Below are 57,671 nucleotides of genomic sequence, written 5' to 3' on the forward strand. Positions count from 1 at the left end.
CTTCAGCCCCGCCGGCCAAACCCAGCCCCACCGCCGACCCGGGCGACGCCTGCCAAAAACCAGCCCCGCCGGCGTTTGAGGCGCGGGGTCCGGGGCAGCGCCCCGGCAACGGCGCCGCACCCGCCCACCTGGCGCAGCGTCACCGCGCACGGCCCGCCCCACCCCCACTCCCGGCCAGGGAAAGGGCCTAGGATGGCCACCGACAGGCCACTCGGCCCGTCGTCGCCGAGGACGGCGACATGGGAGGAAGCCCGGTGCGATTCCGGCGCGGTCCCGCCACTGTGAACCCCGCGGAGCGATCGGCGGGGTGAGTCAGGAACTCCCGCTGTCCTCACTGCCCGGGGCGCGGAAACCCCGAGGAAGGCCTGCCGCCGCATGATCCTGCTGCTGTCGACGTCCGACACCGATCTGCTCAGCGCCCGCGCCGCCGCGGACGGCCCCGTGCCGTACCGGTTCGCGAACCCCTCCCGCCTTCCCCTCGACGACCTCCCCGGCCTCCTCGTCGGCGTCGACCTGGTCGTCGTACGCCTCCTTGGCGGCCTGCGCGCCTGGCAGGACGGCCTCGACCTCCTCCTGGCCCCCGAGCAGACCCGCCCGGTGGTGGTCCTCACCGGCGAACAGGCCCCGGACGCCCAGCTGATGGAGGCCTCCACCGTCCCGATCGGCATCGCCGCCGAGGCGCACGGCTACCTCGCGCACGGCGGCCCGGCCAACCTCGAGCAGCTGGCCCGCTTCCTCTCCGACACCGTCCTGCTGACCGGCCACGGCTTCGAGCCCCCGGCCGCCTCCCCCACCTGGGGCCCCCTGGAGCGCACCGGGCGGACCACCGCCGGTCCCCGGGTCGCGGTGCTCTACTACCGCGCCCACCAGATGAGCGGCAACACGGCCTTCGTGCACGCCCTGTGCGAGGCGATCGAGGCCCACGACGCCCGGCCGGTTCCGCTCTACGTCTCCTCACTGCGCACCCCCGAGCCGGAGCTGCTGACCGCCCTGGCCGACGTCGACGCCATCGTCACCACCGTCCTCGCGGCCGGCGGCACCCGCCCCGCCACCGCCTCGGCGGGCGGTGACGACGAGTCCTGGGACGCGGGCGCGCTGGCCGCGCTCGGCGTACCGATCCTTCAGGCGCTGTGCCTGACGGGCTCGCGCGCCAACTGGGAGGAGAGCGACGAGGGCCTCTCCCCCCTCGACGCCGCGACGCAGGTCGCCGTCCCGGAGTTCGACGGGCGCCTGATCACCGTGCCGTTCTCCTTCAAGGAGATCGACGAGGACGGCCTGCCCGCCTACGTGGCCGACCCCGAGCGGGCCTCGCGCGTCGCGGGGATCGCCGTACGCCACGCCCGCCTGCGGCACATCGACCGCCGGGACAAGCGGATCGCGCTGGTCCTGTCCGCGTACCCCACCAAGCACTCGCGCATCGGCAACGCGGTCGGTCTCGACACTCCGGCCAGCGCGGTCGAGCTGCTGCGCACCCTGATCGCGGGCGGCTACGACTTCGGCCCGGTCGAGCAGATCCCGGGACTGGTCTCCGGGGACGGCGACGAGCTGATCCGCGCGCTGATCGAGGCCGGCGGCCACGACCAGGACTGGCTCACCGAGGAGCAGCTGGCCCGCAACCCGGTCCGCATCCCGGCCGCCGACTACAGGCGCTGGTACGCGCAGCTCCCCGCTTCCCTGCGCGAGCAGGTCGAGGAGCACTGGGGCCCGGCCCCGGGCGAGATGTTCCTGGACCGCTCCCGCAATCCCGAGGGTGACATCGTCCTGGCCGCCCTGCGCCGCGGGAACCTCCTCATCCTCATCCAGCCGCCGCGCGGCTTCGGCGAGAACCCGATCGCGATCTACCACGACCCGGACCTGCCGCCCTCGCACCACTACCTGGCCGCGTACCGCTGGATCCAGGCGCGTGCGGAGGACGGCGGTTTCGGCGCGGACGCCATGATCCACCTGGGCAAGCACGGCAACCTGGAGTGGCTGCCCGGCAAGAACGCCGGCCTGTCCGCGTCCTGCGCCCCGGACGCGGCCCTCGGTGACCTGCCCCTGATCTACCCGTTCCTGGTCAACGACCCGGGTGAGGGCACGCAGGCCAAGCGCCGTGTGCACGCGACGCTGGTCGACCACCTCGTACCCCCCATGGCACGTGCTGAGTCATACGGTGACATTGCACGCCTCGAACAACACCTGGACGAGTACGCCCAGATCAGTGCCATGGACCCGGCGAAACTCCCCGCCATCCGCGCCCAGATCTGGACCCTGATCCAGGCCGCGAAGCTCGACCACGACCTGGGTCTGGACGAGCGCCCGGACGACGACGGTTTCGACGACTTCCTCCTCCACGTCGACGGCTGGCTGTGCGAGGTCAAGGACGCCCAGATCCGCGACGGCCTGCACGTCCTCGGCGGCGCCCCGACGGGTGCGGCCCGCGTCAACCTGGTCCTCGCCATCCTGCGCGCCCGCCAGATCTGGGGCGGTACGACGGCCCTGCCCGGCCTGCGCGAGGCCCTGGGCCTGGACGAGTCCGCGCCCACCCGCACCTCGGCGGACGCCGTCGAGGAGACGGCCCGCGCGCTGGTCCAGGCGATGGAGGACGCGAACTGGGACCCTGCGGCGGTCACTTCGGTTGCCTCCGCCCACTCGGCGGACGTCGCGGCGGTCCTCTCCTTCGCGGCGCGCGAGGTGGTCCCCCGGCTGGCCGGTACGACCGACGAGATCACCCACGTGGTCAGCGCCCTGGACGGCTCGTTCGTCCCGGCCGGCCCCTCGGGCTCACCCCTGCGAGGCCTGGTCAACGTCCTGCCGACGGGCCGCAACTTCTACTCGGTGGACCCCAAGGCCGTGCCCTCCCGCCTCGCGTGGGAAACCGGCCAGGCACTCGCGGACTCCCTCCTCACCCGCTACCGCACGGACAACGGCGAGTGGCCCGCGTCCGTCGGCCTGTCCCTGTGGGGCACGAGCGCGATGCGCACCTCGGGCGACGACGTCGCGGAAGCCCTCGCCCTCCTCGGCATCCGCCCGGTCTGGGACGAGGCCTCGCGCCGCGTGACGGGCATCGAGCCCATCCCCCTCGCCGAGCTGGGCCGCCCCCGCATCGACGTGACCCTGCGCATCTCCGGCTTCTTCCGCGACGCGTTCCCGCACGTCATCGGCCTGCTGGACGACGCGGTCCGCCTGGCGGCCTCCCTGGACGAACCGGCCGCCGACAACTACATCCGGGCCCACGCCCAGGCGGACCTGGCCGAGCACGGTGACGAGCGGCGCGCGACGACCCGCATCTTCGGCTCGCGCCCGGGCACGTACGGAGCCGGCATCCTCCAGCTGATCGACTCCCGCGACTGGCGTACGGACGCCGACCTCGCGGAGGTCTACACGGTGTGGGGCGGGTACGCGTACGGCCGCGGCCTCGAAGGCCGTCCGGCCCGCACCGAAATGGAGACGGCCTACAAGCGGATCACGGTCGCCGCCAAGAACACGGACACCCGCGAGCACGACATCGCGGACTCGGACGACTACTTCCAGTACCACGGCGGCATGGTGGCCACGGTCCGCGCCCTGCGCGGCACGGCCCCGGAGGCGTACATCGGCGACTCCACCCGCCCGGAAACGGTCAAGACCCGCACCCTGGTGGAAGAGACCAGCCGCGTCTTCCGCGCCCGCGTCGTGAACCCCAAGTGGATCGAGGCGATGCGCCGCCACGGCTACAAGGGCGCCTTCGAGCTGGCGGCGACGGTCGACTACCTCTTCGGCTACGACGCCACGACGGGCGTGATCGCGGACTGGATGTACGACAAGCTGACGGAGACGTACGTCCTGGACCCGGAGAACCGCGCCTTCCTGGAGGAGGCCAACCCCTGGGCCCTGCACGGCATCGCGGAGCGCCTCCTGGAGGCCGAGTCGCGCGGCATGTGGGAGAAGCCGGACCCGCAGATCCTCGAATCCCTGCGCCAGGTGTACCTCGACACGGAGGGCAACCTGGAGGGCGAAGCGGAATAACCTGACATGTGACGGCTCACGGGCCCTGGACCGAAATCACCTGGCCAGGGCCCGCGATCCCCAATCGCCACCCGCCCCATGCGGCTCCCCCGCCCACCGCGGCATCCAGCCCAGCCTCGAACTCCCACCGCGCGCCGACCACGCGGGCCCGGTCGCCAACTTGTGGGCCAGGTAGTGGGAGGAGACCTGCTCGGGGCTGTTCTTGCCGCCGCGGAGCCCGGCGGCGATGAGTTGTTAGGTGTCCTGGCGATAGAGCTCGGCGCAGGAAGGGCATGGAGTACCTCGACGCAGGCACCGCCAGCATCCGCCGCTCCCTCCAGCGCACTCGAACCGGCGGCCTGACCGCCCTGCCACCAAGACCCGAGCCTCCGAATGCCGCATCCCATGCCCACTGGGTGCGTCCAGTCATTGAAGAGCCATCGGGAGCGCGGGAGAGAGAACGCACGGTCTCCGGAACGGGCTGGAAGGAAGACGGTCTCATCTTCACCACCCCAGCCGGTGGCCCCCTCGACCCTGCCAACCTCACCCGCCGCTTCCGTGGTCTCCTCCACCGCGCAGGGTTGCGCCGCATCCGTTTCCACGATCTGCGGCAGTCGACGGCGACCCTGCTCCTGGAGCAAGGCGTAGACCTCGCCGTCATCAAAGAACTCCTCCGCCACACCCACATCGGAGTCACCGCCGGACGTCTACGCCCATGTTCGGCTCCGCCTCCAACGCCAAGCCATCGATACGCTCCACGACGCCCTCGGTCGGCCCGACGACCGCCCTGATGACTCACCCGCCTCGGCAGTCGTTCGCTGACCCTGGCCATTCAATGGAATTGGGTCCGGTCTGATCTTTGAGCAACGAAAGATGCCCTGACCCGCAAGGATGTGATTGTCGAGACCGTATCCAGCCGCCGACGGCAAGTGGCTGATCGGGCACGCGGGGGCGGTGTGTTGCGCCGGTGTGCGGACCGTACGGGGCTGACGGCCACGCTGGGGCGGGAGTTACCTCAAGGCGGTGGCGCCGGCTGGGAGCGGGCCGAGGTGCTGATCAGTCTGGCCGCGGCGATCGTTCTCGGCGCGAAGAATTTGTCCGAGGCCGAGCAACTGCAGCACCACCAGGCCCCTGTATTCGGCGCCGCGCCCTCTGACTCCACTACGCGTCGCACGCTGGCCGCACTGGATGACCACACCCTGGCCGCCCTCGGGCGCGCGCGGGCAGGAGTGCGCCGCCATGTGTGGTCACTGCTGCACCTGCGGCCAGGCGGCTTCCCCTGGCTCGCCATCGCCGGTAAGCGCCTGCACGGCTGGAGCGTCATCGACATCGATGTCACGGTCATCACCAGCGCCTCCAAGAAGAGTGGGGCAGCGGCACGTTCAAGAAGACGTTCGGTTTCCATCCACTGGCTGCCTGGTGCGCGAACACCCAAGAGTCCCTGGCCATGCTGCTGCGGCCCGGCAACGCCGGCAGCAACACGGCGGCCGACCACCCCACGGTGCTCACCGAGGCCCTCGCGCAGACACCTGGCGCCTCGACGGCGAAGATACTCGTCCGGGTCGACGCCTGCCCGAGCACACCTGGACCCTCCAGAGCGGCTACTTCGTCGCCGAGCTGTCCGAACACCCGGACCGGCTGGCCGCATGGCGTGCGGCTGCTCGTGCGCCGGGTCAGGCCCTCGGGCCGGCAGCTCAAGAAGCTCAACCCGTTCGAGATCAAGACCGGCTGGCGCTACTCCATCATCGCCACCAACATCCGCAAGATGACCCGCATCCGCGGTTCCCACCAGCCCCAGTGGCTGGACGCCGCGCACCGCGCACACGCCGTGGTCGAGGACCGGGTGCGCTGCGACAAGGCAATGGGTCTGAACAACCTGCCCTCACAGTCGTGGGAGGTCAACCGCGGCTGGATGCTCGCCGCAAACCTCGCCCACGACCTCGACGTTTGGGTGAAGTTGCTGGCCCTGCACGACGTTGACGACCTCGCCGACGCGGAGCCCGACACCATACGGTTCCGGCTCCACCACCTGCCCGCCCGCCTCTCGCGACACGCCCGCCGCCGCTGGCTGCGGATCGACGGCCCTCCCCTGACGACCGCGAATCACCCCGACGACGAGAACCAGAAAGAGAGGACCAGCACAACCCGGGCACGTGGAACCCGGCGCAGCCGCGGCGTCACGCGACGGCCCACCCCGAACGACACGGGGACATTCCGGGCGAACCGCCGAACCAATCAACGGCCGAACCCCGCTGACGGATCGAGGCCAGTTCACTTCTTACGGACCCATTCGATCAGACGATCGCAAATGAATGCAATAACCAGCACGGCCAGAGCCCCGACCGAAACAACGAGAGCTACTGTATCCATATAATACCTTCAGTCCTGACACAATCCATGTCTTGTCGGTGACGCATGTCGCACCCCTCGAGACATATGCTAGCAACATAAGGGCTCAAATCGACTCCAGATGCACCGCCGCACACAAAGCGGGGCACCAGGTGCCACCAGATGCCACTTTAATGAATAGAGCATTGGGCTCTGTGTTTTACAAGGGAGGCGTGTTCGCGGTTGTGAGCAATGACACGGTATCGACAGCGACCGAAGATACGCGCCCGGAAAACGAAGTAGGCGCTAATTGGGGCAGATTTAGCCTATGGCTGGCTCCGCTGGGAAGCGCAGCGGCCGCCATGGGGTCATACTGTCTGGCAATGCTGATTCAAGGGGTATATCCGTTCGGTGCGCGCTCACGAGCGGTGAACGATCTCGGAAACCAGTTTGTGCCGTTCCATGCCCATCTATGGGACCTGATGCACGGCAACACCAGTGGAGATCTGTTCTTCAATTGGGGCAGCGGGTTCGGCGTGCCATTTCTGGCCGATTTTTTCACCTATCTGATGAATCCATTTTCATGGCTTGTGGGATTGGTGCCGCGTGACATGGTGGAGTTACCGATTGCTCTTGTCACGATTTTGAGTATCGGGCTAGGTACTGGACTAATGGCTATGTTTCTTGGCTGTTTGAGTGCTGGCCCGCCGTGGTTGCGCGCGCTACTCGCTGTGGGTTACGGCGTCAGTAGCTGGACCACATCCGATGGCTGGGCCGACCCCATGTGGATGTGGGGCCTTGTGTCTTTCCCACTGCTGGGGATCGCCGGCGACTGGTGTCTGCGACGATGCCGTTGGGTGCCCGGGGCATTGGTGGTTACGCTCTGCTGGGCCGGGAACTTTTACACCGCGGCGATGGCCACGCTCGGCATGGGCCTGGTCTTCGGGGTGCGACTGCTGCTGGACGTCCGCCCGGCACGTGAACGGGGCCGCGTACTGCTGCGCGCACTGTCGATGACGGTTGTCGGCGTGCTGTTGGCCGCGCCCGTAGTGACTGTCTCGTACCAGGCCAGTAAGACGGCCCAGCCAGCTCCCGGCAACCGGTATAACGGCCCACCTGATGTGCGTGACTACCTTGCCCACTTGCTGCCTGGTGGCTATCACGTCACCACCCCCCGGATCGCGGTCGGTATCCTCGCGCTGCTACTCGTTTTTACTTTTCCGTTCATGCGCCGTATCCCACGCCCGGAACGGGCCGCCTGGTGCGTGATGCTCGTCCTGGTTGCGTTGTCCTATGTGTGGGAACCAGCCATTTTGCTGTGGCACGGGGGGGCGTTGCCCAATGGCAGCCCGTATCGGGCGGCCATCGCACTTACTGCAATGCTCGTGGCGACCGCCTGGCTGGCGTTGTCCTATCGCCCAGGGCCGCGTGAGATCTGGTGCGGTGGCTCTCTGCTGGCAGTGCTCCTCGTTACAGTCAGCGGTAGCCCGTATGTCTCGCCTGGCACTTGGATCCTCACCGTGGCAGGCGGCATCGTCTCCGCAGTACTTCTGTGCCTGTTGTGGCGCCATCCCGTCGAAGGCCCAGCTCGCCGCACCGTGGTCTGCGCGCTCACCGTCTCGGTCTTCCTCGGAGCTGCGGGGGCCACCTCATCTGTCACCGCCATCCGTGACCAGGAAGAGTGGTGGAAGCCCAAACGCACCCTGGACGCAGACTCGTTCGCTGCCTACGGTCAGGTCCGGACCCACGACACCTGGCCGGTCAGGCGTAGCGACCCCGGCCCGCACGAATTCGCTGCCAACGACCCAATGCTGCTTGGAGGTGAAGGTGGGTCGTACTACAGCAGCTATGTGCCCGCCCAGACCGCCCGGACCCTGCAGGGACTCGGGGCCGGCTTGGCGATTGGCGGCCGTCACCTCCTCAGCTTCGAGGACCCCGTGGGGCGGGCCATCATGGGCATCTCCAGTTACCTCGAGCCCGATACCGGCGCACCCAACGGCTTCGCCCGGCGTTCGCAGCAATCGCCGCCCGTCGTGACCCTCAGGCCAGTCGACGCTGCCCTGGACGGTGCTGTTCCCGACGACGCCTCTGTTTTCGACCGCCGCAATCGGGTCCTGGGAACAGCCGTCTACAACGTCCCGGAGCTCATTCCCGCGCCGGATTCCGGCGGCCGACGGCAGCTTCACGCCGGCACACCCACCACTCTCACGGCCCGGTGCACCGCTGGCACCACTATCTATCTTTACGCCCCTTGGTACGCGGGCACCGTGCAGGCGTTCGGCACGACGACGACCCTGCGGGCCCGACGCCCCATGAGCAGCTCCGCGATACTGCCTCTGGGCCGCGTCACCTCCAGCGCCGACTTCACCCTGACGTTCACCGCTGCCACCACACAGTCCATCCCGCGCTATCCCCTCGGCTGCCTCGACCACCGCGTGTTCGACGAGACCGTGGCCCGGCTGACCGCCACCGGCCCAGCCAAAATCACTGCAGGCGGCCATTCGATCAATGCCGTCTTCGCCTCAGGAACCACTGGCACAGCAGTCCTCGCAATCCCGGCTGTTCACGGCTGGCGGTGCTCATCCGGAAGCCGGACACCGACAGCGCCTGGCACACTCGGTGGACTGATCGCCGTCAGCCTCGACCCAACCAGTTCCCGCATCACTTGCGCCTATCACACACCGGGTCTGGCCTCAGGCCTTGCCCTGAGCGGAGTGGCTCTGACCGTACTTCTACTCACGACGGCAGCCGGCACGGTATCCCGTAGACGGACATTCCGCTTGGGATTCTGAAAGAACTGCACCTCGCGGTCGGCATTGTGGATACTCGCCGGGCCATGATGATGTCCAGGGTGGCCGCCGGAAGAGAGTTGATAGCTCTAGCTGGTGGTCCGATGCCGGGGGCCGATGGTGAATTCACTGAACGCGGCGCTGCCGCGGACTGCGGTGTCGGGTGTAGCTGCAGTCATGAAGATTCCAGCGTCCTGGCTGACTGCTGCGGTCGGCAGGGTCACTGTGGTCGCATCGCGCCAGGTCTGTCCGTCATCGGAGTACTGGCACGCATAGGTTCGGCCGCGCCGGTTCACTCTGAGCCACACGGGTGCCGTGCTGCCCGCCGCCGTACGCCAGTAAGTGTCAATGCGGCCGTCTCCATCGGTGTCGCAGGACAGTACGACGCCCTTGCCGGGGGTTGTGGCGAAGTTGAGGAAGGCGCCGGCAGCGGGGGCGATGCCGTCGCGCACGATAATTCCCGCGCGGGACCATGGTCCGGTATTTGTTTGTGCGTCCACCCGCACGGTGATCTGGTCGCCATCGTTGAGGCTCTGTGGACGGTAGAGGGCGCCGAATTCGGCGACGTTCTGCCAGAGGTCACGGCCGCTGCCGTTAATCGCCAGCCGATCACCGCGCTGGCCGAAAACTGCGGCATTGGTGGTGTGGGTGTGCCAGGAGGGGGCCAGCCGACCGCACCGGTACAGCGTGGTGGTCAGTCCGATTTCCACCGGCTGGGCGCCGACGCGGGTGGTGTAGCGGGCTCGAATAGTCAGCGGCGAGCTGTCAAGTGGGGCGCCGGGTGCTGGACCAGGGGCAAGCTGCCACGCGGCTGTGGCCCGTCCGCCGGCGGGAACGGAGGCGATGGTTTTCGCTGCGCCGAGGCCGTCCGTAGTGAGGTGGCCGTGGAGGGTGAGAGTTACTTCTCCAGTTGCGGCGAATCCGTTCAGATTTCGAAACTCTGCGGTGACCGGGATGCTCTCGGAGTCTCCGACCTGCAGGGGGTCAGGGGCAATGGTGAGGATTGCCTGGTAGGGCGCATCGGTGAGGTAGGTGCGGACTGCGGCGGCAGTGGTGTGGGCGTCGCCAGTTGCCTGGGTGGGGTAGGCATCATGACGGCTGATCCACGTGAACGCCTTCGCATACCAGTCAATGATCTCTGGATCGCGCCCTTCTGCCATCGCGTTGGCCAGCTCATCGAGGTAGGCCTGCCAGAGGGGAAGATGGAGATCGCGTAGGAGCCCGTTCCATTCCCTAGCGGCGTAGCCATGAAGGTGGGCAGCTGATGTGCTGCCCGCCCAGGTGGTAATCAGGGCCCGGGCTGTGCTCTCCAGGTAGTCGGCTTCGTCTTGGCCTGTCGCTGCGCCGCGGGCCTTCCGCAACCAGGGTCCGACCATGAACGCTCGGTGGCAGCCGGCGATGTCGTCGGTGAGCCGGATCAGCTTGAGCCAGGCCGCCGATGTGCTGCGCAGGCGAGGAAGATCCGGGGCGGCTTGGGCGTCGCGGAGTTGACGGAGCAGGGCTGGGGCCCGGTTGGCGAGAGTCTGGCGGGCGATGTCGACGAGGTCATGGCGGTAGGCGTCGCTATTGCGATGGACGGGCGCGGCGCGCAGGAGTGAATCCAGTGCGGCATCGAACGCCGACTGGTCGTAGGAGTAGCCGGGCGGTGTGACCAGGCCGGGCGTCATGACCAGGGAGGGGGGTTGGGTAAGGAGGGTAGGCACGGGTCTGGCATCCGCAGTGGTCAATGCGTATGAGGTGTCGGCCAGGGTGCGGAAGGCAGCCCTAGCCTCGGTGTCAGCGCCGCCGTAGCGGAGGTCTGCGTAGGAACGGAACCATTGATGGCGGTCGATGGTGTCTTCCGTCCAGGGCAGTTCGCTGAAAAGCTCAAATGCGGCTGGGTCGCGGTTGGTGGATTCAGGCATGTAAGCGGTGCCCGCGAGCGCAGTCCCGGATTTGTCCCGCCAGGCGGCGAAGCGCTCGGTCCAGTGGTGTGTGGCAGCTCCCAAGGTGGTGCGTCCACCGAAGTTGGGGATGCTGCCGAATGCGTAGGGTGTGTGATTCCAGTCTTTTTCGCGGTCGGTCACCTCGGCGGTGTCTGAACATCCGTCGACAATCAGGACACGACTGGTGTCGATGGCTGCCAGGACTTCTTTTCGTGGGTTGTCTCGCCAGCCGAGGAGGACCCAAGTTGCCCCGGGGTGAGCGATCTGCAGCGCCGTTTCCACAGCTCGTGCCGCCTCGGCCACAGGGACGTCTCCGGGGCGGCCCCCCTCGTGGAGAAGGTCCATTTTGAACATCTGCGCGCCACCCAGCACGTCCTGCTGATGCTGGTAGAAGGACGCACAGGCAGCGGCGAATGTTTCACAGCGGGGGTCGAGCCAGTCTGGTCGGCGCAGTCCGTTCCAGGTGCCTTGGGGGATCGTCCGGGCCGCCGGGTTGCGGGCAACGAACCCGCTGGGGACAGTTCCGAACCATCCTGGAAGCACGGGTTGCATTTCAAGTTCCCGCAGCCGGTCGCAGATGCGCCGACCGAGCTCGGCTCGACGTGCAACGTGCTCCGTTGTCATGGGCTCACCAAAGGCACTCATGTTCTGCAGTAGCCACCACGGCTGGTGAGAGGGAGCCGGGATCCATGCTCTGGCTTCTTGCTCTGAGTAGCCGAGGTCGAGCAGCAGCCGTGTATAGACCTCTTCATGACCGGGCGTAATCAACAGTTCGTTGAATCCGTGCAGTGCCGCAATGTCAATCAGACGTTCCCAGTCTTGCCAATCGGCGTAAGGGGCGGTGTAGCCATCGTGAGTGTCGTTGAGGAGAAAGCGGTGCGGCAGCGTTGCTCGGCGGTGCAGGGGGCGTGCCGGGGCGGGAAGGAGCGCGGGCAATTCATTGCGGTCGGCTGCCCAGGTCAGGTGGGCATTGCAGGTGTACTTCAGGTACCAGTGAAGCCCGGTGAGGGCGGTAGCAGGCGTGGTCGCCGCCACTCGGATCCGCCCGGTGGTGCCGTCAACCTCAAACCTGTCCGGACCACTGAGACGGGTGAAGGCGACCTGGTCACTGTGGCGGGGCAGGATTCGTCGTGCGGCGGCTGCAGCAGGCGGCAGGAGTGCCGTTTCGTCTCTATGCGATGGAAGCGCAGCATGCGCGGTGTCGCCGGCCCAGGCAGCAGCAGGAGAGCCCGGACCGGGCAAGCGGAGGCAGGCTGCCGAAGCAGTCCCGATTAGCATGCGCCGGGATAGCGTAAACATTAGAACCCCAGATTCACCCTATGGAGCCGCCTCGCGGAACGGCGGGTGTGTGCATTGTCCTCAGCAGTTAGCGCTGGTAGGGCGGATACTCCTGTGGTGGGCGAGCCGCAGCAGCAAAGGAGACTGGCTTGGATGCTCTGGGGGAGCGTGTAGCGTCCAGCCGCGATGGTTCCGGCTGATTGACGATGCAGATTCCGGCCCGGGGCCGGTGGGAGAGCTATGCACCAGCCCCTGAAGTCCACTACGGTGGCGTCCGCATCGGCCGCTTTGCTGTCCATGGCCGCCTACTGCACAGGGCTTGCCGCTCACCGCACTTATCCGTTCGGTCCGCAGTCCAGGGCAATGAATGACCTGCGCAACCAGTACGTTCCCTTCCACGCCAGGCTGTGGGACCTGCAGCACGGAGCTGCGGGCGGTGACCTCTTCTTCAACTGGCAAAGCGGGTACGGAGTAGGGTTCCTCGCAGACTTCTTCACCTACCTCGGCAATCCTTTGTCGTGGACGGTCGGTGTATTTCCGCGGCACTACGTCGACTTTGCGGTTTTCCTGGTCAGTGTCTTCAGCATCGCGTTGGCGGCTGCCTTGATGACAGTCTTCCTCGGCCGACTAAACCCCGACTTACCGTGGATGCGGGGGCTGCTGTCAGTAGGGTATGCCGTTTGCGGATGGAACGTTCTGGAAGGCGCGATCGTTCCGATGTGGATGTGGGGTCTGGCCGGGCTTCCCGCAATCTGTATCGCCTTCGACTGGTGTCTGAAAGAACGCCACTGGGCAACGGGCGCCTTGGTCGTCGCCGTGTGCTGGTACGGCAACTTCTACACAGCTGCCATGGCAACCATGGGAGCTGTCCTCATTCTGCTGGTGCGGCTACTGATGTCCCCTGCCAGATGGACCCACCGTGCCCGCACTGTGTGGCGGGCCGGCAGCATGACCGCTGCCGGCGTGCTCCTGGCTGCTCCAGCAGTACTCGTTCCGGGGCTCGCCAATTCCCAGGCCCAACCCACGGAAAAATACGTGGTAAGCGTGGCCACCGCGCCACTGACCTACCTGGCAATGTTCCTGCCGGGTAGTTCGGCCACACCGACCGCACCCAACGTGTTCGTCGGCCTGCCAGTCCTTCTGCTCGTACTGACCTTGCCCTTCCACGCCCGCGTGCCAGTCCGCGAGAAGGCCGCCTGGCTGCTCATCATCGTCCTCGTCGCCGCCTCATTTGTGATCACTCCCACGGCCAAGGCTTGGCAGGGCTTCGCTCTCCCGCACGGCGCTCCTTTCCGAGCGACGTTTGTACTGAGCGGCATTCTGGTCATGGCCGCCTGGATTTGCCTGGCCGAACACCCCACCCCCCGGACTCTGCTGGCCGGCACCGCGACATTCGCCGCTCTGGTAGGCCTCTGCCTAGGCCAACAGCCCGTCAACGCGTACGCGTGGAACCTCGCAGTACTGGGCGGGCCGGTGACAGCGATCTTGCTCCTCGCACTCGTCACTACGCAGGACCGGCGTGCGGCCCGCACCACGGTCTCAGCCCTCCTAGCCGCCACCGTGTTCGCCGGCACCGCTTACACAGTCTTCGGGGTCGCAGTACTCCATGACCCCGCCCTCAGAGGGAAGACCGTGGCCTCCACCATGACGCCACTCGCCGTGAACGCCCACGAAACCCTCCGGGAAAACGACCGCTGGCCCGCTTCCCGTATCGACGTCGGTCCCGACGTCTTCGTCACCGACAACGACCCCATGCTCCTCGGGGGGCAAGGCGGCGCTTACTACAGCAGCTACGTAACCCAAGACACGGCCACCGCGCTGCGATCCCTCGGACTGGGTACGGCCATGGGTGGCCGGCACCTGTGGGCTGCCTCCGACCCGGTCCTGCAGTCCCTGCTGTCGGTCGGAACCCACCTGCGCCAGACCAGTCCTGCCACGGTCGCGCCCGCCCCTTCGCCTGCCCTGCCGCTGGTGACACTCCGCCCTGACATCGGGCAAGAGCTCTACGGGGCGCCGACAGGAACAGTGTGGGCTGCCCAGCAGAACGCAATCGGGGCTCGGGTCTACTTCGTACCCGAGCTCACCGCCCTCTCGGGCCGCGGGACAACTCCGCAACGCATGGCCGGAGGCTTCAAGATCCCCCGGTCCTTGCAGGGGGCTCACTGGCCGGCATTCACCGCCACCTGCCCGGCAGGCTCTGAGGCACTCCTGTACGCGCCTCACTACAGTGGCCGGTTCGTCGCTTTCGGCACCAGCCACAGCAGCCGCGGGCAGTCCGGTCTCGTCAGCATGCCCGTGACACCGCTCGGCACGGTTCCGCCCGATGGACGCATCGACATCGCCTTCGGGACGCCCCGGAAAGAGCAGGCCGTTCCCACATACGCGCTTGCCTGCCTCGACCGCCAAGCACTGGTCACCGCAGTGAGGAAGCGGTCTGCCGCAGCAGCAACCGCAGTCCACGTCTCAGGACACGGCATCACAGCCGATCTCCCGGACGGTTCCACCGGAACGGCGGTCATCGCCACCACGTCTGTGCCCGGCTGGGCCTGTTCTGTAGACCACGGCGCACTCCGGGCGCCCTCTGCCGAGCATGGACTTCTTGCCATTCCTCTCGACTCCCCCGCCAGGAACGTGGGGTGCACCTACACCCCTCCCGGGCTGAAGGCAGGCCTCACCGCGGCAGGAATCGGTGCAATTGTAATTATCGGTGTGGCGATGTGCGCGCGGCAGTCCAAGAAGCGGTTCGAAGGCCGAGGCACCCTGGTATCCCAGAAAACCCTGAGCCCATTGGATCGGATCAGAGAATATTCCACACATCGATAGAGGACTTCAAACATGGTTCGCCCTCAATATGTCGTGACTGTCATCTGCTGCCCTTACCCTGACAGCATCAGGATGCAAGCAAGAGCGCTCACCAGAATGGGGATATCCTAAGCTATCGGCCATCCTTCAAGATTTCAATCAAGAGCTACAAAGCCAATGCAGCAGCGCCACCCCCGGTAGCTGCCAGACAGAAATTGATCGACTCGAAAAGCTGTCGGATCAGGCTTTTGACCAGGTTCTCGAATATAAGCTTCTAGACGATGGATACGTCAATTCCCTCGATATGCTAACCAAGGCCAGAGAACGACACAACGCCGCCGCCAATGAAGCCCGGTCGCAAAGCGATCCGGGCAACCTGTCATCGCAAAAGGCAGTGGCGGCAGAAATCGCCGCCTATCGACAGGTACTCAAGGAGCTGGAGAGAATCCGTATCAGTCCACCGCCAGGCGACGGATTTTCGCCATTATGACGCCCGTGAGGGACTGCCGTCGGCGAAGCCAAGCCCTTGGTGGCGAAGGGTCCCCAGGGCGCGGCATGTGGGGCAGCCTCAGGGACGCATGGCAGTCGCGGCCAGGCAGGCAGAAGCCCGCGACCGGACGCCACGCAACGGGCTACCTTCCCCCAGCGGCCAGGGACGACACCCGTCCCTGTGCGAGTGTCCAGGGTCGGACCGCCCGGTGCCACGGAGAGGAAGCCTGGTTCCTCGGCGCCGCGGATGCGGCCGAGGGTGCTGTCGTAGTGACGTACAGATCAGCGTCCAGCCCAAGAACCGCCGAGACGGCCTTACCGGCCCGCTCAGTTACCCCCGCTGGGGCTCCCGTGTACAGGATCTGGGATTCCTGCCAGGGCTGCGCACTGTCCATGCCCGAAACGCTTGCCATGCCCGCGCCAGAGCGGCCCGCGATGAGACGGCCCGCGACACCCACTGCGCCGTAGCCGCCGTAGCCGCCCGCCCCGGCGACCGGGGAGAACTCCGGCCCGACCGCGCCTGTGCCGGCCAGACTCGTGCCGACGGTGCCCATGCCGGGCCGACGGAAGAACAGCCGGACGCCGTCGCCCTCCGGCCTCACCGAGAGCACGCCCGTCGTCTGCGGCAGCCCGGTCGGGTACGGGCCACGGACCGGGGCACCCGGCATCGGCTGAATCCAGGCCAGCACAGACCCGGCCGTAGCCGCATAGACGTGGCGCCGCCCCGATCCGTCGGTCGCGGTCACCGGATCGCCTTGAAGGCCGCCACCGCCCAGAGCCTCCCATCGGGCGAACGCGCCGTTCGAAGTCATCTGCGCCCGGGCGCGTAGCGTGTGTTTGGAATCACGTACGTACACCGTCATCCGGCCTGCCGAATCCACGGAAACGTGGGGTCCACTGATCGCCGACGTGCCGGATATGTCCGTGGTGTCCGGAGTGCCCAGTGACTGCCACGGGCCGAACGAGCCATCGGCCACGCTCTGGACGGCGTACACGATGTCCCGACCGTAGTCCTGGGGTGTCGCACCCAGAGTGGTGCGGGTAGCGAACACTGCAATCCTGTTGTCGGGGAGTCTGACCGCCGTCGCACCGGTGTCGATACCGGTGCCGACAAGGAATTGCGGGCCCCGCCAAGGGGCATGGGGGCCGGTGCGCGACCAGTACGCCATGCGCCCATCCAACGCGGCGAAGGCCCACAGCCGACCTGAGGCGCCTTCGGTCATCCAGGAGGTGTTGTCACCCCGGCTGTAGCGGATGCGCTGGTTCCAGCCGGGGCCTGTGGGTCGGGTCGCGGTCTTGCGGTCGCCGCAGCCGGCGGGACTGCCGCACCAGTCCTGGTGGTCCGTCCAGGCGTAGGTCTTGAGGTAGCCGAGCTTCTCCTCGGCCGTCTTCGGGTCGAGAGTGGCGGGCAGGGTACTGGTCGGGTAGCTCACGTAGTTCTGGAGCGAGAAGTGCGGCCGGTCCGTGGACTCCGCGTAGCGTGCGGCAGCTGCCTGGACGAAGCGTGCGCCGTAGACGTGGTCCTGATGGTCGAGGAAAGCGCCGCCGTCCGACCTGCCAGGTGTCGGGTCCTGCGTCCGTATCGTGGTCGGCTTGTACAGATCGAGCATGCCCGCGATGGCGGCTATGGCCTGGTCTTTGGTGTAGGAGAACCCGTGCTTGACCGGTGTCCCGGAGGTCAGCTGGGCGCCTAGGGCAGGAATCCTGCCGTCCCACAGGCCTCGGAGACTGTCCGGATTGTCCACAGAAACGCCACGGGCCTCGCGGAGTTCCATCCATACCAGATTCACTTCGGGCCTGGCGGTAAGGACGTCCACCTCGGCAGCACCGCCACCGGCGGTGGGTATGGACTTCCGCTGCCAGGCACTGGCGCGGTCACCGGTGGCCATCTGCGCGTAGGCGGCCCGGATACCGTTCTGCCGGGCCTCCGCGAAGGCGGCGCGGTCGGCCGGGCGCACAGGATCCTCCAGGTGCGAGCTGTGGGCCTCGTTCCTGCCATCGGACTCGCCGGAAGTCAGGTACACGGTGGTGACCCGGATACCCGTCGATATGGAACGGCTCACATCCGGATTCATGAAGAAGAGATCGTCGTCGGGGTGTGCGACGACCTGGAGAGCGGAGCCCTCGGTCGTGCTCGGCTGGACAACCACCCAGGGGGCCACTGACTGTCGCGCAGTCCCGAACCCGTAAGTCCAGGTCGTCACACCAGCGACGCCGACCGAGAACGCTGCGAACAGGGTGGTGAGACGAGAGCGGCTGAACAGCGACATCTACAACGCCTTGCGGATCGGTCGGGTGCGGAAGTACCGCCAGGAGGTCAGTGTCGGCGCCTCGATGACTCGCTACTCCCGGAGGCGACCGAGCCAGATTGTGCCTCGAACACCCCCGACTGACATAACGTCAAAGGATATACAGTCAGAAAAGGAGGCAAAATGGGATATATGGATGCTTGTCGCTTTGAGGTGACTCGTTTGAGAACCCGCACAGGGGCGGGCGCTCAAGGGGCGGAGCCGGCGGCGGCGGGGCTCCCATCTGTGGGTTTTGCCGGTCAGGGCGAGCATGGGCATCCCGGCGCGCAGGTCGAGGGCGATCTGGACGATCTCCAGCCAGATCCGGTTCTGCGCGGTGTCGTGCAGGGTAGGTTGCGCAGGCCGGTGGCGAGGGCGGCACGGATGCGGCCCTCGGCCCGTGCTCGCTGGCGGTCGGCGCAGTTCGAGTGCGGCGATGGGGACGTCAGTGGTGTTGGTGGCGAACGCGGTGAGCCGCAGGCCGTCGGCGTCGGTGAAGCGCAACTGGGCGCCGAGTAGGGGCGTTCCTTGCGGACGATCAGCCGCATCCCGTTGGGCCAGCCCTTCAGGCAGTCGCCGGAATGGTGGTGGCCAATCAGGTCTTCCACGCCTGGACCCGCAACGACCAGCCGGTGCCGGACACGGCACCGCCCGTGCTGCGCGACTTCCTCCAACGAAACGCTGTACTGACAGCGCAGGAGAGCGCGACCTTCGAACGACCGACGCGCGGCGACACGATCAAGCTCATCCAGTCCAACATGGAAGTCTTCTCGATGGCCGAGGCGTTCGGCGGCACTCGCCCAGGCCCGACTCGCCGTCGCCGGGACCGCCGTGTTCGCGGTGCGCGCCGGCTCGGCGAGCCTCGGCGCGCTGGTCGCCACCACCAACACCCTGCACGAGGAGTCCCTCTACGTACGGGACCTGGAGCGGTTCGTCGCCGAGGCGGGCCGCCGTGCGATCAAGCCGGGCGGGCTGCCGCTGGCCGAGCAGCTCGGCGAAGTCCGGCTCACCGATGTGGGCTTCAGCTATCCGGACCGGGACGAGCCCGCCCTCACCGGCATCTCGCTGACCATCGAGGCGGGCACCGTCGTCGCCCTCGTCGGGGAGAACGGCTCCGGCAAGAGCACCCTGGTCAAGCTGCTGGCCGGACTGCACCTGCCCGACACCGGGTCGCTGTCCTGGGACGGGGTGGACGTACGGGAAGCCGACCGGGAGCAGGTCTTCGACCGGGTCGCGCTGCTCATCCAGGACTTCGAGCGCTGGCCCGTGACCGCCCGTACCAACATCGCCATCGGCCGGCCCGGGGACGAGGGACCCGACCAGGCGGTGGACAGCGCGGCGGCGGTGGTCGCCGCCGCCCGCTACGCGGGGGCCGACCGGGTCGTGGACAAGCTGCCGCACGGCTACGAGACCCTCCTCGCCCGGGTGTTCCGGGGCGCCTCGAAACTCTCCGGCGGGCAGTGGCAGATGTTCGGCCTGGCCCGTACGCGGTACCGCGACGCCCGCGTCATCGTCGTGGACGAGCCCACGTCGGCCCTGTACCCGGAGGCGGAGATCGCCGCCTTCGACAGCATCCGGGGGCTGGCCGGACCGCAGCGCGCGGTGGTGCTCGTCACGCACCGCATGTCCGGGGTCCGCCACGCCGACGTGATCCACGTCCTGCACGAGGGGCGGCTCGTCGAACAGGGCGGCCACGACGAGCTGTTGGCGCTCGGCGGCCGGTACGCGGCGATGTTCCGCATGCAGGCCGAGCAGTACGCCCAGCAGCCCCCGCCTCCCGTTATCCCTCGCCAGGCCGCCGCGCCGCAGAACGACCCACACGTCACCTGAAGCAGTGAACTCCCCCTTGTCCCGGCCGCACCAGGGGTAGGGCACTGCTGACTCTCGTGCGGGGGCCTGGTCCACCGGCCCCCGCACCCTTGGACGAAAGGCCGACCCCGCCGTGACCCAGCCGTTTCAACTGCCGGATTTCTATGTGCCTTATCCGGCGCGACTGAACCCCCACCTGGAGGACGCGAGGGTCCACACCAAGCAATGGGCGCGCGATCTCGGGATGCTGGAAGGTTCCGGTGTCTGGGAGGAGCGCGACCTCGACTCGCACGACTACGCCCTGCTCTGCTCCTACACCCACCCCGACTGCGACAGCGAGGCGCTGTCGCTGGTCACCGACTGGTACGTGTGGGTCTTCTTCTTCGACGACCACTTCCTGGAGATGTACAAGCGCTCGCAGGACCGCGACGGCGCCAAGGAGTACCTCGACAAGCTCGCCGCCTTCATGCCGATGGACCTCGCCGGAGGCTTCCCCGAGCCCACCAACCCCGTCGAGGCGGGACTCGCCGACCTGTGGGCGCGGACCGTGCCCGCCATGTCGATGGACTGGCGGGAACGATTCTCCCTGTCCACGCGGAACCTCCTCAACGAGTCGATGTGGGAGCTCGCCAACATCAACATCGGGCGGGTGGCGAACCCGCTCGAGTACATCGAGATGCGCCGCAAAGTGGGCGGCGCCCCCTGGTCGGCCGGTCTCATCGAGTACGTCTCCGCCGAAGTCCCGGCGCGCGTCGCGCACGCGCGCCCGCTGGGCGTCCTGCGCGACGCCTTCTCCGACGCCGTGCACATCAGGAACGACCTCTTCTCCTACCAGCGTGAGGTCGCCGACGAGGGCGAACTCTCCAACGCCGTCCTGGTGTTGGAGACCTTCCTGGGCTGCACCACGCAGGAGGCCGCCGACGCCTCCAACGACCTGCTCACCTCCCGCCTTCAGCAGTTCGAGCAGACCGCGCTCGCCGAACTCCCCCAGCTCTTCGCCGACCACGCCATGAACCCGGCCGAGATCGCGGCCGTCCTCGCCTACGCCAAGGGCCTCCAGGACTGGCAGTCGGGCGGCCACGAATGGCACATGGTCTCCAGCCGCTACATGAACAAGGAAGCCCGCGCCACCGCCCCGCTCACCCTGCCCTTCCTCCCGGCGGGGCTCGGCACCACCGCGCTCGACCTGGGGTCCGTGTTCACCCGGCGCTCGATGGACATGCGCCGCCGCTCCTTCACCCACGTCCCGTTCGAGCCGACCGGGCCGTCCGTCATCCCCGACATCTACATGCCGCACCGGCTCACCCTCAGCCCCCACCTGGCGCACGCGCGCGAGGAGTCGATCGCCTGGGCCAAGCGGATGGGCATGGTGGACCCGCAGCCGGGCGATCCGGCGTCGGCGATCTGGACCGAGGCGAAGCTGCGCGGCTTCGACTTCGCGGTCTGCTCCGCCGGCATCGACCCCGACGCCACGCCGGAGCAACTGACCCTGAACGCCTCCTGGCTGACCTGGGGCACGTACGGGGACGACTACTACCCGGTGGCCTTCGCGCACACCAAGAACCTCGCGGCGGCCAAGGCCACCACGGCCCGCCTGCTCGCGATGATCCCCGTGGACCACGCCGACCAGCCGGATCCGGTCACCGCCATGGAGCGCGGGCTTGGCGAACTGTGGGTGCGCACCAGCGCCGGCATGTCCACGCAGCAGCGCACCGAATTCCGGGCGACGCTGGTGGACATGGTGGAGAGCTGGCTGTGGGAGGTGGACAACCAGATCCAAAACCGCATCCCTGACCCGGTGGACTACGCCGAGATGCGCCGCCGCACCTTCGGCAGCTACCTCACGATGTACCTGTGCCGGCTCGGCCACCAGGGCCGGGGCATCCCCGAGGAGATCTACTCCTCCGGGACCATCCGGTCGCTGGAGAACGCCGTCGCGGACGCCGCCTGCCTGATCAACGACATCTACTCCTACCAGAAGGAGGTGGAGTTCGAGGGCGAGGTCCACAACTACGTCCTCGTCACCCGCAACTTCTTCGACATCGGCTACCCGGAGGCGCTGCACATCTGCCATGCGCTGATGACCCAGCGCACCGAGGAGTTCGAGCACATCGTCGCGAACCAGCTGCCGCTGCTCTACGACGACTGGAAGCTGACCGGGGAGGCGCGGGGCGCCCTCGACGCGTACGTGGGTGAGCTGAAGGACTGGCACGCCGGTATCCTGAACTGGCACCAGAAGATCGCCCGTTACCGACCCGAGGACCTGCACCCGCTGCCCGGTGCGCTGTCCACCGCCCTGCGGGGCTCCGGCTTCGGTATGTCGGCGGCCCGGATCTCCCTGCCGGTGTGATCCCGGCGGGGGCGGTCCGCTCGCCCGCCCCCGCCGTCACCGCAGGCCAGGGATCGCCCCGGGTTCAGAACTCGTCCGCCGTGTGCGGCAGCAGCCCGGTGGCCAGGGCACGGTCCAGCGCCGCCGCCGTGCCGGGGGTGCGCTCGGCGACCAGCCCGGCGGCCACCAGCTCGGTCATCCGGGTCCCGCCCAGGTAGCAGGCGGCCAGCTCCCGTACGTCCAGGGTCAAGTCCGGCTCGGCGCGAGCGGGTTCGTACGTCGCCCCGCCCGGCCCCGCCTTGAGGCGGAAGCGTCCGGCGTTCGCGGGCAGCGTCACGTCGGCCAGCTCCAGCACCAGTTCCACCGGCGCGGCCCAGGACCGCGCGACCAGCGCGGCCCGTACGTCGACCAGCCGCAGCCAGAGCGCCGGGAATTGGGCGGTGACCCTGACTTGGTCCCGGTCGGCGGCGAAGTGCAGCAGCGGGTCGTCGGCCGGGCGGCCCCAGGCCGAGACCTTGCCGGTCAGGTCGAGGGAGGCCAGGCAGCTCCACAGGGCGGCGGCCGCGGCCGGGGTGTCGGCCTCCAGCTCCTCGACGCGGACCAGACCCGGGGTGCGCAGGGGGCCGCCGTCGTCCTCCGGCTTCGTGCGGTAGAGGACGTAGCCCGCGACCGGCTCCCCCGGGTCCCCGAGGACGATGATCCGGGGCGGGCTCAACTCCTCGTCGTCCTCGGCCTGTTCAGTGAGCCACTCCTCGGTCCAGCGCTCCGGGCCGCGGCTCGGCCGGCCGGCCCGGGTGGTGCGGGTGGCCTCGTGGTACGGGCCGATCACGGCAAGCGCGTCGGCCGGGTCGAGCAGCCGCAGCGGGCGGGGGTCCGGCGTGATGCGCAGGGCCAGCGGCCGGCTGGAGTCGATCTCGATGGTGACGCCCTGCGTGGCCGGGCCGTAGCCGAAGCGGCCGTAGATGGCGGACTCGGAGGCCCAGAGGGCGGTGAGCGGGTGGCCCGCCGCCCCTGCCCGCCGCAACTGCTCACCCATCAGGGCGGTGAGCACGCCGCGGCGGCGGTGGGTGGGGGCGACGGAGACGAAGGTGACCCCGGGGCAGCCGAGGTCCGTTCCGGGTGCCGAGAGGCGGAAGTCGTAGGCGGCCATGAAGCCGACCAGCACCTCGCCGTCGTACGCCCCGATGCGCGCGCAGCGGCGCAGCAGGGCGTGGTGCCGTTTGCGTCCTTCCTTCTCTGGGCGGTCGTGGAAGACCAGGTACGCGAGCTCCTGGGCGCGGTCGATGTCGGCCTCGGGCACTTCGCGGATGTCCACCATGATCCGGAGACTAATCGGTCATCGCGGACTGGTCACCTCATAATGGCCGGATTTGCCCGTTTGACCGGTTCCAGCGCCTGTGGCGGGAGGGCGCCTAGGGGGCCGCCGGACCCGACCAGTCCGCCGGGACGTGCCCGAGCCGGACCCGCTGGGGGTGGTCGCCCACGGGGACGGAGACCCGCTTGGTCCCGGTGGCGAAGTCGATGGCGGTGACCCGGTCGGCGCCGCTTTCGGAGATCACGCAGGCGGTGCCGTCGCCGTCGACCGTGGCCCAGTAGGGCTTGGAGGCCGGAACCAGCGGCCCCTCGGTGAGGGTGGCCCGGTCCACGACGGTCGCGTAGTCGTCCATCGTGCCCGCGACGCAGAGCTTGGAGCCGTCGGGGCTCATCGACATGCCGTGGTGGCGGGAGTCGTTGACCCAGCTGGTGCGGTCGGTGCTGGTGGCGGGGTTCACGGGGAGGGTCTTGAGGCGGGTGATGCGGTCGGCGGCCACGTCGTACTCCAGGAAGCCGTTGAAGAAGGACACCTGGAAGTAGAGCTTCGACTCGTCGGGGCTGAAGGCCACCGGGCGCAGGGCGTCGGAGAGGTCCGGGCGTCCGAAGGCGTCCAGCCGCTCGCGCATGTCGATCACCCGGACGGTGCGGAAGGTCTGCGCGTCCACGACAGTGATCTTCCGGTCGCCCTTCGTCCAGTCGAGCCAGGGGGCGTCGAGGGCGGTGTTCACCTCTCCGATGGAACTGTTCCAGAGGAAGCGACCGTCACGTGTGAAAGTGTTCTCGTGGGGTTTGTCGCCGGTACCGAAGGAGCCCAGCTGCCGGCCGGTGGCGATGTCCAGGACGTGCACGGTGTTGGCGGTGGAGGCGGAGACCGCGACGCGCGTGCCGTCGGGCGAGACGGCCATGTGGTCGGAGCGGTAACCGGACACCGGGAAGCGCCAGTTGATCCGCCCGGACCGTACGTCGATCGAGACGACGTCGGCGAAGCTGGGGCGGGAGACCACGACCGCGGAGCCGTCGGGGGTGGCGTACATGTCGTCCACGAACTGGTCGTGGCCCTCGCCCGCGCTCGCCCGGATGCCCAGGAAGAAGCCGAGCTTCACCGGGTTGAGGTAGATCTCCCGCAGCCGCTCCTCCTTGTCGGGGATGACGTTGATCCGGCCGACCCGGGCGAGATCGCCGGTCGAGGCGAGCACGTCGGCGGTGCCGTCCCAGTTGTTCCCGACGAAGAGCACCTCGCGCAGGCCGTGATCGCCGGTGTCGGCCGCCGGGGTGAAGGCGGTGAGCAGGGCGGCCACAGCCAGGGCACCGAGGGTTCGCAAGGTACGTGACATCCGCTCAACTCCCGCATGGAGGACGGTTACTGGCGGGTAAAATAGACGGAATAGCGAAAGGGCACAACCCTCAGGGGTCGTGCCCTTCTCCGACGGTCACGTCAGCCGTCCCTTCAAGCGACGGAGCCGATCCTGCCGATCACCGTGTTCGAGCCGTCGTGGTGGATCGGGATGTGCGCGCCGGTCAGGGCGGCCCCGGTGCCGCCGCGGCGGTTCGCGACGATCTCGGCGGCGATGGACAGCGCCGTCTCCTCCGGGGAGCGGGCGCCGAGGTCCAGGCCGATCGGGGAGCGCAGCCGGGCCAGTTCGAGCTCGGTCACGCCCACGTCGCGCAACCGCTTGTTGCGGTCCTCGTGGGTGCGGCGGGAGCCCATGGCGCCGACGTAGGCGACGGGAAGCTTGAGGGCCAGTTCGAGCAGCGGGACATCGAACTTGGCGTCGTGGGTGAGCACGCACAGGACGGTCCGGCCGTCCACCTGCGTGCTTTCCAGGTACCGGTGCGGCCAGTCGACCACGATCTCGTCCGCCTCGGGGAAACGGTTCTTCGTGGCGAACACCGGCCGCGCATCGCACAGTGTCACGTGGTAGCCGAGGAACTTGCCGATCCGCACCAGGGCGGAGGCGAAGTCGATGGCACCGAAGACGATCATCCGCGGGGGCGGGACGCTGGACTCGACGAGCACCTTGAGCGGCTCTCCGCAGAGCCGGCCGTCGGCGCCTATCTCCAGCACGCCGGTCTTCCCGGCGTCCAGCATCGCGCGGGCCTCCTCGGCGAGGGTGCGGTCCAGTTCCGGGTGCCCACCGAAGCCGCCCTCGTACGAGCCGTCGCCGCGGACCATCACCGCGCGGCCCATCAGCTCGGCCGGGCCCTCGGCGATCCGGGCCACCGCGGCCGCCTCGCCCCGGGCGGCGGCGGCCAACGCGGCCGCCAGCACCTCTCGCAGGGGGGAGCCGACCGGTACCGGGGTGACCAGGATGTCGATGATTCCGCCGCAGGTCAGACCCACCGCGAAGGCATCGTCGTCGCTGTACCCGAAACGCTCCTGGACGCATCTGCCGTCCTCCAGCGCCTGCCGGCACAGCTCGTAGACCGCACCCTCCACGCATCCGCCGGACACCGAGCCGATGGCCGTCCCCTCGCCGTCGACGGCGAGTGCGGCTCCGGGCTGCCGGGGTGCGCTCCCGCCGACCGCCACGACCGTGGCGACGGCGAAATCACGTCCCTGCTCGACCCACCGGCTCAATTCTTCGGCGATGTCCAGCATGGGGGCCTCCTCGGAGAGGTTCGGTTTCCAGTATCGGATACGTGGAGGGTCAGGTACGGATCACTGCCGGGCCTAGCTGACGCCCAGCCATCCCTCGATGGGGTGGAGCGCGAAGAAGACCACGAAGATCCCGGTCAGCGCCCACATGAAGGCCCCGATCTCGCGGGCCTTGCCCTGCGCGACCTTGATGGCCACGTAGGAGATGACTCCGGCGGCGACGCCGGCGGTGATCGAGTAGGTGAACGGCATGATCACGACGGTCAGGAAGACCGGGATCGCGGTCGCGCTGTCGGCCCAGTCCACGTGGCGGGCGTTCTGCATCATCATCGCGCCGATGACGACCAGGGCCGCGGAGGCGACCTCACCCGGGACGATCTGCGTGATCGGGGTGAAGAAGAGGCAGGCGGCGAAGAACAGACCGGTCACTACGGAGGCGAGGCCTGTGCGGGCACCCTCACCGACGCCGGTCGCGGACTCGACGAACACGGTCTGGCCGGAGCCGCCCGCGACGCCACCGATGGCGCCACCGGCGCCGTCGATGAAGAGCGCCTTGGACAGGCCCGGCATGCGGCCCTTGTCGTCGGCGAGCTTGGCCTCGGTGCCGACGCCGATGATGGTGGCCATCGCGTCGAAGAAGCCGGCGAGCACGAGGGTGAAGACGATCATGCCGACCGTCATGTAGCCGACGTCGCCCCAGCCACCGAACGAGACGTCGCCGAAGAGCGAGAAGTCGGGCATCGAGACCGCGGAGCCGCTGAGCTCCGGCGGGCCGCTCTTCCAGGCCTTCGGGTCCACGTTCGCGACGAAGTTGACGATCGCGGCGATGACGGTTCCACCGGCGATGCCGATCAGGATCGCGCCGGGAATCTTGCGGGCCTGGAGCATGAAGATGCCGACCAGGGTGATGCAGAAGATCAGAACGGGCCAGCCGGCGAGCTCACCGACGGCGCCGAGCTGGACCGGCGGGCCGAACTCAGGACCCCTGCCGACGAAGCCGGCCTTCACGAGGCCGATGAGGGCGACGAACAAGCCGATGCCCATGGTGATCGCGTGCTTGAGCGCGAGGGGAATCGCGTTCATGATCATCTCGCGGAGGCCGGTGACGACCAGGAGACAGATCACGACACCGTAGACCACACACATGCCCATGGCCTGCGGCCAGGTCATCTGGGGGGCGACCTGCGAAGCCAGCACACCGGACACGGAGAGACCGGCGGCGAGGGCGAGCGGGACCTTGCCGACGAAGCCCATGAGGAGCGTCGTGACGGCAGCGGCGAACGCGGTGGCGGTGATGATCGCCGAGGCGGCCATCGTCTTGCCGTCGCTGTCCGCGCCGGAGAGGAGCAGGGGGTTGAGAAGGAGGATGTACGCCATGGCCATGAAGGTCGTGATACCGCCACGAACTTCGTTGCCGACGTTGGATCCTCTGTGGGTTATGTGAAAGTACCGGTCGAGCCAAGAACGCCCGGCGGGGTTCAGAGTGCCGTCGCCGGCCTCTTCCGCGGTGGTCTTGGGCTCCACAGACGACTGGGTCATGGTGCCTAACTCCCAAGGTTCAAAGGGGCACCCGCTTGGGGATTGGAGACGCGGGATTTGGGATGCTGCGTTTGGCTGCACGACCCGGGGTGACGGCCCGAGGCGACGCGAATGCTTCTGCGTGTACTGCGGGTACTGCGGGGTTACCGGTACCGCTGGCACTGCTGGTGTTCTGCAGTGGTACTGCAGGGGTGCTGCACGGGTACTGCTGGTGGTGCGGACCGCGAGCGGTGCGGTACTTGGTGCTCCGGGCGGTGCGACTGGAAGTGTGACGTTCCCGTGTCACACCGCCCGGAAATCTGTGGGGTGGTGGGGTCGGGGGCCTCGCGGCCCCCGGACCACGCCGTCCTAGAGGGTGCCGGTGAGGGCTTCCGGACGGATCGGCGTCTTGTTGAGCTCCAGACCCGTCGCCTGCCGGATCGCCGCGAGGACGGCCGGGGTGGACGAGAGGGTCGGGGCCTCGCCCATACCGCGAAGGCCGTACGGCGCCTTCGGGTCGGCGAGCTCCAGGACGTCGACCGGGATGGTCGGGGTGTCGAGGATGGTCGGGATCAGGTAGTCCGTGAAGGAGGGGTTCTTCACCTTCGCGGTCTTCGGGTCCACGATGATCTCTTCCATGATCGCCACGCCGAGGCCCTGGGTGGTGCCACCCTGGATCTGGCCGACCACGGAGAGCATGTTCAGCGCCTTGCCGACGTCCTGAGCGGTGGCGAGCTCCACGACCTTGACCAGGCCCAGCTCGGTGTCCACCTCGACCACCGCGCGGTGCGCGGCGAACGTGTACTGGACGTGACCGTCGCCCTGGCCGGTGACCAGGTCGAACGCGACGGTCGGACGGTGACGGAACTCGAGCTCGAGGTCGATCGCGTCCTCGCCCTCCAGGATGTCCGCCAGGTCCGCGAGGACCTCGCCGCCGTCGGTGACGACCTTGCCGCCTTCGAGCAGCAGCTCGGCGGTCGCCCACGCCGGGTGGTAGGAGCCGTTCTTGCGGCGCCCGATCTCCAGGACGGCCTCGCGGACGGCCTCACAGGTGTTCTTCACCGCGCCACCGGTCATGTACGTCTGCCGCGAGGCGGACGTGGAACCGGCGGAGCCGACCTGGGTGTCGGCCGGGTGGATGGTCACCTGCGTGACACCCAGCTCGGTACGGGCGATCTGCGCGTGGACGGTGACACCGCCCTGGCCGACCTCCGCCATGGCCGTGTGGACCATCGCGACGGGCTCGCCGTTGATGACCTCGAGCCGCACGCGGGCGGTCGAGTAGTCGTCGAAGCCCTCGGAGAAGCCGACGTTCTTGATGCCGACCGCGTAGCCGACGCCGCGGACGACGCCCTCACCGTGGGTGGTGTTGGACAGGCCGCCGGGCAGTGCGCGCACGTCCGCGCCCTCGCCGGCGGTCTCCCACTGGCGCTCCGGCGGCAGCGGGCGCGCCTTGACCCGGCGCAGCAGCTCGGCGACGGGCGCCGGGGAGTCCACGACCTGGCCGGTGGGCATGATCGTGCCCATCTCCATGGCGTTCAGCTGGCGGAACTCGACCGGGTCCATGCCCAGCTTCGCCGCGAGCTTGTCCATCTGGGCCTCGTACGCGAAGCAGGCCTGGACGGCGCCGAAGCCGCGCATCGCGCCGCAGGGCGGGTTGTTCGTGTAGAGCGCGATCGCCTCGATGTCGACGTCCTCGAGGACGTACGGGCCGACCGAGAGGGAGGAGGCGTTGCCGACGACGGCCGGGGAGGCCGAGGCGTAGGCACCGCCGTCCAGGACGATCTTGCACTTCATGTGCGTGAGCTTGCCGTCCTTGGTGGCGCCGTGCTCGTAGTAGAGCTTCGCCGGGTGACGGTGCACGTGACCGAAGAAGGACTCGAAGCGGTTGTAGACGATCTTGACCGGCTTGCCCGTGGCCAGCGCCAGGAGGCAGGCGTGGATCTGCATCGAGATGTCCTCGCGACCACCGAAGGCACCGCCGACGCCGGAGAGCGTCATGCGCACCTTCTCCTCGGGGAGACCGAGGACGGGGGCGATCTGCTTGAGGTCCGAGTGCAGCCACTGGGTGGCGACGTAGAGGTCGACACCGCCGTCCTCGGAGGGCACGGCCAGACCGGACTCCGGGCCGAGGAAGGCCTGGTCCTGCATGCCGAAGGTGTACTCGCCCTCGACGATGACGTCGGCGCGCTTGCGGGCCTCTTCCACGTTGCCGCGGATGATCGGCTGGCGGTGCACGATGTTCGGGTGCGGGACGTGACCGATGTGGTGGTCGTCGCGGCCCTCGTGGATCAGCGGCGCGTCCTCGGCGAGGGCGGAGGCCTCGTCCGTGACGAGCGGCAGCTCCCGGTAGTCGATCTTGATCTTGGCGGCCGCGCGGCGGGCGGTCTCCGGGTGGTCGGCGGCCACGAGGGCGACCGGCTCACCGTGGTGGCGTACTCGGCCGTTGGCGAGAACCGGGGTGTCCTGGATCTCCAGGCCGTAGTTCTTCATCTCGGCCGGCAGGTCGTCGTACGTCAGCACCGAGTAGACGCCGGGCATCGCGAGCGCCTCGGAGATGTCGATGGAGACGATCTCGGCGTGGGCGACGGTGCTGCGCAGCGTCTGGCCCCACAGCATGTCCTCGTGCCACATGTCCGAGGAGTACGCGAACTCACCGGTGACCTTGAGGGTGCCGTCGGGGCGCAGCGTGGACTCGCCGATGCCGCCCTTGGTGTGCTTCTGGGTGACGTTGGTGGGCGTACCCGCCGGAGCGGTGCGCGTGTTCTGCGCCATGGTCAGACCGCCTCTCCCTGACGGGCGGCCGCGAGGCGGACCGCGTCGAGGATCTTCTCGTAGCCCGTGCAGCGGCAGAGGTTGCCGGACAGGGCCTCACGGATGTCCTGGTCGGACGGGGAGGAGTTCTCTTCCAGCAGCGCGTCGGCCTGGACCAGCAGACCCGGGGTGCAGAAACCGCACTGCACGGCGCCGGCGTCGATGAACGCCTGCTGGATGTTGGAGAGCTCCACGCCCTCGCCGGTCTGGGAGTCCCCAGGCTTGGCCTGCCACTGCTTGGCCGCGTCCAGGGAGACGCCGCCCTTGCTGCCGCAGCCGCCGCCGGTGCCGCAGGCACCGCCGTGGCCGTGCTCGTCGCGCTGCTTGGCGAACTCCGCCAGGCCCTCGACGGTCACGACGTCGCGACCCTCGACCTGGCCGGCGGCCACCAGACAGGAACAGACCGGCACGCCGTCGAGACGGACGGTGCAGGAACCGCACTCGCCCTGCTCGCACGCGTTCTTCGAGCCCGGCAGGCCCAGGCGCTCACGCAGGACGTAGAGGAGGGATTCGCCCTCCCACACGTCGTCGGCTTCCTGCTGACGACCGTTGACAGTGAAATTGACGCGCATGCTTACGCAGCCCCTTCAAGCGAGCGGCCGTTGTCGGTGCCGCGGTACTGCTCCCAGGTCCAGACGAGCTGGCGGCGAGCCATGATTCCGACGGCGTGACGGCGGTACTTCGCCGTGCCGCGGACGTCGTCGATCGGGTTGGCCGCGCCGGAGGCGAGGTCACCGAACTGCTTGGCGATCGACGGGGTGATGACCTTGCCGGACTCCCAGAAGCCGCCCTCTTCGAGCGCGGCGTTCAGGAACTCCTCGGCGGCCTTCGCCCGGATCGGGGTCGGCGCGGCCGATCCGATACCGGTGCGGACCGTGCGGGTCTCGGGGTGCAGGGCCAGGCCGAAGGCGCACACGGCGATGACCATCGCGTTGCGCGAACCGACCTTGGAGTACTGCTGGGGCCCGTCCGCCTTCTTGATGTGGACGGTCTTGATGAGCTCGTCGGCCGCCAGCGCGTTGCGCTTGACGCCCGTGTAGAACTCGTCGATCGGGATCAGGCGCGAGCCGCGTACGGACTCCACCTCGACCTCGGCGCCCGCCGCGAGCAGCGCCGGGTGGGAGTCACCGGCCGGCGAGGCGCAACCGAGGTTGCCGCCGACGCCGCCGCGGTTACGGATCTGGGGGGACGCGACCGTGTGCGAGGCGAGCGCGAGTCCCGGAAGCTCCGTGCGGAGGTTCTCCATGATCTGCGTGTACGGGACGGAGGCGCCCAGACGGACCACGTCCTCGCCGACCTCCCACTCCCGCAGCAGACCGATGCGGTTCAGGTCCAGGAGGTACTCCGGCCGACGGTGGTCGAAGTTGATCTCGACCATCACATCGGTGCCACCCGCAATCGGCACAGCTGTGGGGAACTCGGCCTTAGCGGCGAGCGCCTCCTCCCAGCTGGCGGGGCGAAGGAAGTCCATGTGCGGCTCTCTTCTACTTAATCGAGTAGTTCACTTCAAGCCAGGAGGCCCAAAGGCCCTCGACTGGTCGTTCATGTGCTGTTAACGCGGTGTGGAGTCAGTACACAAGCCGCGCGTCCCCCGGGTGCAGTCACCGAAACCATGAAGGAGTTGGCTGGCGGCCTCCCTCGTCTTGTAGATTCGTATGAAAGGCAGGATGCAACGACCTGCCCGATTTCCAACGGCAACATTCGAGACAGATCGGCGGCGACATCATGCGGCTGCGCGCACTGCTGGAAACCGAGGCGCTGGGGCTGCGGCTGCTGGGCGGCGAGGACGAACTCGACCGGACGGTCCGCGGGGTCATGACGACCGACCTGCGCGATCCCAGCCGATACCTCTCCGGGGGCGAGCTCGTCCTCACTGGACTGGCCTGGAGGCGAAATTCAGCCGACTCCGAGCCGTTCGTACGAATCCTCGCGAGCGCGGGCGTCGCGGGCCTGGCGGCCGGCGAGGCGGAGCTGGGAGACATCCCGGACGATCTCGTATCAGCCTGTCGGCGCAACCGGCTGCCGCTGTTCGCTGTGAACGAAGACGTTGCATTCGCCACCATCACGGAGTACGTGGTGAGGCAGGTCTCCGGCGAGCGGGCCGGCGATCTCGCGGCCGTCGTGGACCGCCACCGCCGCCTCATGACCTCCGGTCCGGCGGGCGGCGGCCCCGATGTCGTCCTGGATCTGCTCACCACGGACCTCGATCTGCGGGCCTGGGTGCTCTCACCCACCGGCCGGCAGATCGCCGGGGCGGGCGAGCCGCTGGCCCCGGGCATCTGCTCGGCGCTGGCCGCCGAACACCTCGCGGCGGTCCGGACGGGTCGCAGGGGGCCGCACCGGATGTCCATCCAGGGTATGACGTACTCCCTCTTCCCGATCAGGGGACACGGCCGCGGCGCCGCCGGACCGGCCGCGCGTGACGTGCGCGAGAGCGTGCTGTCGGACTGGCTGCTGGCCGTCGAGGCGGACGCCGGTGACTGGCCCGCCGAGCGGCTGGACCTGCTCCAGGGCGTCACCCAGCTGATCGCGGTCGAGCGCGACCGCCGCGACGCGGCCCGTACGGTGCGCCGCAGGCTGGCCCAGGAGGTGCTGGAGCTGGTCCAGACGGGCGCCGCGCCCGCCGAGATCGCGGCCCGCCTGCGGGTGGCGGCCCCGGTGCTGCTGCCGGGGGTGGGCGGCGCCCCGCACTGGCAGGTCGTGGTGGCGCGGGTGGACTGGGAAGGCGGGGACATCCCCGGCGGCCCGGTGGCCCAGTCGCTGCTGGAGGAGATCCTCGTCGACCCGTCGATGGCGGGGCCCGAGCCGTCCGACCGGATCGCGGTGGCCCATGCGGGTGACGAGGCCATCGCCCTCGTCCCGCTGCCCGCCCTCTCGGGGGAGGCCGGGGAGGACAAGGGCCCCGAATCCGCGCTGCACGCCGACGAGCTGCTCGCGGCCGTACGGGACCCCCTGGCGGCCGGTCTGGCCGACGACGGGCGGATCACCCTCGGCGTCAGCGCGGCCGTGCACTCCGCCGAGGGGCTGCGCGGGGCGCTGGAGGAGGCCCGGCACGCCCGCCGGGTCGCGGCGGCCCGGCCGGGCCGGGTCTGCGCGGCGGGCCACCACGAGCTCGCCTCGCACGTGCTGCTGCTGCCCTTCGTGCCGGACGACGTCCGCCGCGCCTTCACGGCCCGGTTGCTGGACCCGCTGCGGGACTACGACCGGCGCCACCGGGCGGAACTCATTCCGACGCTGGAGGCGTTCTTGGACTGCGACGGTTCGTGGACCCGGTGCGCGACGCGGCTGCACCTGCACGTCAACACGCTGCGCTACCGGGTCGGGCGAATCGAGCAGTTGACGGCGCGGGACCTGTCCCGGCTGGAGGACAAGCTCGACTTCTTCCTGGCGCTGCGGATGAGCTGAGGGCGGGCCGAGGAAAGGGCGCGCCCCCGCTGACGCGTCGTCCGGACTTTGTGAAAGAGTTCACCCGACCCCTTGGCCGATGCGGCAGATCCGTGCTCTCATTTCGCCCCAGGGCTCAACGACGTGCTGCTTGGTTGCTTCGGGGAGGGCAATGTGGCGGAAACCGCCATGTCCGGTGCGGGATCAACGGGGGGCGACGACCCCCTCCAGCGGGCGATATGGCGGCTGCGCTCGCGCGGCTGTTGGACCGACGCGGCGGCCCTGCTGACGCCGCACGCACAGAACGCCGGGGCCGCGGTGCAGCGCACCGCGCTGCTGGTGGAACGGTGTCTGTTCACCGGCCAGGGGTGGGCCGAGGCGGAGGACGCGCTCCGGGTCTCCGAGGCGGTGGCCCGGGACGACGACGAGCGGGGCGCGGCCGCGTGCGAGCGCGGCCAACTGGCTTACGCCGCCACCGTGCTGGGCGTACGCGACCGGGCGGACGAGGCCCGCTCGGCGCTGGCCCGGGCGGCGGCGCTGCTGTCGCTGGGGTCGCGGACCCGCCCGCTGCTGGACTTCCGCCGGGGGCTGGTCGCCGAACACCTGTCGGACGCCCCGCAGGCGGCCCTCCCCGCGTACCGCCGCGCCCACGCGGGGGCGGAGGCCCACGGGGACACCCTGCTGCTGTCGTTCACGTGGCGGCACCTGGCCGCGCTGTCGCTGCGCGACGGCGAGGTGGCCGAGGCCCGCAAGGGCTTCGCGGAATCCTTGCGGATCCGCGAGGAACTGGGCTTCCTGGTCGGCACGGCCCCCGCCCTGGCGGCCCTGGCCGAGGCCGAACCGGAGCCCGAGGCCGCCCGTCTACGCGCGGAGGCCCGCCGCCTCTTCCACCTCCTGGGCGGCATCCCCACCTGGCTGGCGGACCAACTCCAACCCGCCCCGGCCACCTGACCCCGCGGGGCTCCACCGGATCACCGCCGGCCAACCCGGCCCCGCCGGCCAACCCAGCCCCGCCAGGGGGTGTCCCCGGACGGAGTCCAGGGGGGGGTTTGAGGCGCGGGGTCCGGGGCGGAGCCCCCGGGAACGGCACCGCACGCCCGGCACCACCGAGACCCGGAGGTCAGAGCGCGGAGCCCGCGAAGTGCTCTCGTACGAGTGACTCCACCACCGGGAGATCCCGTTCGATGAGGGCATCCAGCAGCGCCGAGTGCTCCGCCGCGTCGGCGACGAGATCAGCCCGGCGGACTCGGGGGGCACCCGGCAGCGGCCACTGGGCCCGACGGTGGAGTTCCTCCGCGATCCGCACCAGCTGGCCGTTGTCCGCCAGGGACAGCACCGCGCGGTGGAAGGCCCGGTCCGCCTCCGCGTACCCCGGCAGGTCACCGGCCGCGGCCGCCTCCGCCGTGGCGAGGGCGGCCGGGCGCAGGGATTCCCACGTCGCGGCCGGTACGGCCCCGGCCAGCCGGAGCATCACCGGCACTTCGAGCAGGGCCCGTACCTCCGCCAGTTCCGCCAGCGCCCGCGGGGTACGGCTCAGTACCCGGAAGCCCCGGTTGGGCAGGCATTCCACCGCCCCCTCCAGCGCCAGCTGCTGCATCGCCTCGCGCACGGGCGTCGCGGAGACGCCGAAGCGCTCGCCGAGCGCGGGGCCGGAGTAGATCTCCCCCGGTACCAGCTCGCCGTCCACGAGGGCCGCGCGCAGCGCTTCGAGGATCTGCCCGCGCACGGAGTGGCGCAGTACCTTCTGTGCCGGAATCGTGGGCTTCGCCGCTTCCCGCGCTTCCCCGGCTCCCCGGGTGTGGGCCGCTTCGTGCACTCGGTCCTCCTCCAGGTCTCGACCGGTTCCGAGAATAGGTGAAGCCGCGCGGGGCGTGAGGATACAGATCCCGGAAGATCGGGTAAGGTAAGGCTAACCTTCGCCCACGATCGCTTGATTCGGTGGTCCGTCATGACCGGCACGGCTGTTGACGTCCCGCTCCCGCCCGCATCCGCACCGGCCGGCTCTCCGGTGGCGGACGCGTACGCGCGGCTGACGGCGGCCCATCCCGGCCTTCGGGTCGGTGAGCGCGACGCGCACGAACCCCTCCCTCGCGGTGTGGGATGGGTCGGCGCGGACGAGCTCGCGGCGGGTGGGGAGGCGCTGGACGCCTACCTCGCCTGGGATCACGCCCAGGTGCTGCGCGACTACGGGCAGCAGGCGCGGCCCGACGTGGTGGCCGGATTCGGCCTGCACCGGTACACGTGGCCGGCCTGTCTGCTGATCACCGTCCCGTGGTTCCTGGACCGCCGCGTACCCCGGCTGTCCCCGGAAGAGGTGGCCTTCCACCGGACGCGGGGACGGATGTCCGTGCGGGTAGGGAGCTTCGCGTGCCTGCCGGACGATCCGGCGGCGGCCCTGCCCGGGGCGCGGGTCGTGCCCGACGAGGAGGCGTTGCGCGAGGAGGTGCGGGCAGCGGTGTCCCAGCACCTCGGACCGCTGCTGGAAGGTTTCGGCCCGCGGATGCGGCGCGGCCGCCGCGCCCTGTGGGCGATGGTCACCGACGACGTCGTCGAGGGGCTCTGGTACATCGGGAGCCTGCTGGGCGAGGAGCAGCGGGCGACGCGCGAGCTGGAGCTGCTGCTGCCGGGTTCGATCGCCCCGTACACCGGCGGCGCGGGTTTCCGTACGCTCTCCGGCCCCCGCGGCGAGGAGCTGACGACCCGCGACCGGGCCGGCTGCTGCTTCTTCTACACGATCCGCCCCGAGGACACCTGCGCGACCTGCCCGCGCACCTGCGACGCGGACCGCGTCGCCCGCCTCACGGCGGCGGCCACCGCCGACTGAAGCCACCCGCAGGAGTGAAGCAAATTCGTACACGACTCGGGCCGTCCGTGCGGTAGTTCGAACCACAACACCCTATCCGACGGGCCTCGCCCCCCGTTGGCGTCCACTTGCCCCGAAACCCGCGTGGCGGGCGGACCGGCTGCGCCACTATGGCGCCCGGAAAGCCGCATACGCGAGGCAAGGGACACCGCATGAGACTGACCGACATATCGCTGGACTGGCTGCTGCCCGGCAGCCTGTTGATCCTGGGCGTTCTTGCGGCAGTGGCGGTACTGGCCCGGGGCAAGCGGGAGGGCGAGAAGGCCGCGGCCGAGGACAGCTGGGAGCGCAGCGAGGAGCGGCGGCGGCGCAAGGAAGCCGTCTACGGGACCGCCTCGTACGTGTTGCTCTTCTGCTGCGCGGCGGTGGCCGCGGCGCTCTCCTTCCACGGACTGGTCGGCTTCGGCCGGCAGAACCTGAACCTCTCCGGGGGCTGGGAGTACCTGGTCCCCTTCGGCCTCGACGGCGCGGCGATGTTCTGCTCGGTGCTGGCCGTACGCGAGGCCAGCCACGGTGACGCCGCCCTCGGCTCGCGCATGCTGGTCTGGCTGTTCGCGGGCGCGGCGGCCTGGTTCAACTGGGTGCACGCGCCGCGCGGCCTCGGCCACGACGGCGCTCCGCAGTTCTTCGCCGGGATGTCGCTCTCGGCGGCCGTGCTCTTCGACCGCGCGCTCAAGCAGACCCGCAGGGCGGCGCTGCGCGAACAGGGCCTGATTCCGCGGCCGTTGCCGCAGATCCGGATGGTCCGCTGGCTGCGGGCGCCCCGGGAGACCTTCGGCGCGTGGTCGCTCATGCTGCTGGAGGGGGTGCGCACCCTCGACGAGGCCGTGGACGAGGTGCGCGAGGACAAGAAGGAGAAGGAGCAGGACCGGCACCGCCGGCGGGAGCAACACCGCCTGGACCGTGCGCACATCAGAGCACTGGGCCGGCAGAACCGGGCGTTCGGGCGAGCCCGTGCCCGCCAGGTCGACATGCCGGGGCTGCCCCCGGGGCAGGGCTCCGCGCCGGTCGGCGCGGAGCCGGCCATATCGGAAACGGGACAGCTGCCCCTGCGCCGCCGGCCCTCCCTGCAGGCCGTGAACGGAACGGAATCGATTGACCTGTCCGGCCCCCGGACGGTGGATCTCACCGCCGAGGACGACACGCAGACCATCCCCCGGCTCGACTCACTGGAGCGCAAACTGAAGGACCTGGAACAGCAGTTCGGCTGAGCCGGACCCGCGACTCCCGCGGCCGCGAGGCGTTCACCGCCCCGCGGCCGCGCCGTCACGCGCTCAGGCCGGTCCTCCCGAGTCCAGTTCGAACCAGACCACCTTGCCCGTCCCCAGCGCCAGGGCGTCCACGCCCCAGGCGTCCGCGAGGGCCTGCACCAGGCCCAGCCCCCGTCCGTGCGTACCGTTGTCGGCGGACGGTACGTACGGCCGGGGGCGGCGAGCGGTGTAGTCGCGGACCTCGACCCGTAATCGGGTGGCGGCGAGGCTCGCGGACACTTCGGCGCCCTGTTCGGTGTGTACGAGGGCGTTGGTGACGAGTTCGGTGATCAGCAGTTCCGCGATGTCGGCGGTCTCGGCGCGACACCGGTGGCGCAGCAACTCCCGTACGGCGCGCCGGATCTCGCCCACCGCCTTCAGGTCGGCCCGGCGCACGCTCCGCCGGATCTCCAGCGCACCCACGGCGCTCTGCCCGCCCCCGACGGACGGTTCACGCGGCACGGGCCGCCCTCTCTTCCACAACTTCCCGGACTTCGCCCCCACCCGCACGGCGATGTACCTCCCCGCGTTCCTTCTGCTCGAACTGGTCTACGGATGCATGCCCCCCGGGGCAATCCGCACTCCTGCGGCCTTGTCGACGGCGCCGATCGGGAAGGCCGGATCGAGCCAACCGGACCACCGGGTCCACCCCGCCGTCCGGCACGACCGCGCTGTCGGACCGTACGAAACCGGTCACCCTTCCGGTGCCGGGCTTCGGCGGATTCACCAGGGCGGGAGGCGCGTTCACCTCGTCTGCCGTGGTCGGCGCCTCGTCGCGGAGGTTCGCCGTACCGCATGAAGGCAGGCCGGAAACCGCTACGGCTCGCACGACCGTGGCACGGGGCCGGTCGGTGAAGAGGTGCACTTCGACGGGTGGGCCGTACTGCACCGAGGGGAGGGAATCTCCCCCCGGCATCGAGAACCGCCGACGCCCGGCACCGCCACCACTTGACGGCCCCAGCCGGTGAACTGTGCGCCGTACCGTCACCGTTGCATCGTCGTTGCGTCGTCGTGGCGTTGCCCTTACGCCTCCCAGACCGCGGCGGCCGTACGGTCGTCCGCGTACCCCTTGAGGCGGAGCTGGGTGTCCGCGAGGAAGGCCGCCAGGCCGGGCGGGTCACCCGCCGACCAGCGGGCGGCGAGCTCCGCCGGGAGCAGCCCCTCCTCGCGCATCGGGTCCGCGAGGCCGCCGGAACACAGCAGCAGGGTGTCGCCCGCGCGGGCCACGGACGCGCGGAACCTGAAGCCGCCTCCCTCTGCCGGGGCAGCGGCGGGCTCGGCCGGTTCCAGGTCCTGCCACCGGCCCGAGCGGAGCCGGAACACCCCGCCCGCACCCGCGCCGAAGCACACCCGGTGGGGACAGTGGGGGTCCAGGGGCAGCAGCAGCCCGCGCAACCCGGCCGTGTACGACTCCTCCGCGAGGCCCAGTTCGGCGGCGCGGGCCCGCAGCTTCCCGTAGCCGCGGTCGGTGAGCCGCTGGAGCCCCGAGCGTAGGGCCTCGCGCCGGCCGGCCAGGATGTCGTCGGCCAGCCGCTCCCGGCTGCGCCCGACGGCCGCCGCGACGGAGTGGCACAGCTCGGCGGCGGCCTCCCGTGCCCCGGGGGCGGCCCGGTCCCCGCCGGCCAGGACCACCAGGACCAGGGCGTCCTCGCCGCTGCCGAAGCGGGCGGTGAGCAGGAAGTCCCGGCGGGCTTCGCCCCGGTAGCGGGCGGAGTCCCCGCGCAGGGAGGCGGCGCGCAAGGTGTAGCTGCCGTAGCGGGCCCCCTCCAGGACGGTGTCGGGAGTCAGGGCGTCGAGTGCCGCGGGGTCCGCGGCGGGGAGCGCTCCCGGCTCGGCGGCGTAGGTGGGGGCGCGGTCGCCGAGGTGCCGGACCGCGGGGCGGTCGGGAGGGGCGGGCGGCTGCGGCTGCGACTGCGACTGCGGTTCGGCGGGGGATGCGGGGACAGGGGCGGGGGCGGGGGCGGGGCCGGGCGGTGATGCCGGGCGCCAGGTGGGCGGTTCGGATCCGGCGGCCGGATCGGGCGGCCCTGGCCGCGTGTCCGGCCGGGGTTCGACGACCGGCTCGGCCGGGACCGTCACCCGTCCCTGCGCGTAGCCCGTCTCCCCCGCCAGCCGGGGATCCCGAGGCACCGGCGGCACAGGGGGCGGCGACGGTTCGGCGGCGCGGCGGGGCCCCGGGAGGAGCGGCTCCGCCGCCGGCTCCGCCGCGGGCGTGTCCGGCTCGGTCACCACCCCCGCCGCCGTGCGAAAGCGCTGGTCCAGCGTGTCCGCCGGATCAGGATCCGACCCCGCGTCCGGGTCCTCGTAGAGCTTCTGCCACCAGTCCTGCGCGCCCTGCTGACTCATGCCCTCATTCTCGGCCTCCGGCACGGGCGGAAAACGCCGAATGCGGGAAAAGGGTCCACCGGGCCGCCGCCCGGTGGACCCTCCCCCCGCAACCCGAACTGATCAGCGGACGTCGTACGCCCGGGTGATCGTCCGGGTGACCGTGGCGCCGTTCGCGTCGGCCAGTTCGACCGGCCGACTTCAGCGCGCCGGGTGTGTGGCCCGCGTGGCCGGTGACGCCCAGCCGATCCCGTGCGCCGGAGCCGCCCACGGTGGAGATGGTGTGAGTGCGGTGGCCCTGGCGGTCGGCGTCGGTGGCGGAGTCGGTGAAGTTCTCGGAGGAGGGGACGCGTCCCTTGAGGTCCGGGTGGTCGAGGTCGGTACCGGTGTCGAGGACGGCCACCTCGGCGGCGGCGCCGTCGAGGCCCGCGGCCCAGGCGGCGGTGGCGTCAGCTTGGCAGAGAGGCGGGAGGTGCGGCGATGATGTCCGCGGCGGGTTTGCGCCGTGGCCGCTTCCCGCCAGGCGCTGTACTGAGAGGGCGGGTGGTCGGGTTGCTGGGTGCGATAGGCCTGGACGAAGGTCAGGAGTCGGCGTATCGCGCGCTGGTGGCGCTGGGAGCGGCGGAGGTGCCCGACCTGGCGCACCGCTTGACGCTGCCGGTGCCCCAGACCGAGCGGGCACTGCGGCACCTGGAGCGGCACGGGCTGGCGGCTCAGTCCTCGGCGCGGCCGGGCCGGTGGGTGGCCGCGCCGCCCGGCGTGGCGCTGGGCGCCCTTCTCACCCAGCAGCGGCACGAGCTGGAGCAGGCGGAGCTGGCGGCGGCGCTGCTGGCGCAGGAGTACCGGGCGGAGGCGTCCGAACCGGCGGTGCACGATCTGGTGGAGGTGGTGACGGGCGCGAGGGCGGTGGCGCACCGCTTCCACCAGCTCCAGCTGGGCGCGGTGGAGGAGGTGTGCGCGCTGGTGACCGGCAGGCCGCAGGTGGTGGCGGGGACGGAGAACGAGGCCGAGGAACGGGCGGCCGTGCGCGGTGTCGCGTACCGGGTGGTGATCGAGCGGGACGTGCTAGCCCTGCCGAACGGGATCCGGGAGGCGTCGACGGCGCTGGCGCGCGGGGAGCGGATCCGGGCGACGGGCGAGGTGCCGACGAAGCTGATGATCGCGGACGGCACGCTGGCGATGGTCCCGCTGACGGCGCGCGGGGCGGAGCCGGCGGCGCTGGTGGTGCACGCGTCGGGGCTGCTGGAGTCGCTGCGTGGCCTGTTCGAGGCGGTGTGGCGGGAGTCGGTGCCGCTGCGGCTGGGCGCGACGGGCTGCGCGGAGGAGGGGGACGGCGGTCCGGACACCACGGACCTGGAGATCCTCTCGCTCCTGCTGGCGGGGATGACGGACGCGAGCGTGGCGAAGCACCTGGAGCTGGGGCTGCGGACGGTGCAGCGCCGGGTGAAGGGGCTGATGGAGCTGTCCGGGGTGACGACCCGCCTCCAGCTCGGCTGGCACGCGTACGAACGGGGCTGGGTGGCCCGATAGCCCCTGGTCCGTCAGGCTGGGCAGATGGACCTGCCTCAGCTGTTCCTTGTGGGGCTGGTCCTGCTGTTCGGGGTGCTCGGGGTGCTGGTCCCCGGTGTTCCGGGGACCTGGCTGGTCTGGGCCGGGCTGCTGTGGTGGGCGCTGCGGGAGCGGTCCTCGGAGGCCTGGGCGCTGCTCGTGGCGGCGACAGCGCTGTTGCTGGTGGTGCAGGTGGTGAAGTGGCTGCTGCCACCGCGGCGGCTGCGGGGCGTGGTGGGGGTCAGCGCCAGAACAGCGGTGTACGCGGGCGCGGGAGCGGTACTGGGCTTCGTGCTGGTACCGGTGCTGGGTGCGGTCCCGGGCTTCGTCGGCGGCATCTACCTGTGCGAACGCCGCCGGCTGGGCACGCACGGCGAGGCGAGCGCCTCGGTCCGCACGGTGATGCGGGCGGTGGGGACGAGCGTGCTGGTGGAGCTGTTCGCGTGCCTCCTCGTGACCGGAGCCTGGCTTGGCGTGCTCCTGGCGGGGGCCTGACGGACCGGGGGGTGTCCGGCGGATCAGCCCCACGCCGCGGACCGGTCAGTCGACATACGATTCGAGCGTGCCGCGACGCCGGATGTCGAGCGTCGCGCAGTGGAACGATCCGCCGAACGGCGCGTAGTGCAGCAGGTCGCACGGGATCGGCTCGAAGCCCCATTGTTCGAGCGCGCGCAGCATGCCGGTGTGGTGCCGCTCCGCGATCACTCGTTTTTCGTCGATCATGAGGACGTTCAAGCTGAGCCACTTGCCGCACATCGAGGTGATCTTGAGCAGGCGCTCGTCGATCGGGTCGGGCTCGGGGGCGATCAGGATGTCCCACGAGCTGAGGGCGTCGGGCAGGTGGTCGATGTCGACGTATTCGGGATTGACCAGCACTTTTCCGGGCCCGAGCACGAGGAACGTCGTGTCGATGTGCATCGGCGTGCGGCAGCGGCTCGCGATCTCGTGGATCCGATAGCCGGTTCCGAGATGGCGGCGCAACCAGTCGATGCCCATGTGATTGGTGACATTGCTCCGTGTGACGAACAAGTCGCGTCCCGCGCGCACGAAATCCGCCGCGTCGAACACCGGCTCGAACTCGGTGAGGATGTAGCGCATGGGCTCGCTCGCCCCGGGGATACGGAAGTCCGCCTCGAACAGCGCGTCAGTGAGCTGCGGCTTCGGTGCCGCCGTCCAGCGCGCGCCGCGCCGGAAGTAGTCCTTGAGGAGCGCGCGGTAGGAGTGGGTCTCGAAATAACGGCACGGCCACGCCATCGGGGTCTCGATGATCTCGTCGCCGATCACGAGCATGCTGTCGCGCGGACAGGTGTTGCAAAAACCGCGCGACGACCAGTCCGGGGTGGTGAAGCGCTGCTTGTGGTCGACCGCGTCCGGGCGCCTGACCGTGATGTCGAGGGACTCCAGGAGAGTGATGAACTGATCGAGTTCCTGCTGCGCCCGCTCGATCAGCATGCGCGGATATTTGAAGCCGGCGGCAAGCCCCTGCAATCGCGCCGCCCACGGCGGGATGTTGCAGGCCACGACCGGATGGTCGGAGGGGATCGTCGCGCCGTCGAGACGCCCGACGATGATCTCCTCCAGCGGGTCCCACTCGTTGTGTGAATTGACCGGCGAAACGAGAGGTTCCACAGCATCGTTGCCGGTACTCGGCACTACCGCCATGCTTCCACCGCTTTCGCTCGCAGAAGTCAGTAACTCACTACCTCCCCCACGTTACCCACGGTGAGCGCGAGTCTGCCTGCCCGGGGACTGACGCGGGCGGCCGTGGTGCCCGCGAGGCCGAGCCGGCCGGGAGGCGGGCCCGCACGGCCCCCCATCGCCCCGGAGGTGATCCGCCGTCCACCCCGACCGCGTTCACGCGTGGGGGCTGGACGGGTGACGGGCGGGGCGGAGCGCAGTCAGCCCCGTCCCGCCCCGGCCACCCCGCCCCGGCCCCGCTTGGCGCCCGCCGGGGTCAGGCCCGGCCGGTGCGCTTCGCCGCGTAGTTGGCGCGCCCCTGGGCGGACTTCAGGCGCCAGTCCCGGCGGAGCTCGGAGCGCAGCCGCGCGTCGGTCTTCGCCACGATCCGCTGGTTCTCGCGCAGCAGCTTGCGGTAGCTCTCCAGGCGCCGCTCCGCCAGCGCGCCGGACTCCATCGCCTCCAGCACCGCGCAGCCCGGCTCCGCCTCGTGCGCGCAGTCGTGGAAGCGGCACCGGGCGGCGTACTCCTCGATTTCCGCGAAGACCTGCCCGACGCCCGCCTGCGCGTCGAAGAGTCCGACGCCGCGCAGCCCGGGGGTGTCGATCAGGACGCCACCGCCCGGCAGGGCCAGCAGGTTGCGGGTGGTCGTGGTGTGGCGGCCCTTGCCGTCCACGTCGCGGATCTCCTGGACCTCCATGACGTCCGTGCCGAGCAGCGCGTTCGCCAGGGTGGACTTGCCCGCGCCGGAGACGCCCAGGAGCACGCTCGTACCGTCGGCGACGATCGCGCCGAGCACGTCCGTGCCCTCGCCCGTGAGGGAGGAGACGGTCAGGACCTGGACGCCCGGGGCGGCGGTCTCCACGTCCTGGACGAGGTAGCCGAGGGCGACGGGGTCCGGGACCAGGTCCGCCTTCGTCAGGACGACCAGCGGCTGCGCGCCGGACTCCCAGGCCAGGGCGAGGAAGCGCTCGATGCGGCCGAGGTCCGGCTCCACGGCGAGCGAGACGGCGATGATCGCGTGGTCGACGTTCGCGGCGAGGATCTGTCCCTCGGAGCGCTGCGAGGAGGTGGACCGTACGAAGGCGGTCCGGCGCGGCAGGTACGCCTTGACGTACCGCGGGTTTCCGGCCGCCTCGACGGCGGCCCAGTCACCGGTGCAGATGACCCGGAGCGGGTCGTGCGGGGTGACGAAGGCCGTGTCGGCGCGGACGAGGCCGACCGCGGTCATGACATCGCACTGGCCGCGGTCCACCCGTACGACCCGGCCGGGGAGGAGTCCCTGCGCGGCGTACGGAGCGAACTCGGCCGCCCACGCGTCGTCCCAGCCGAAGGTGGTGAGAGAGGTGAGAGAAGAGAGAGACAAGGGGAGCCCTTCACAGGGTGGCCCCGGCAGTACGCGTCGCTCGGCGGCGCGCGAAGAGGTGAGAGGTCAGCCGGAGACCACGGAGGTGAGATTGATGGTCATCTGAGTGCGGGCAACGCCCTGCGCGGTGACAGTCATCAACGAACTCACCTCCGGATCATGCACATGCTGAAGGTTCCGCACCGGTCGGCGGGAACTGATCCACCGTAACAAGCTCCTTTACGGCCACGCCAGTTCTTTTCCGCGTCGCGGGCCGGGGCGCGCTAGGGCTGGTGCTTGCGCAGCCGCGAGGAGTAGTCCTCGGGCGGGAGGAACTTCGACCAGCGTTCGGGGAACTCCGAGGGGATCCCCGCGTCCTCGTCGTCCTCGGACTCCCCCTCGGCCATGGCCCGCCAGGCGGCGGCCCGTGCGACCAGTTGGGCGGCCTCCGCCTCGCGGGCCCGCTCGTTCGCCTCGCGCGCCGCGGCCGTGGCCACGGACGGCCAGACGCGATCGATCGCCGCGTTGACTGCCGCGCCCACGAGGACGGCGAAGGCCGAGATGCCGATCCACAGCAGCACCGCCACCGGCGCGGCGAGCGACCCGTAGATGGTCGGCCCCTCCACGGTGTTGGTCAGGTAGATCCGCAGCAGGAACGAGCCCACCACCCACATGCCCAGGGCCACGAGCGCCCCCGGCACGTCCTCGATCCACGGCGACCGCACGGGGACGGACACGTGGTAGAGGGTCGTCAGGAAGGCGATGGAGAGCAGGGTGACGGTCGGCCAGTACAGGACGGCGATCACCTCCGTGCCCCAGGGCACCAGCCGCACCACAGCGTCCGGGCCGACGACCATCAGCGGCAGCACGATCGCGCCGATCAGCAGCGCGATGATGTAGAGCAGGAACGCCAGCAGCCGGGTCTTGACGATCCCCCGGTGCCCGTCGAGCCCGTACATCACGGTGATGGTGTCGATGAAGACGTTGACCGCCCGCGACCCCGACCACAGGGCGAAGGCGAAACCGAGCGAGATCAGGTCGGGGCGGCCGCGCCCGGTGACGTCGTCCAGCAGGGGTCTGGCGATCTCGTTGACGCCCCGGTCGGAGAGGATGGTGCCGGCCGCGCCCAGGATGTTCTCCTCGATGCTCTCGACCGTCCGGGTGTCCGTCCAGCCGTCGACGTAGCCGAGGAGGCCGAGCAGGCCGAGGAAGAGCGGGGGCAGGGAGAGTAGCGTGAAGAAGGCCGCCTCGGCCGCGAGCCCGAGGATGCGGTACTCGATGCACGAATTGACGGTGTCCTTCAGCAGCAGCCAGCCCATCTTGCGCTTCGAGACGTTGCGGTAGATGGAGCGGGCCCGGTGAAGCCGTCCTGGGATCCGCTCGGGTGTTTCTTTTGCTGGCTGCACGTCCTTACGGTATCCGCATGGCAGCCACCACCCACACAGTCAACAACCAGCCCCCGCCCCTCGTGGGCTACGACGTCTACGGCGGCGACCGCGCCCTCACCGAGGGGGTCGAACGGCATCTGGGCTCGGCTGATCCCGAACTCCTCGGTGAGGTACGGGAGGAGCTCACCCGCATCGGGCGCTCGGCGGGCTCGGCCCAGGCGCAGGAATGGGGTACGCAGGCGAACGAGAATCCGCCCAGGCTGCGGACGCACGACCGGTACGGGAACCGGATCGACGAGGTGGAGTTCCACCCGGCCTGGCACCGGCTCCTCGGGAAGGCCGTGACCTCCGGGCTGACCGACGCCTGGGGGCGGCCGGCCGGGCATCTGCGCCGCGCCGCCGGGTTCTTCGTGTGGTCGCAGGCCGAGTCGGGGCACGGCTGTCCGGTGTCGATGACGCACGCGGCGGTGCCCGCGCTGCGCACGGATCCGGAGCTGGCCGCCGAGTGGGAGCCGCGGCTGACCTCGCACGTCTACGAGGAGGGGCTGCGGCCGGCCGCGGAGAAGGCCGGGGTGCTGTTCGGGATGGGGATGACGGAGAAGCAGGGGGGCAGCGACGTACGGGCGAACACGACGTCGGCGGTTCCTCTGGACGCCTCCGGCGAGTACCTGCTGACCGGGCACAAGTGGTTCTGCTCGGCGCCGATGTGCGACGGGTTCCTGGTGCTGGCGCAGGCACCGGGCGGGTTGACCTGCTTCCTGGTGCCGCGGGTGCTGCCGGACGGGACGCGCAACGTGTTCGCGATCCAGCGGCTGAAGGACAAGCTGGGGAACCGGTCGAACGCGTCGAGCGAGGTCGAGTTCGACGGGACGTGGGCGCGCCGGGTGGGCGAGGAGGGGCGGGGGGTGCGGACCATCATCGAGATGGTCGCGGCGACCCGGCTGGACTGTGTCATCGGCTCGGCCTCGCTGATGCGCCAGGCCCTGACGCAGGCCGTGCACCACGCGGAGCACCGCTCCGCTTTCGGAGCGCCGCTCATCGACCAGCCGCTGATGCGCAACGTGCTCGCCGATCTCGCCCTGGAGTCGGAGGCGGCGACGGTGCTCACCCTGCGCCTCGCAGCCGCCTACGACGCGGGTACGGACCAGGAGAAGGCCTTCCTGCGCCTCGCGGTGCCCGCCGCGAAGTACTGGGTGACCAAGCGGTGTACGCCGATGGTGGCCGAGGCCCTGGAGTGTCTGGGCGGCAACGGCTACGTCGAGGAGTCCGGGCTGCCGCGCCTGCTGCGCGAGTCCCCGCTCAACTCCATCTGGGAAGGTTCGGGCAACGTGCAGGCTCTGGACGTACTGCGGGCGCTCCAGCGCGAGCCGCAGGCGCTGAACGCGTTCCTCCAGGAGGTGGGGCTCGCCCGGGGCGCCGACCACCGGCTGGACGCCGCCATCAAGAACCTGCTGACGGAGCTGGCCGATCTCGACGGGATCGAGGCCCGGGCCCGCCGGGTGGTGGAGCGCATGGCAGTGGTGCTCCAGGGGTCGCTGCTGGTGCGGTGGGCCCCGCCCGAGGTGGCGGACGCGTTCTGCGCATCAAGGCTCGGCGGCGACTGGGGCGCGGCCTTCGGCACGCTTCCGCACAGCCTGGACCTGGCGGGGATCGTGACACGGGCGCGGATCGCGGACTGACAGCGGTCCCCAAACCGCTCAGCACCGTGATCCGGGCCCGTCGAAACCAGATCGGGGGCGGCGCCGCGCCGACTCGGCACCACCCCTGATCCGAGAAGCCCCGAGGAGGAGCTGTCACGCCGCTCGGCGGCGTGCCGATAGTTTCGGTCGGGTGACCGGCGATTGGCGAGAGTTGCGTACCGTTGCAACCCTTCAGGTTCGAAGGTGCCCGCCGCACGTGCCCGGGGAAGGGGACGTGCGCGATCGCGGGCGGCTAGCGCAGTACGTCCTGATCAGCACGGGGAGGTTCCGGTGGCCTACACCGCAGGCGGCGCCGTCGATGTGGCGCGCATCTCGGCCATGGACGCGCGGGAGGCCGCGCGCCTGCTGAAGGGCGTACGGGCGGCCGCGCTGGCAGGGCAGCGCCCTCCGGCGGCGCCGCGCCCGGAGATCGCCGAGTCCTGGCGCCGGATGATGGCCGGCGGGGTCCACCCCGACCGGGACGCCCGCTCGCGGATGCTGTCCGCCGCCGAGACCGAGGAGCGGCGGCAGGTCTCGCCGCTGCGGGAGCTGCTGCCGGTGCTGCGGGAGGGGCTGCTGCCCTCGCTGGACGAGGCCCTGCACATCATGGTCGTCGCCGACGCGGACGGGCGGCTGCTGTGGCGGGAGGGGCACACCTCGATCCTGCGCAAGGCGGACCGGCTGGGTTTCGCGGTGGGCGCCGACTGGGCCGAGGCCGTGGTGGGCACGAACGGGGTCGGCACCGCCCTGGTGGCCCGGCGACCCGTCCAGGTGTTCTCGGCGGAGCACTTCGTCTCCAGCCACCACGACTGGACCTGTGCGGGAGCCCCCGTACGCGATCCCCGGGACGGGCAGTTGCTGGGCGTGGTCGACGTCAGCGGGCCGTTGGCCACCATGCACCCGGCGACCCTGGCGTGGGTCAGCTCCGTGGCCCGCCTCGCGGAACGGGAGCTGCGGATCCGCCACCTGGAGTCCCTGGAGCGGCTGCGGACGGTGGCGGCCCCGCTGCTGGCCCGGCTGCCGGGACGGGCGAGAGCGCTGGCGGTGGACCCGCAGGGCTGGACGGCCGCGGTGACGGGGCTGGCACCCGCCGAGCGCGTCCCGCTGCCGAAGACGCTCGGTCCCGGGCGGCTGTGGATCCCGCAGCTGGGCGACTGCGTGGTGGAGCCCCTGCCCGGCGGCTGGCTCCTGCGCGTCGCGGAATCGTCCGGCGCCGCCGCGCCCGTGAGCCGGGTGGTGCTGGACCTGAGCCGCCCGCGCGCCTGGTCGGCGACGGTGTACGGGGCGGCGGGCAGCTGGTCGCAGGAGCTGAGCCCGCGCCACGCGGAGCTGCTGTTCCTGCTGGCGGAGACCCCGGGCGGCCGCTCGGCGGCCGAGCTCGCCGCGGAACTCTTCGGGGATCCGACGCGCACGGTGACAGTGCGCGCTGAAATGTCACGTGTACGACGACACCTTGCCGGGGTACTGGCCCACCGCCCCTACCGCTTCGCGGAGGACGTCGAGGTCGAGCTCATCCGGCCGCAGGACCCGGCGCGGCTGCTCCCCCACTCCACCGCCCCGGCGGTCGTCCGGGCCCGCCTGGGCCGCACGGGACCCGGCGTGATTCCCTGAAACCCATGAGCACCTTCATCCTCACCACCTGGTCCCTGGAAATGACCTCGCCCGAGGACCTGGTCCCGGCGACCGTCCCGGGCCCCGAGATCCGCGTCGAGCGCGCGGAGGTCCCCTCGCCGGAGTTCAGCCGGTTCCTCTACGCCTCCGTGGGCGGGGACATCCACTGGACGGACCGGCTCTCGCTGACCCGCGCCCAGTGGATGGAGCAGCTGGGCCGGCCGGGCGTGGAGACCTGGGTCGCGTACGACCGGGGCACCCCGGCCGGTTACGTCGAGTTCGATCCGCAGCCGGACGGTGCGGTGGAGATCGTCTACTTCGGGCTGCTCCCCGGCTTCCGGGGCCGCCGCATCGGCGGACACCTCCTGTCGGTCGGCATCGCCCGCGCCTGGGACCTGGCGTCCCGCTGGCCGGAGCGCGAGCCCACCCGCAGGGTCTGGCTCCACACCTGCAGCCAGGACGGCCCGACGGCCATGGACAACTACCTGCGCCGCGGTTTCAAGGTCTTCCGCACGGAGACCGAGGAGAAGCAGGACGCCGCCACCCCCGGCCCCTGGCCCGGCGCGTAGGCACCCCAAGGCTGCGTGGGCAGGCGCCGTATGACGTGACCCCGATCACGCCATCCCAAGATCCGAGACGAGTTCGTCCGCATTCTGGACACTAGTGGACTCCTCCAATCGGTGCATGACACGCTTCCGCCATGAATGGAGCTGGAATTGCCTTGGTGAGTCGGCGGCACGTCGACCTCGGCCGCATGTCCAGCGCCATCTGTCCGGCGCGCTGACGGAACCAGCCACCGCCGCACATCGACGCCGTCCCCGCTGGCGCGGACACGTCGATCCCCCGCAAGCCCCCTGAAGGCGAAGACCGCCCCTGCCTGCCGGCAAACCCGGCACGGGGCGGCATTCAGCCGCACCTGCTCACGTCCAGGGGTCACGCCGCCACTCCCCCCTGCCCCGCATTGAGCCGCCGCCGAAGAAGGACGTATCCGCCATGGCCGCCTCCCCCGAAACGCCCGCAGCCGCCCCCGCAGCCGCCGCGCGCCGCAAGACCGGCCGTCACCGCGGTGAGGGTCAGTGGGCCGTCGGACACCACACGCCCCTCAACGGCAACGAGCAGTTCAAAAAGGACGACGACGGTCTCAATGTGCGGACACGCATTGAGACGATCTACTCCAAGACGGGCTTCGACTCGATCGACCCCAACGACCTGCGCGGCCGGATGCGCTGGTGGGGTCTCTACACCCAGCGCAAGCCCGGGATCGACGGCGGCAAGACCGCGATCCTGGAGCCGGAGGAGCTGGACGACAAGTACTTCATGCTGCGCGTGCGCATCGACGGCGGCCGGCTGACCACCGACCAGCTGCGCGTCATCGGCGAGATCTCCGAGGAGTTCGCCCGCGGCACCGCCGACCTGACCGACCGCCAGAACGTGCAGTACCACTGGATCCGGATCGAGGACGTCCCGGAGATCTGGCGCCGCCTGGAGGCCGTCGGCCTGTCCACCACCGAGGCCTGCGGTGACACGCCCCGCGTCATCCTCGGTTCGCCCGTCGCCGGCATCGCCCGGGACGAGATCATCGACGGCACCCCCGCCATCGACGAGATCTACCGCCGCATCGTCGGCAACCCGGACTTCTCGAACCTGCCCCGCAAGTTCAAGTCCGCGATCTCCGGCTCGCCGCTGCTCGACGTCGCGCACGAGATCAACGACATCGCGTTCGTGGGCGTCAACCACCCCGAGCACGGCCCCGGCTTCGACGTGTGGGTCGGCGGCGGTCTCTCCACCAACCCCAAGCTGGGCGTACGCCTGGGCACCTGGGTCTCGCTGGACGAGGTCCCGGACGTCTACGAGGGCGTCATCTCGATCTTCCGTGACTACGGCTACCGCCGCCTGCGCACCCGCGCCCGCCTGAAGTTCCTCGTCGCGGACTGGGGCCCGGCCAAGTTCCGCCAGGTCCTGGAGGACGAGTACCTGGAGCGGGGGCTCACCGACGGCCCCGCGCCCGAGCAGCCCAGCGGCCAGTGGCGCGACCACGTCGGCGTCCACCAGCAGCAGGACGGCCGCTTCTACGTCGGCTTCGCGCCCCGGGTCGGCCGCGTGGACGGTGCCACCCTCACCAAGATCGCCGATGTCGCCGAGCGGCACGGCTCCGGCCGCCTGCGCACCACCGCCGAGCAGAAGATGATCGTGCTCGACATCGAGGCGGACCAGGTGGACTCGGTCGTCTCCGCCCTGGAGGCGCTGGACCTGCGGGTCAAGCCGTCCCCGTTCCGGCGCGGCACGATGGCCTGCACCGGCATCGAGTTCTGCAAGCTGGCCATCGTCGAGACGAAGGCGCGCGGCGCCTCGCTGATCGACGAGCTGGAGCGCCGCCTGCCCGAGTTCGCCGAGCCGCTCACCATCAACATCAACGGCTGCCCGAACGCCTGCGCCCGTATCCAGGTGGCGGACATCGGTCTCAAGGGTCAGCTGGTCCTGGACGACGACGGCAACCAGGTGGAGGGCTACCAGGTCCACCTGGGCGGCGCCCTCGGCCTGGAGGCCGGCTTCGGCCGCAAGGTCCGCGGCCTCAAGGTCACCTCGGCCGGTCTGCCCGACTACGTCGAGCGGGTCGTCACGCGCTTCCAGGAGCAGCGCGAGGACGGCGAGCGCTTCGCCGCCTGGGTGACCCGTGCCAGCGACGAGAGCCTCTCATGAGCGAGCGCGCCGCACCGTTCTACTGCCCGTACTGCGGCGACGAGGACCTGTTCCCCAACGAGCAGGGCCACGGCGCCTGGGAATGCAGGGCCTGCAATCGAGCCTTCCAGTTGAAGTACCTCGGGCTGCTGGCCCGCGGACTTCAGTCCAACACCACTGGAGGGGAAGAGACATGACGACTGCTCAGGAGACTCACCGCCTCAAAGACGTGGCCGAGCGGGCGGGCCGGGACCTGGAGGACGCCTCCGCGCTGGACATCCTGCGGTGGGCGGCCGACACCTTCGGCAAGAAGTTCGCCGTGACCTCCTCCATGGAGGACGCGGTCGTCGCCCACCTCGCCTCCCGCGCCTTCCCCGGTGTGGACGTGGTGTTCCTGGACACGGGTTACCACTTCGAGGAGACGATCGGCACGCGGGACGCGGTCGAGGCGGTGATGGACGTCAACGTCATCACCCTGACCCCGCGGCAGAGCGTGGCGGAGCAGGACGCCGAGTACGGGCCGAAGCTGCACGACCGTGATCCGGACCTGTGCTGCGCGCTGCGCAAGGTCAGGCCGCTGGAGGAGGGCCTGACCGGGTACGACGCGTGGGCGACGGGGTTGCGCCGTGACGAGTCCCCGACCCGGGCGAACACCCCGGTGGTCGGCTGGGACGAGAAGCGGCGCAAGGTCAAGGTCTCGCCGATCGCGCGCTGGAGCCAGGAGGACGTGGACGCGTACGTCGCCGAGCACGGTGTGCTGACGAACCCGCTGCTGATGGACGGCTACGCCTCGGTCGGCTGCGCGCCGTGCACCCGCCGTGTGGCGCAGGGCGAGGACGCGCGGGCCGGGCGCTGGGCGGGGCGCGGCAAGACCGAGTGCGGACTGCACGGCTGATGACACGGCTGATGGCGAATCACACAGAACCGACGGAGAAGAAGCTGATGAGCGTGAGCGACCAGGGCGCCACGGTGTGGCTGACCGGGCTGCCGAGCGCGGGCAAGACCACCATCGCCTACGCGCTGGCCGAGCGGCTGCGCGCCGAGGGGCACCGGGTGGAGGTCCTCGACGGGGACGAGATCCGTGAGTTCCTCTCCGCCGGTCTCGGTTTCACCCGCGAGGACCGGCACACCAACGTGCAGCGCATCGGCTTCGTCGCCGAGCTGCTGGCGAGCAACGGCGTCAAGGCGCTCGTGCCCGTCATCGCGCCGTTCGCGGACAGCCGGGAGGCGGTGCGCAAGCGGCACGCCGCCGAGGGGACCTCGTACCTGGAGGTCCACGTGGCCACCCCGGTCGAGGTCTGCTCCGTACGTGACGTGAAGGGCCTGTACGCCAAGCAGGCGGCGGGCGAGATCTCCGGGCTTACCGGGGTCGACGACCCGTACGAGGCACCGGAAACCCCGGACCTGCGGATCGAGTCGCACACGCAGACCGTGCGGGAGTCGGCTTCGGCCCTGCACGCGCTGCTCACCGAGAGGGGTCTGGCATGACCACCGCCGCGCACCTGCACATCGAGCCCGACGCCGACGCGCCGTACGCGCTCTCGCACCTCGACGCCCTCGAATCCGAGGCCGTGCACATCTTCCGGGAGGTGGCGGGCGAGTTCGAGAAGCCGGTGATCCTCTTCTCCGGTGGCAAGGACTCCATCGTCATGCTGCACCTGGCGCTGAAGGCGTTCGCGCCGGCGCCGGTGCCCTTCACCCTGCTCCACGTCGACACGGGCCACAACTTCCCCGAGGTGCTGGAGTACCGCGACCGCACCGTCGCCGAACACGGCCTGCGCCTGCACGTGGCGTCCGTCCAGGACTACATCGACGCGGGCAAGCTCCGCGAGCGCCCGGACGGGACCCGCAACCCGCTCCAGACCGTGCCCCTCACCGAGGCGATCCAGCAGCGGGGGTTCGACGCCGTCTTCGGCGGCGGGCGCCGCGACGAGGAGAAGGCCCGCGCCAAGGAACGCGTCTTCTCCCTGCGTGACGAGTTCTCGCAGTGGGACCCGCGCCGCCAGCGCCCCGAACTGTGGCAGCTCTACAACGGCCGCCACGCCCCCGGCGAGCACGTCCGCGTCTTCCCGCTCTCGAACTGGACCGAGCTGGACGTGTGGCAGTACATCGCCCGCGAGGGCATCGAACTGCCGGACATCTACTTCGCCCACGAACGCGAGGTCTTCTCCCGCAACGGCATGTGGCTCACCGCCGGCGACTGGGGCGGCCCGAAGGAGACCGAGCGGGTCGAGAAGCGGCTGATCCGCTACCGCACGGTGGGCGACATGTCCTGCACCGGCGCGGTGGACTCCGACGCCACCACGCTCGACGCCGTCATCGCCGAGATCGCCGTCTCCCGCCTCACCGAGCGGGGCGCGACCCGCGCCGACGACAAGATGTCCGAGGCCGCGATGGAAGACCGCAAGCGCGAAGGGTACTTCTAAAATGACCACCACCACCGAGCAGTTCGAGCTCGCCGACCTCTCGGCGACCACCCTGCTGCGCTTCGCGACCGCCGGTTCCGTCGACGACGGCAAGTCCACCCTGGTCGGACGCCTCCTGCACGACTCCAAGTCGGTCCTGACCGACCAGATGGAAGCCGTCGAGGCCGTCTCCCTCAGCCGCGGCCAGGACGCCCCCGACCTCGCGCTCCTCACCGACGGCCTGCGCGCCGAACGCGAGCAGGGCATCACCATCGACGTCGCCTACCGCTACTTCGCCACCGCCCGGCGCCGGTTCATCCTCGCCGACACCCCCGGCCACGTGCAGTACACCCGCAACATGGTCACCGGCGCCTCCACCGCCGACCTCGCCGTCGTCCTCGTCGACGCCCGCAACGGCGTCATCGAACAGACCCGCCGCCACGCCGCCGTCGCCGCCCTCCTGCGCGTCCCCCACGTCGTCCTCGCCGTCAACAAGATGGACCTCGTGGGCTACGAGGAGTCCGTCTTCGCGGCGATCGCCGAGGAGTTCACCGCGTACGCCTCGGACCTGGGCGTCCCGGAGATCACCGCGATCCCGATCTCGGCGCTGGCCGGGGACAACGTGGTGGAGCCGTCCTCGAACATGGACTGGTACGGCGGTCCGACGGTGCTGGAGCACCTGGAGACGGTGCCGGTCAGCCACGACCTCACCGCCTGCCCGGCGCGGTTCCCCGTCCAGTACGTGATCCGCCCCCAGTCCGCCGCGCACCCCGACTACCGCGGCTACGCCGGCCAGATCGCCTCCGGCGTCCTGCGCGTCGGCGAAGCCGTCACCGTCCTGCCCTCCGGGCGCACCAGCACCATCGTCGGGATCGACGCGCTCGGTGAGAGCGTCGACATCGCCTGGGCCCCCCAGTCGGTGACCCTGCGCCTGGCGGACGACATCGACATCTCGCGCGGCGACCTGATCGCGCCGTCCACGAGCGCCCCGGGCACCACGCAGGACGTCGAGGCGACGGTCTGCCACGTCGCCGACCAGCCGCTGGCCGTCGGCGCCCGGGTGCTGATCAAGCACACGACGCGCACGGTCAAGGCGATCGTCAAGGAGATCCCCTCGCGGCTGACCCTCGACGACCTCTCCCAGCACCCGAACCCGGGACAGCTCGTCGCCAACGACATCGGCCGCGTCGTCGTCCGTACCGCCGAGCCCCTCGCGCTCGACGCGTACGCCGACTCGCGCCGTACCGGATCCTTCCTGCTCATCGACCCGGCCGACGGAACCACCCTCGCGGCGGGCATGGCCGGCGAGTCGTTCGCCTCCAAGGCGGAGACCACCGTGCAGGCGGACGAGGAAGGGTGGGACTTCTGATCATGTTTGCCGACATCTACTCCACCTTCGCGAAGGAGGGCGGCCGCATCGGCAGCGGCGTCCTCGGCAGCGGCCAGGGAGGGGTGGCGCGATGTGCGTGATGACCGAAGTGCCGTCGGCATCTCGCCCACGCGCCCACACCCCCCACGAGCCGTACCCGCCCTTGCTCCACCGACGAAGACGTGCGTCATGAGATGACCGCGTCACGAGAGGAAACCCTCCCGTGCCTTCCCCCCGTAAGACCGTTCGCCGCGGCCTTGTCGCCGCCGCCGCCCTGCCGCTGTTGATCGGCGCTCTCGCCTCCTGCGGCTACGGCTCCCAGGCCGAAAAGCCCGCCAACGGGACTGACAAGGCCAACGCCGCCGGGGGCGGCGAGCAGCTCTCCGCTCCCGAGGTCCGCATCGGCTACTTCCCGAACCTGACGCACGCCACCGCGCTGGTCGGCCTCCAGGAAGGCCTGATCGCGAAGGAGCTGGGCGGCACCAAGGTCAAGCCGCAGGCCTTCAACGCCGGTCCGTCCGAGATCGAAGCCCTCAACGGGGGCTCTCTCGACATCGGTTTCATCGGCCCCTCGCCGTCGATCAACGGCTACGTGAAGTCCAAGGGCACCAACCTGCGGATCATTTCCGGTTCCGCCTCCGGCGGCGTCAAGCTCGTCGTGAACCCGGACAAGATCAAGACCCTGGACGACGTCAAGGGCAAGAAGATCGCCACCCCGCAGAAGGGGAACACGCAGGACGTCGCGTTCCTCAACTGGATCTCCGGGCAGGGCTGGAAGGTCGACCCGGAGTCCGGAAAGGGTGACGTCTCCGTCGTCCGTACGGACAACAAGGTCACCCCGGACGCCTTCAAGCAGGGCTCGATCGACGGCGCCTGGGTGCCGGAGCCCACGGCCTCCAAGCTCGTCTCCGACGGCGGCAAGGTGCTCCTCGACGAGACCGACCTGTGGCCCGACAAGAAGTTCGTGATCACGAACATCATCGTGTCGCAGAAGTTCCTCAAGGCGCACCCGGACGTCGTGGAAGCCGTACTGCGCGGCACCGTGAAGACGAACGAGTGGATCAACGCCAACCCGGACAAGGCGAAGGCCTCCGCGAACGCGAAGCTGGAGGCCGACGGCGGCAAGCCGCTCGAAGCGAAGATCATCGACCCGGCGTGGCCGAGCATCGCGGCCACGGACGACCCGCTGGCCTCGACGTTGAAGACGCAGTCCGTGTGGGCGGTCGAGGCAGGGCTCATCAAGGAGCCCGACCTGGCCGGCATCTACGACCTGACGCTCCTGAACAAGGTCCTGAAGGCCGCGGGCAAGCCCGAGGTCTCCGACGCCGGTCTCGGCGCCAAGTCCCCCCTCACTCCAGCAACCCCGTGATCCAGCAACCCCAGGAGGTGACGACCATGGCCACCACGCTTGCCAAGGCTGCCGAGGGCACCGTCGCGGAGCAGACGCATCCGCACGCCGCCCGCATCGAGCACGTCTCGAAGTCCTTCTCCGGCCCGGCCGGATCGCAGCTCGTCCTGGACGACATCAGCCTCGATGTCGCTCCCGGCGAGTTCGTCACCCTCCTCGGGGCCTCGGGGTGTGGCAAGTCCACGCTGCTGAACCTGGTCGCCGGCCTGGACAAGCCGTCCGCGGGGTCCATCGAGACCCCGGGCGGCCGTCCGGCGCTGATGTTCCAGGAGCACGCCCTCTTCCCGTGGCTGACCGCGGGCAAGAACATCGAACTCGCCCTGCGCCTGCGCGGGGTCGCCAAGGCCGACCGCAAGCCGGAGGCCGAACGGCTGCTGGACCTGGTCCGGCTCGGCGGCGCGTACGGCAAGCGCGTGCACGAGCTGTCGGGCGGCATGCGCCAGCGCGTCGCCCTGGCCCGCGCCCTGGCGCAGGACAGCCAGCTGCTGCTGATGG

38 protein-coding genes, 3 pseudogenes and 1 riboswitch (1 of these 42 running past the window's edge) are annotated in these 57,671 nt (G+C 70.0%); of the genes and pseudogenes, 25 read left to right on the forward strand and 16 right to left on the reverse strand.

Annotated elements, in window-relative coordinates; translation table 11 throughout:
• The first annotated feature begins 208 nt into the window (after positions 1-208).
• Positions 209-335, forward strand: a riboswitch (cobalamin riboswitch).
• A 40-nt stretch (positions 336-375) separates the two neighbouring features.
• From cobN to ACWDYJ_RS11180, 4 genes and pseudogenes are all read left to right on the forward strand, one after another.
• The gene (gene cobN, locus ACWDYJ_RS11165; protein WP_451565234.1) at positions 376-3,987 is read left to right on the forward strand and encodes a cobaltochelatase subunit CobN; all 3,612 of its coding nucleotides are present in this window, start codon (positions 376-378) and stop codon (positions 3,985-3,987) included.
• Between the two features lie 281 nt (positions 3,988-4,268).
• Positions 4,269-4,788, forward strand: a pseudogene (locus tag ACWDYJ_RS11170) (tyrosine-type recombinase/integrase); the annotation flags it as partial.
• A 625-nt stretch (positions 4,789-5,413) separates the two neighbouring features.
• Positions 5,414-6,340, forward strand: a complete 927-nt coding sequence (locus ACWDYJ_RS11175; protein WP_451565235.1) for a transposase — start codon at positions 5,414-5,416, stop codon at positions 6,338-6,340.
• A gap of 337 nt (positions 6,341-6,677) precedes the next feature.
• Complete coding sequence (locus ACWDYJ_RS11180; RefSeq protein ID WP_451565236.1) at positions 6,678-9,086, forward strand: YfhO family protein; 2,409 nt, start codon at positions 6,678-6,680, stop codon at positions 9,084-9,086.
• Between the two features lie 86 nt (positions 9,087-9,172).
• On the opposite strand, the gene ACWDYJ_RS11185 is transcribed toward ACWDYJ_RS11180, so the two are convergent.
• The gene (locus tag ACWDYJ_RS11185) at positions 9,173-12,307 is read right to left on the reverse strand and encodes an alpha-N-acetylglucosaminidase (protein WP_451565237.1); all 3,135 of its coding nucleotides are present in this window, start codon (positions 12,305-12,307) and stop codon (positions 9,173-9,175) included.
• Positions 12,308-12,526: 219 nt separating this feature from the next.
• Between ACWDYJ_RS11185 and ACWDYJ_RS11190 the strand changes: the two genes are divergently transcribed.
• Positions 12,527-15,109, forward strand: a complete 2,583-nt coding sequence (locus ACWDYJ_RS11190) for a YfhO family protein (protein ID WP_451565238.1) — start codon at positions 12,527-12,529, stop codon at positions 15,107-15,109.
• 611 nt (positions 15,110-15,720) lie between these two features.
• Here ACWDYJ_RS11190 and ACWDYJ_RS11195 read toward each other — a convergent pair.
• Together ACWDYJ_RS11195 and ACWDYJ_RS11200 are read right to left on the reverse strand one after the other, a co-directional pair.
• Complete coding sequence (locus tag ACWDYJ_RS11195) at positions 15,721-17,727, reverse strand: PIG-L family deacetylase (protein ID WP_451565239.1); 2,007 nt, start codon at positions 17,725-17,727, stop codon at positions 15,721-15,723.
• A gap of 342 nt (positions 17,728-18,069) precedes the next feature.
• Positions 18,070-18,446: pseudogene (locus ACWDYJ_RS11200) on the reverse strand (transposase); the annotation flags it as partial.
• A gap of 229 nt (positions 18,447-18,675) precedes the next feature.
• On the opposite strand from ACWDYJ_RS11200, the pseudogene ACWDYJ_RS11205 reads away from it, so the two are divergent.
• A pseudogene (locus ACWDYJ_RS11205) lies at positions 18,676-19,695 on the forward strand (ATP-binding cassette domain-containing protein); the annotation flags it as partial.
• Between the two features lie 112 nt (positions 19,696-19,807).
• Complete coding sequence (locus ACWDYJ_RS11210; RefSeq protein ID WP_451565240.1) at positions 19,808-22,024, forward strand: terpene synthase family protein; 2,217 nt, start codon at positions 19,808-19,810, stop codon at positions 22,022-22,024.
• A gap of 64 nt (positions 22,025-22,088) precedes the next feature.
• Here the strand turns inward: ACWDYJ_RS11210 and ACWDYJ_RS11215 are convergent, their stop codons facing one another.
• The 7 genes from ACWDYJ_RS11215 to ACWDYJ_RS11245 form a co-directional block, all read right to left on the reverse strand.
• Positions 22,089-23,321 carry a GNAT family N-acetyltransferase gene (locus tag ACWDYJ_RS11215; protein ID WP_451565241.1) on the reverse strand — a complete coding sequence of 411 codons (1,233 nt, stop codon included), beginning with the start codon at positions 23,319-23,321 and terminating at the stop codon, positions 22,089-22,091.
• Positions 23,322-23,415: 94 nt separating this feature from the next.
• Complete coding sequence (locus tag ACWDYJ_RS11220; RefSeq protein WP_451565242.1) at positions 23,416-24,651, reverse strand: YncE family protein; 1,236 nt, start codon at positions 24,649-24,651, stop codon at positions 23,416-23,418.
• A 113-nt stretch (positions 24,652-24,764) separates the two neighbouring features.
• Positions 24,765-25,916 (reverse strand): XdhC family protein, encoded by a 1,152-nt coding sequence (locus ACWDYJ_RS11225; protein ID WP_451565243.1) that lies wholly within the window; start codon positions 25,914-25,916, stop codon positions 24,765-24,767.
• Positions 25,917-25,988: 72 nt separating this feature from the next.
• Entirely contained in the window at positions 25,989-27,452 is a 1,464-nt protein-coding gene (locus tag ACWDYJ_RS11230; RefSeq protein WP_451565244.1) for an NCS2 family permease, read from the reverse strand.
• Positions 27,453-27,800: 348 nt separating this feature from the next.
• The gene (pucD, locus tag ACWDYJ_RS11235) at positions 27,801-30,206 is read right to left on the reverse strand and encodes a xanthine dehydrogenase subunit D (RefSeq protein WP_451565245.1); all 2,406 of its coding nucleotides are present in this window, start codon (positions 30,204-30,206) and stop codon (positions 27,801-27,803) included.
• A gap of 2 nt (positions 30,207-30,208) precedes the next feature.
• A complete protein-coding gene (locus ACWDYJ_RS11240; protein WP_031151496.1) occupies positions 30,209-30,817 on the reverse strand; it encodes a (2Fe-2S)-binding protein in 609 nt (202 codons plus the stop codon).
• A gap of 2 nt (positions 30,818-30,819) precedes the next feature.
• The gene (locus ACWDYJ_RS11245) at positions 30,820-31,716 is read right to left on the reverse strand and encodes an FAD binding domain-containing protein (protein ID WP_451565246.1); all 897 of its coding nucleotides are present in this window, start codon (positions 31,714-31,716) and stop codon (positions 30,820-30,822) included.
• Positions 31,717-31,970: 254 nt separating this feature from the next.
• On the opposite strand from ACWDYJ_RS11245, the gene ACWDYJ_RS11250 reads away from it, so the two are divergent.
• Together ACWDYJ_RS11250 and ACWDYJ_RS11255 are read left to right on the forward strand one after the other, a co-directional pair.
• Positions 31,971-33,650, forward strand: coding sequence for a PucR family transcriptional regulator (locus ACWDYJ_RS11250; protein ID WP_451565247.1), 1,680 nt, complete (start codon positions 31,971-31,973; stop codon positions 33,648-33,650).
• Positions 33,651-33,803: 153 nt separating this feature from the next.
• Positions 33,804-34,580, forward strand: a complete 777-nt coding sequence (locus tag ACWDYJ_RS11255; RefSeq protein WP_451565248.1) for a hypothetical protein — start codon at positions 33,804-33,806, stop codon at positions 34,578-34,580.
• Positions 34,581-34,749: 169 nt separating this feature from the next.
• On the opposite strand, the gene ACWDYJ_RS11260 is transcribed toward ACWDYJ_RS11255, so the two are convergent.
• Entirely contained in the window at positions 34,750-35,514 is a 765-nt protein-coding gene (locus tag ACWDYJ_RS11260; RefSeq protein WP_451565311.1) for a GntR family transcriptional regulator, read from the reverse strand.
• Positions 35,515-35,577: 63 nt separating this feature from the next.
• Between ACWDYJ_RS11260 and ACWDYJ_RS11265 the strand changes: the two genes are divergently transcribed.
• Both ACWDYJ_RS11265 and ACWDYJ_RS11270 read left to right on the forward strand, forming a co-directional pair.
• Positions 35,578-36,453 (forward strand): (2Fe-2S)-binding protein, encoded by an 876-nt coding sequence (locus ACWDYJ_RS11265; protein ID WP_451565249.1) that lies wholly within the window; start codon positions 35,578-35,580, stop codon positions 36,451-36,453.
• Positions 36,454-36,644: 191 nt separating this feature from the next.
• Positions 36,645-37,703, forward strand: a complete 1,059-nt coding sequence (locus ACWDYJ_RS11270) for a DUF2637 domain-containing protein (RefSeq protein WP_451565250.1) — start codon at positions 36,645-36,647, stop codon at positions 37,701-37,703.
• Positions 37,704-37,766: 63 nt separating this feature from the next.
• Here the strand turns inward: ACWDYJ_RS11270 and ACWDYJ_RS11275 are convergent, their stop codons facing one another.
• Positions 37,767-38,204 (reverse strand): ATP-binding protein, encoded by a 438-nt coding sequence (locus ACWDYJ_RS11275; protein ID WP_451565251.1) that lies wholly within the window; start codon positions 38,202-38,204, stop codon positions 37,767-37,769.
• Between the two features lie 561 nt (positions 38,205-38,765).
• A complete protein-coding gene (locus ACWDYJ_RS11280; RefSeq protein WP_451565252.1) occupies positions 38,766-40,088 on the reverse strand; it encodes a protein phosphatase 2C domain-containing protein in 1,323 nt (440 codons plus the stop codon).
• A 531-nt stretch (positions 40,089-40,619) separates the two neighbouring features.
• Here ACWDYJ_RS11280 and ACWDYJ_RS11285 point away from each other — a divergent pair.
• Positions 40,620-41,597: a helix-turn-helix domain-containing protein gene (locus ACWDYJ_RS11285; protein ID WP_451565253.1), complete on the forward strand. Its 978-nt coding sequence runs from the start codon at positions 40,620-40,622 to the stop codon at positions 41,595-41,597.
• Between the two features lie 24 nt (positions 41,598-41,621).
• A complete protein-coding gene (locus ACWDYJ_RS11290) occupies positions 41,622-42,110 on the forward strand; it encodes a DUF456 domain-containing protein (RefSeq protein ID WP_451565254.1) in 489 nt (162 codons plus the stop codon).
• 45 nt (positions 42,111-42,155) lie between these two features.
• Here ACWDYJ_RS11290 and ACWDYJ_RS11295 read toward each other — a convergent pair whose 3' ends face one another.
• The 3 genes from ACWDYJ_RS11295 to ACWDYJ_RS11305 all read right to left on the reverse strand — a co-directional run bounded on the left by ACWDYJ_RS11295 (position 42,156) and on the right by ACWDYJ_RS11305 (position 46,043).
• Complete coding sequence (locus ACWDYJ_RS11295) at positions 42,156-43,277, reverse strand: amidinotransferase (protein WP_451565255.1); 1,122 nt, start codon at positions 43,275-43,277, stop codon at positions 42,156-42,158.
• A gap of 292 nt (positions 43,278-43,569) precedes the next feature.
• Positions 43,570-44,658: a ribosome small subunit-dependent GTPase A gene (gene rsgA / locus ACWDYJ_RS11300; RefSeq protein WP_451565256.1), complete on the reverse strand. Its 1,089-nt coding sequence runs from the start codon at positions 44,656-44,658 to the stop codon at positions 43,570-43,572.
• A 263-nt stretch (positions 44,659-44,921) separates the two neighbouring features.
• Positions 44,922-46,043: a YihY/virulence factor BrkB family protein gene (locus ACWDYJ_RS11305; RefSeq protein WP_451565257.1), complete on the reverse strand. Its 1,122-nt coding sequence runs from the start codon at positions 46,041-46,043 to the stop codon at positions 44,922-44,924.
• Between the two features lie 17 nt (positions 46,044-46,060).
• On the opposite strand from ACWDYJ_RS11305, the gene ACWDYJ_RS11310 reads away from it, so the two are divergent.
• The 12 genes from ACWDYJ_RS11310 to ACWDYJ_RS11365 form a co-directional block, all read left to right on the forward strand.
• Positions 46,061-47,704 (forward strand): acyl-CoA dehydrogenase family protein, encoded by a 1,644-nt coding sequence (locus tag ACWDYJ_RS11310; protein WP_451565258.1) that lies wholly within the window; start codon positions 46,061-46,063, stop codon positions 47,702-47,704.
• Positions 47,705-48,043: 339 nt separating this feature from the next.
• A complete protein-coding gene (locus ACWDYJ_RS11315; protein WP_451565312.1) occupies positions 48,044-49,315 on the forward strand; it encodes a GAF domain-containing protein in 1,272 nt (423 codons plus the stop codon).
• Positions 49,316-49,320: 5 nt separating this feature from the next.
• A complete protein-coding gene (locus ACWDYJ_RS11320; RefSeq protein ID WP_451565259.1) occupies positions 49,321-49,884 on the forward strand; it encodes a GNAT family N-acetyltransferase in 564 nt (187 codons plus the stop codon).
• A gap of 131 nt (positions 49,885-50,015) precedes the next feature.
• On the forward strand, positions 50,016-50,099 hold the full coding sequence (locus ACWDYJ_RS11325; RefSeq protein ID WP_312847410.1) for a putative leader peptide: 84 nt from the start codon (positions 50,016-50,018) through the stop codon (positions 50,097-50,099).
• A gap of 209 nt (positions 50,100-50,308) precedes the next feature.
• Positions 50,309-52,015, forward strand: a complete 1,707-nt coding sequence (locus ACWDYJ_RS11330; RefSeq protein ID WP_451565260.1) for a nitrite/sulfite reductase — start codon at positions 50,309-50,311, stop codon at positions 52,013-52,015.
• Positions 52,012-52,191: a hypothetical protein gene (locus ACWDYJ_RS11335; protein ID WP_451565261.1), complete on the forward strand. Its 180-nt coding sequence runs from the start codon at positions 52,012-52,014 to the stop codon at positions 52,189-52,191. The genes ACWDYJ_RS11330 and ACWDYJ_RS11335 overlap by 4 nt, the downstream gene beginning before the upstream one ends.
• Positions 52,188-52,889, forward strand: a complete 702-nt coding sequence (locus tag ACWDYJ_RS11340) for a phosphoadenylyl-sulfate reductase (RefSeq protein WP_451565262.1) — start codon at positions 52,188-52,190, stop codon at positions 52,887-52,889. Before ACWDYJ_RS11335 ends, ACWDYJ_RS11340 begins: the two co-directional genes overlap by 4 nt.
• 47 nt (positions 52,890-52,936) lie before the next feature.
• Positions 52,937-53,482, forward strand: coding sequence for an adenylyl-sulfate kinase (cysC, locus tag ACWDYJ_RS11345; protein WP_451565313.1), 546 nt, complete (start codon positions 52,937-52,939; stop codon positions 53,480-53,482).
• Positions 53,479-54,420 carry a sulfate adenylyltransferase subunit CysD gene (gene cysD / locus ACWDYJ_RS11350; RefSeq protein ID WP_451565263.1) on the forward strand — a complete coding sequence of 314 codons (942 nt, stop codon included), beginning with the start codon at positions 53,479-53,481 and terminating at the stop codon, positions 54,418-54,420. The genes cysC and cysD overlap by 4 nt, the downstream gene beginning before the upstream one ends.
• 1 nt (position 54,421) lies before the next feature.
• Positions 54,422-55,768, forward strand: coding sequence for a sulfate adenylyltransferase subunit 1 (locus ACWDYJ_RS11355; protein WP_451565264.1), 1,347 nt, complete (start codon positions 54,422-54,424; stop codon positions 55,766-55,768).
• A gap of 223 nt (positions 55,769-55,991) precedes the next feature.
• The gene (locus ACWDYJ_RS11360) at positions 55,992-57,137 is read left to right on the forward strand and encodes an ABC transporter substrate-binding protein (RefSeq protein ID WP_451565265.1); all 1,146 of its coding nucleotides are present in this window, start codon (positions 55,992-55,994) and stop codon (positions 57,135-57,137) included.
• Between the two features lie 26 nt (positions 57,138-57,163).
• A protein-coding gene (locus ACWDYJ_RS11365; protein WP_451565266.1) for an ABC transporter ATP-binding protein crosses the window boundary here: on the forward strand, positions 57,164-57,671 show its 5' portion. 293 nt of this gene lie beyond the right edge of the window; 508 of the gene's 801 nt are visible here — the first part of the coding sequence; the start codon lies at positions 57,164-57,166; the stop codon falls past the right edge of the window.

The organism is Streptomyces sp. NPDC003042, from assembly GCF_053591315.1.

Bases quoted from the DNA above. Each gene is read 5' to 3' on its own strand.
- cobN (WP_451565234.1), top strand. From the start codon at position 376: ATGATCCTGCTGCTGTCGACGTCCGACACCGATCTGCTCAGCGCCCGC.
- ACWDYJ_RS11175 (WP_451565235.1), top strand. From the start codon at position 5,414: ATGCTGCTGCGGCCCGGCAACGCCGGCAGCAACACGGCGGCCGACCAC.
- ACWDYJ_RS11180 (WP_451565236.1), top strand. From the start codon at position 6,678: ATGCTGATTCAAGGGGTATATCCGTTCGGTGCGCGCTCACGAGCGGTG.
- ACWDYJ_RS11185 (WP_451565237.1), bottom strand. From the start codon at position 12,307: ATGTTTACGCTATCCCGGCGCATGCTAATCGGGACTGCTTCGGCAGCC.
- ACWDYJ_RS11190 (WP_451565238.1), top strand. From the start codon at position 12,527: ATGCACCAGCCCCTGAAGTCCACTACGGTGGCGTCCGCATCGGCCGCT.
- ACWDYJ_RS11215 (WP_451565241.1), bottom strand. From the start codon at position 23,321: ATGGTGGACATCCGCGAAGTGCCCGAGGCCGACATCGACCGCGCCCAG.
- ACWDYJ_RS11220 (WP_451565242.1), bottom strand. From the start codon at position 24,651: ATGTCACGTACCTTGCGAACCCTCGGTGCCCTGGCTGTGGCCGCCCTG.
- ACWDYJ_RS11225 (WP_451565243.1), bottom strand. From the start codon at position 25,916: ATGCTGGACATCGCCGAAGAATTGAGCCGGTGGGTCGAGCAGGGACGT.
- ACWDYJ_RS11230 (WP_451565244.1), bottom strand. From the start codon at position 27,452: ATGACCCAGTCGTCTGTGGAGCCCAAGACCACCGCGGAAGAGGCCGGC.
- pucD (WP_451565245.1), bottom strand. From the start codon at position 30,206: ATGGCGCAGAACACGCGCACCGCTCCGGCGGGTACGCCCACCAACGTC.
- ACWDYJ_RS11240 (WP_031151496.1), bottom strand. From the start codon at position 30,817: ATGCGCGTCAATTTCACTGTCAACGGTCGTCAGCAGGAAGCCGACGAC.
- ACWDYJ_RS11245 (WP_451565246.1), bottom strand. From the start codon at position 31,716: ATGGACTTCCTTCGCCCCGCCAGCTGGGAGGAGGCGCTCGCCGCTAAG.
- ACWDYJ_RS11250 (WP_451565247.1), top strand. From the start codon at position 31,971: ATGCGGCTGCGCGCACTGCTGGAAACCGAGGCGCTGGGGCTGCGGCTG.
- ACWDYJ_RS11265 (WP_451565249.1), top strand. From the start codon at position 35,578: ATGACCGGCACGGCTGTTGACGTCCCGCTCCCGCCCGCATCCGCACCG.
- ACWDYJ_RS11270 (WP_451565250.1), top strand. From the start codon at position 36,645: ATGAGACTGACCGACATATCGCTGGACTGGCTGCTGCCCGGCAGCCTG.
- ACWDYJ_RS11280 (WP_451565252.1), bottom strand. From the start codon at position 40,088: ATGAGTCAGCAGGGCGCGCAGGACTGGTGGCAGAAGCTCTACGAGGAC.
- ACWDYJ_RS11290 (WP_451565254.1), top strand. From the start codon at position 41,622: ATGGACCTGCCTCAGCTGTTCCTTGTGGGGCTGGTCCTGCTGTTCGGG.
- ACWDYJ_RS11295 (WP_451565255.1), bottom strand. From the start codon at position 43,277: ATGGCGGTAGTGCCGAGTACCGGCAACGATGCTGTGGAACCTCTCGTT.
- ACWDYJ_RS11310 (WP_451565258.1), top strand. From the start codon at position 46,061: ATGGCAGCCACCACCCACACAGTCAACAACCAGCCCCCGCCCCTCGTG.
- ACWDYJ_RS11315 (WP_451565312.1), top strand. From the start codon at position 48,044: ATGGACGCGCGGGAGGCCGCGCGCCTGCTGAAGGGCGTACGGGCGGCC.
- ACWDYJ_RS11320 (WP_451565259.1), top strand. From the start codon at position 49,321: ATGAGCACCTTCATCCTCACCACCTGGTCCCTGGAAATGACCTCGCCC.
- ACWDYJ_RS11325 (WP_312847410.1), top strand. From the start codon at position 50,016: ATGAATGGAGCTGGAATTGCCTTGGTGAGTCGGCGGCACGTCGACCTC.
- ACWDYJ_RS11330 (WP_451565260.1), top strand. From the start codon at position 50,309: ATGGCCGCCTCCCCCGAAACGCCCGCAGCCGCCCCCGCAGCCGCCGCG.
- ACWDYJ_RS11335 (WP_451565261.1), top strand. From the start codon at position 52,012: ATGAGCGAGCGCGCCGCACCGTTCTACTGCCCGTACTGCGGCGACGAG.
- ACWDYJ_RS11340 (WP_451565262.1), top strand. From the start codon at position 52,188: ATGACGACTGCTCAGGAGACTCACCGCCTCAAAGACGTGGCCGAGCGG.
- cysC (WP_451565313.1), top strand. From the start codon at position 52,937: ATGAGCGTGAGCGACCAGGGCGCCACGGTGTGGCTGACCGGGCTGCCG.
- cysD (WP_451565263.1), top strand. From the start codon at position 53,479: ATGACCACCGCCGCGCACCTGCACATCGAGCCCGACGCCGACGCGCCG.
- ACWDYJ_RS11355 (WP_451565264.1), top strand. From the start codon at position 54,422: ATGACCACCACCACCGAGCAGTTCGAGCTCGCCGACCTCTCGGCGACC.